The sequence below is a fragment of the Pseudomonas sp. PH1b genome, assembly GCF_000633395.1.
Lineage (GTDB): Bacteria > Pseudomonadota > Gammaproteobacteria > Pseudomonadales > Pseudomonadaceae > Aquipseudomonas.
In genome coordinates, this window is sequence record NZ_AYMU01000002.1 from 621922 (window position 1) to 665393 (window position 43472).

At 65.2% G+C, this 43472-nt stretch carries 39 protein-coding genes (1 of these 39 running past the window's edge); 13 read left to right on the forward strand and 26 right to left on the reverse strand.

Annotated features, from left to right (window positions below; genetic code table 11):
• From U873_RS0105405 to U873_RS0105415, 3 genes are all read left to right on the forward strand, one after another.
• On the forward strand, nt 1-1202 hold the end of the coding sequence (locus U873_RS0105405; protein ID WP_025127265.1) for a TonB-dependent siderophore receptor. 1240 nt of this gene lie to the left of the window's left edge; the window shows 1202 of its 2442 coding nt (coding positions 1241-2442); its start codon lies beyond the left edge, outside the window; the stop codon is at nt 1200-1202.
• A gap of 612 nt (nt 1203-1814) precedes the next feature.
• Complete coding sequence (locus U873_RS0105410) at nt 1815-2171, forward strand: DUF6124 family protein (protein ID WP_025127266.1); 357 nt, start codon at nt 1815-1817, stop codon at nt 2169-2171.
• A 105-nt stretch (nt 2172-2276) separates the two neighbouring features.
• Nucleotides 2277-3089 carry an alpha/beta fold hydrolase gene (locus tag U873_RS0105415; RefSeq protein ID WP_025127267.1) on the forward strand — a complete coding sequence of 271 codons (813 nt, stop codon included), beginning with the start codon at nt 2277-2279 and terminating at the stop codon, nt 3087-3089.
• 467 nt (nt 3090-3556) lie between these two features.
• On the opposite strand, the gene dsbG is transcribed toward U873_RS0105415, so the two are convergent.
• The 3 genes from dsbG to dsbD are packed head-to-tail and all read right to left on the reverse strand — an operon-like array spanning nt 3557 to nt 6923.
• Nucleotides 3557-4324 carry a thiol:disulfide interchange protein DsbG gene (dsbG, locus tag U873_RS0105420; RefSeq protein WP_025127268.1) on the reverse strand — a complete coding sequence of 256 codons (768 nt, stop codon included), beginning with the start codon at nt 4322-4324 and terminating at the stop codon, nt 3557-3559.
• Nucleotides 4300-5163, reverse strand: a complete 864-nt coding sequence (locus U873_RS0105425) for a TlpA disulfide reductase family protein (RefSeq protein WP_025127269.1) — start codon at nt 5161-5163, stop codon at nt 4300-4302. The genes dsbG and U873_RS0105425 overlap by 25 nt, the downstream gene beginning before the upstream one ends.
• Nucleotides 5163-6923 carry a protein-disulfide reductase DsbD gene (gene dsbD, locus U873_RS0105430; protein WP_025127270.1) on the reverse strand — a complete coding sequence of 587 codons (1761 nt, stop codon included), beginning with the start codon at nt 6921-6923 and terminating at the stop codon, nt 5163-5165. The genes U873_RS0105425 and dsbD overlap by 1 nt, the downstream gene beginning before the upstream one ends.
• 154 nt (nt 6924-7077) lie before the next feature.
• On the opposite strand from dsbD, the gene U873_RS0105435 reads away from it, so the two are divergent.
• From U873_RS0105435 to U873_RS0105450, 4 genes are all read left to right on the forward strand, one after another.
• Complete coding sequence (locus U873_RS0105435; RefSeq protein ID WP_025127271.1) at nt 7078-7755, forward strand: response regulator; 678 nt, start codon at nt 7078-7080, stop codon at nt 7753-7755.
• A 27-nt stretch (nt 7756-7782) separates the two neighbouring features.
• Complete coding sequence (locus U873_RS0105440; protein ID WP_029978155.1) at nt 7783-9081, forward strand: sensor histidine kinase; 1299 nt, start codon at nt 7783-7785, stop codon at nt 9079-9081.
• Nucleotides 9082-9316: 235 nt separating this feature from the next.
• Nucleotides 9317-10729 carry an aspartate aminotransferase family protein gene (locus U873_RS0105445; RefSeq protein WP_025127273.1) on the forward strand — a complete coding sequence of 471 codons (1413 nt, stop codon included), beginning with the start codon at nt 9317-9319 and terminating at the stop codon, nt 10727-10729.
• An 82-nt stretch (nt 10730-10811) separates the two neighbouring features.
• A complete protein-coding gene (locus U873_RS0105450) occupies nt 10812-11036 on the forward strand; it encodes an MbtH family protein (RefSeq protein WP_025127274.1) in 225 nt (74 codons plus the stop codon).
• A 67-nt stretch (nt 11037-11103) separates the two neighbouring features.
• Here U873_RS0105450 and U873_RS0105455 read toward each other — a convergent pair whose 3' ends face one another.
• The 15 genes from U873_RS0105455 to soxR all read right to left on the reverse strand — a co-directional run bounded on the left by U873_RS0105455 (nt 11104) and on the right by soxR (nt 30323).
• Nucleotides 11104-11931, reverse strand: coding sequence for a bifunctional 2-polyprenyl-6-hydroxyphenol methylase/3-demethylubiquinol 3-O-methyltransferase UbiG (locus U873_RS0105455; RefSeq protein ID WP_025127275.1), 828 nt, complete (start codon nt 11929-11931; stop codon nt 11104-11106).
• A 126-nt stretch (nt 11932-12057) separates the two neighbouring features.
• The gene (locus tag U873_RS0105460) at nt 12058-13047 is read right to left on the reverse strand and encodes a metal ABC transporter solute-binding protein, Zn/Mn family (RefSeq protein WP_025127276.1); all 990 of its coding nucleotides are present in this window, start codon (nt 13045-13047) and stop codon (nt 12058-12060) included.
• Nucleotides 13048-13947: a metal ABC transporter permease gene (locus U873_RS0105465; protein ID WP_025127277.1), complete on the reverse strand. Its 900-nt coding sequence runs from the start codon at nt 13945-13947 to the stop codon at nt 13048-13050. It lies immediately after the preceding gene.
• Nucleotides 13947-14702, reverse strand: a complete 756-nt coding sequence (locus U873_RS0105470; protein WP_025127278.1) for a metal ABC transporter ATP-binding protein — start codon at nt 14700-14702, stop codon at nt 13947-13949. The genes U873_RS0105465 and U873_RS0105470 overlap by 1 nt, the downstream gene beginning before the upstream one ends.
• Entirely contained in the window at nt 14699-15628 is a 930-nt protein-coding gene (locus tag U873_RS0105475; protein ID WP_025127279.1) for a metal ABC transporter substrate-binding protein, read from the reverse strand. Before U873_RS0105475 ends, U873_RS0105470 begins: the two co-directional genes overlap by 4 nt.
• Nucleotides 15629-15663: 35 nt before the next feature.
• On the reverse strand, nt 15664-16236 hold the full coding sequence (locus U873_RS0105480; RefSeq protein ID WP_025127280.1) for a DUF6162 family protein: 573 nt from the start codon (nt 16234-16236) through the stop codon (nt 15664-15666).
• Entirely contained in the window at nt 16233-16580 is a 348-nt protein-coding gene (locus U873_RS0105485; RefSeq protein WP_025127281.1) for a hypothetical protein, read from the reverse strand. Before U873_RS0105485 ends, U873_RS0105480 begins: the two co-directional genes overlap by 4 nt.
• Nucleotides 16580-17119, reverse strand: a complete 540-nt coding sequence (locus U873_RS0105490) for a hypothetical protein (RefSeq protein ID WP_025127282.1) — start codon at nt 17117-17119, stop codon at nt 16580-16582. The genes U873_RS0105485 and U873_RS0105490 overlap by 1 nt, the downstream gene beginning before the upstream one ends.
• Nucleotides 17116-18339 carry a PepSY domain-containing protein gene (locus tag U873_RS0105495; protein ID WP_025127283.1) on the reverse strand — a complete coding sequence of 408 codons (1224 nt, stop codon included), beginning with the start codon at nt 18337-18339 and terminating at the stop codon, nt 17116-17118. Before U873_RS0105495 ends, U873_RS0105490 begins: the two co-directional genes overlap by 4 nt.
• A gap of 297 nt (nt 18340-18636) precedes the next feature.
• The gene (locus U873_RS0105500) at nt 18637-19104 is read right to left on the reverse strand and encodes a VOC family protein (protein ID WP_025127284.1); all 468 of its coding nucleotides are present in this window, start codon (nt 19102-19104) and stop codon (nt 18637-18639) included.
• A 428-nt stretch (nt 19105-19532) separates the two neighbouring features.
• The gene (locus U873_RS0105505) at nt 19533-20867 is read right to left on the reverse strand and encodes a hypothetical protein (protein WP_025127285.1); all 1335 of its coding nucleotides are present in this window, start codon (nt 20865-20867) and stop codon (nt 19533-19535) included.
• A complete protein-coding gene (locus tag U873_RS0105510; RefSeq protein ID WP_025127286.1) occupies nt 20864-27202 on the reverse strand; it encodes an AAA domain-containing protein in 6339 nt (2112 codons plus the stop codon). Before U873_RS0105510 ends, U873_RS0105505 begins: the two co-directional genes overlap by 4 nt.
• 15 nt (nt 27203-27217) lie before the next feature.
• The gene (locus tag U873_RS0105515; RefSeq protein WP_025127287.1) at nt 27218-27862 is read right to left on the reverse strand and encodes a 4Fe-4S single cluster domain-containing protein; all 645 of its coding nucleotides are present in this window, start codon (nt 27860-27862) and stop codon (nt 27218-27220) included.
• Nucleotides 27859-29697: an AAA family ATPase gene (locus U873_RS0105520; RefSeq protein WP_025127288.1), complete on the reverse strand. Its 1839-nt coding sequence runs from the start codon at nt 29695-29697 to the stop codon at nt 27859-27861. The genes U873_RS0105515 and U873_RS0105520 overlap by 4 nt, the downstream gene beginning before the upstream one ends.
• Nucleotides 29698-29843: 146 nt before the next feature.
• Nucleotides 29844-30323, reverse strand: coding sequence for a redox-sensitive transcriptional activator SoxR (gene soxR, locus U873_RS0105525; protein ID WP_025127289.1), 480 nt, complete (start codon nt 30321-30323; stop codon nt 29844-29846).
• 109 nt (nt 30324-30432) lie between these two features.
• Between soxR and U873_RS0105530 the strand changes: the two genes are divergently transcribed.
• Nucleotides 30433-30798, forward strand: a complete 366-nt coding sequence (locus U873_RS0105530) for an antibiotic biosynthesis monooxygenase (protein WP_025127290.1) — start codon at nt 30433-30435, stop codon at nt 30796-30798.
• Here U873_RS0105530 and U873_RS0105535 read toward each other — a convergent pair.
• The 4 genes from U873_RS0105535 to msuE all read right to left on the reverse strand — a co-directional run bounded on the left by U873_RS0105535 (nt 30795) and on the right by msuE (nt 34901).
• Nucleotides 30795-31892 (reverse strand): sigma-54-dependent Fis family transcriptional regulator, encoded by a 1098-nt coding sequence (locus tag U873_RS0105535; protein ID WP_025127291.1) that lies wholly within the window; start codon nt 31890-31892, stop codon nt 30795-30797. The genes U873_RS0105530 and U873_RS0105535 overlap by 4 nt on opposite strands.
• Before the next feature lie 22 nt (nt 31893-31914).
• Nucleotides 31915-33102, reverse strand: coding sequence for an acyl-CoA dehydrogenase family protein (locus tag U873_RS0105540; protein ID WP_025127292.1), 1188 nt, complete (start codon nt 33100-33102; stop codon nt 31915-31917).
• An 80-nt stretch (nt 33103-33182) separates the two neighbouring features.
• Nucleotides 33183-34328, reverse strand: a complete 1146-nt coding sequence (gene ssuD / locus U873_RS0105545) for an FMNH2-dependent alkanesulfonate monooxygenase (RefSeq protein ID WP_025127293.1) — start codon at nt 34326-34328, stop codon at nt 33183-33185.
• Nucleotides 34329-34337: 9 nt separating this feature from the next.
• Entirely contained in the window at nt 34338-34901 is a 564-nt protein-coding gene (gene msuE, locus U873_RS0105550) for an FMN reductase (RefSeq protein ID WP_025127294.1), read from the reverse strand.
• Nucleotides 34902-35296: 395 nt separating this feature from the next.
• Between msuE and U873_RS0105560 the strand changes: the two genes are divergently transcribed.
• The 4 genes from U873_RS0105560 (at nt 35297) to U873_RS0105580 (ending at nt 39518) form a co-directional block, all read left to right on the forward strand.
• On the forward strand, nt 35297-35557 hold the full coding sequence (locus U873_RS0105560) for a hypothetical protein (protein WP_025127295.1): 261 nt from the start codon (nt 35297-35299) through the stop codon (nt 35555-35557).
• Between the two features lie 103 nt (nt 35558-35660).
• Nucleotides 35661-36275 carry a LysE family translocator gene (locus U873_RS0105565; protein ID WP_025127296.1) on the forward strand — a complete coding sequence of 205 codons (615 nt, stop codon included), beginning with the start codon at nt 35661-35663 and terminating at the stop codon, nt 36273-36275.
• A 209-nt stretch (nt 36276-36484) separates the two neighbouring features.
• Entirely contained in the window at nt 36485-37654 is a 1170-nt protein-coding gene (locus U873_RS0105575) for an aminotransferase class V-fold PLP-dependent enzyme (protein WP_025127297.1), read from the forward strand.
• 55 nt (nt 37655-37709) lie between these two features.
• Nucleotides 37710-39518: an aminopeptidase P family protein gene (locus U873_RS0105580; protein WP_025127298.1), complete on the forward strand. Its 1809-nt coding sequence runs from the start codon at nt 37710-37712 to the stop codon at nt 39516-39518.
• 78 nt (nt 39519-39596) lie between these two features.
• Here the strand turns inward: U873_RS0105580 and U873_RS0105585 are convergent, their stop codons facing one another.
• Together U873_RS0105585 and U873_RS34245 are read right to left on the reverse strand one after the other, a co-directional pair.
• Nucleotides 39597-40193 (reverse strand): 2-hydroxychromene-2-carboxylate isomerase, encoded by a 597-nt coding sequence (locus U873_RS0105585; protein WP_025127299.1) that lies wholly within the window; start codon nt 40191-40193, stop codon nt 39597-39599.
• Nucleotides 40190-40981, reverse strand: a complete 792-nt coding sequence (locus tag U873_RS34245; RefSeq protein ID WP_371261280.1) for an SDR family oxidoreductase — start codon at nt 40979-40981, stop codon at nt 40190-40192. The genes U873_RS0105585 and U873_RS34245 overlap by 4 nt, the downstream gene beginning before the upstream one ends.
• A gap of 93 nt (nt 40982-41074) precedes the next feature.
• Between U873_RS34245 and U873_RS0105595 the strand changes: the two genes are divergently transcribed.
• Entirely contained in the window at nt 41075-41644 is a 570-nt protein-coding gene (locus tag U873_RS0105595) for a TetR/AcrR family transcriptional regulator (protein ID WP_025127300.1), read from the forward strand.
• Between the two features lie 9 nt (nt 41645-41653).
• Here the strand turns inward: U873_RS0105595 and U873_RS0105600 are convergent, their stop codons facing one another.
• The gene (locus tag U873_RS0105600; protein ID WP_025127301.1) at nt 41654-41935 is read right to left on the reverse strand and encodes a hypothetical protein; all 282 of its coding nucleotides are present in this window, start codon (nt 41933-41935) and stop codon (nt 41654-41656) included.
• A gap of 158 nt (nt 41936-42093) precedes the next feature.
• Nucleotides 42094-42981: a threonine/homoserine exporter RhtA gene (gene rhtA / locus U873_RS0105605; RefSeq protein WP_025127302.1), complete on the reverse strand. Its 888-nt coding sequence runs from the start codon at nt 42979-42981 to the stop codon at nt 42094-42096.
• Between the last annotated feature and the right edge of the window lie 491 nt (nt 42982-43472).

The window sequence follows — 43472 nt, forward strand, 5'->3', positions numbered from 1 at the left end:
ACATCGACGTGCGCGACCGCTACACGGGCTTCTACCTGCGCGGCTTCGTCAGCGATGCTGGCGGCGCTACCGACTACACTCGGGCCACCCGCACCAAGCTCGATTGGCAACAGCACAACACCGCCTACACCCTGGACAACAACCTGGAGTACCGCTTCAACACCGGCGCCCTTGAGCACACCACCCTGGCGGGCGTGGACTATCGGCGTTTCAATCGCAAGTACACCGGCTACAACGCCTACGGGGTCTTGCCGGTAGACCTGTACGGCAAGAACAACTACGCCACCAGTAGCGTCACCCCCGACCTGACCACCCGCTGGGACAACACCGTCAGCCAGACCGGCCTCTACGCCCAGGACCAGATCAAGCTCGAGCAATGGATACTGACCATCGGTGGCCGCCAGGACTGGGCCGAAGTGGAAAACAAGGACCTGCTGGCGCGCAGCATCGTTGAACAGCGCGACCACAAGTTCACCGGCCGCGTGGGCTTGACCTACCTCACCGATTTTGGCCTGGCGCCCTATGTCAGCTACTCCCAGTCCTTCCTGCCGACCGTCGGCACCAGCGCCCCGGAGCGCGGTGGCAAACCCTTCAAGCCCACCGAGGGCGAGCAGTATGAAGTGGGGGTGAAATACCAGCCCTTCGACAAGACCCTGATGACCGCCTCGGTGTACCAGATCAAGCAGAAGAATGTGCTGACCGGCGACCTGGCCAATCTCGAGTACCAGATCCAGGAAGGCGAAGTGCGCTCGCGCGGGGTTGAACTGGAGATCAAGTCCAGCCTGGAGAATATCGACCTGATGGCGGCGGCCACCTACATCGACTCGTTCTACACCAAGAGCAACTACGCCGAGAAAGGCAACCGTAGCGAAGCCCAGGCCCCGGTCTCGGCCAGTGCCTGGGTCGACTACCACTTCACCCAGGCGGCGCTCAACGGCCTGACCTTCGGCGTAGGTGCGCGCTACACCGGCAAGAAGCCGGGGGACTCGGGCAACAGCTTCACCACGCCGGCCTATGTGGTGTACGACACCACGGTCAGCTACGACCTGGGCAAGCTCGACCCGAGCCTGCGCGGGCTGAAAAGCAGCCTCAACGTGCAGAACCTGTTTGACCGGGAATACGTCTCGGACTGCAACTACAACTTCGGCTGCTATTACGGCCAGGAGCGGGTGGCTGCGGTGGAAATGAGCTACGACTGGTAACGCCGGGCGGCAGCCCTTGAAATGTTTTTTTGTGGCGAGGGAGCTTGCTCCCGCTGGGTGGTGCAGCCGCCTCCATGGCAACCACGCCTCAGCCTCAGGCCTGCCTGCTCGCCGGCGTAAGCCATGAGCTGGGCGGAGCATGACTGGGGCGGCGGGCCTGCGCCGGCGGCACAAACCTGCCCTTGGCAGGCATCAGTCAAGAGCGGGCCGCCTGAGCTGTTTCTGACGTTGGCCCCAGGCTCCGGCAACAGCGATGGCAGTGATCCGGATGTCGTGGATAAGCTTCTGAAGGTGGGGCGTTTCGCTTTCTTTCGTAAGGATAATCCGAGACACTGCGGGCCGCTTGAATGCGCCTGGTGGGCGGGCTAGGGTGCTGGAGCTATCGCAAAATCGATGGCTCGGATGTGCAAGTCCGAATTCTGCAAGTGCGCAAAAATGCTCAGCTATACCTGGGCGTTTCATGTCCGCTGCGTTATGGCGGCCGTGCGCGGGAGATCTTCGGATCTGCCGGGTGTCCTTGCAGACTCGGTCTTGCACACCTGCGTACGGCTGCCACCCTATTCGTGTGCAAGCGAACGGTGTCGGCTCCTTTTATCTGTAAGGAGTTTGACCATGAAAAAGATCGTCCCTGATCCACCCACTTCCTATCGCGACCCTGAACTGAAAGCCGCCAACGCCACCCTGCGCGTGACCTTGGCCCAGCAACCGGTCGATCCGGCTCTGTTCCAGCGCAACACCCAAGCCAACCCTGTCTCCCCCGACTCCCTGTTCAGCGTGCGCCCCGGCATCAACGCCGAAGAAGCCCTGGTGCATGTGGCGCTGCTGCTCAAATGCGCCGAGGAGGTCTGCGATGAAACCACCCAGCAGGGCAGCGGTATCGAGCGCGGGCTGATCTGGTCCATGGTGCATTCGGTGGAGATGGCCCGGGCGGTGGTCGAGGCCTTGCTCGACGGCCCGCGCGAGCCTTGAGTCCGGGCATTTCCTGATACGTTTTTGTCGGTCGGGTCCGATTGACTGAACCGTTTTAGCGGCACAGTCTGTCGGACCTTTTTCGTTTTCCTCAGGAGACACTCGATGCCTTTCGCAACCCTCGACGGACAAACGCTGCACTACCTCGACCAGGGCCAGGGCCCGGTGGTGCTCCTGGCTGGCAGTTATCTGTGGGACACCGGCATGTGGGCGCCGCAGATCGAAGCGTTGTCGGCCCGGTATCGAGTGATTGCCGTGGACTTGTGGGGGCATGGCCAGTCAGGGGCGCTGCCTGATGGCACTGCGTCGCTGGATGATGTAGCGCGGCAGATGCTGGCCTTGCTCGATCACTTGCAGATCGAGCGGGTAACCCTGGTGGGCCTGTCGGTGGGCGGCATGTGGGGCGCGCGCCTGGCCCTGGCGGCGCCGCAGCGGATCGATGGCCTGGTGCTGATGGACACCTACCTGGGCGCCGAGCCGGAGCCGACCCGGCAGTACTATTTCTCGCTGTTCCAGCAGATCGAAGACAGCGGCCTGATTGCCGAGCCGCTACTGGATATCGTGGTGCCGATCTTCTTTCGCCCGGGCATCGATCGGCAGTCCGCGTTGTTCCAGGATTTTCGCGCCAGCCTCGCGGCACTGCCGGCCGAGCGTCTGCGCCAGAGCGTGATTCCCATGGGGCGCATCACCTTCAGCCGGGCGGACGTACTGGATCAGTTGGCGCATTTGGATGCACGCAACACCTTGCTGCTGTGCGGCGACCAGGATAAGCCGCGGCCGCCGGCGGAAACCATCGAGATGGCCGAACGCATCGGCTGCCCTTACCAACTGGTGCCCGAGGCCGGGCATATTTCCAGCTTGGAGAATCCGGAATTCGTGACCCGGGCCTTGTTGGCGTTTTTACAGCGCAATGGCTGATGCCTGATCCCTGCACCGCATGAACCGGCGTTGTAGAGGCTGGCTTTGTAGGAGCTGGCTTGCCAGCGAAGGCGCCCGCGAGCCAGGTGCTCGTCGCAAGAACGCTTTCGCCGGCAAGCCGGCTCCTACAGGAATGGCGAGGTGTTTACCTGCTGTCGTAGGAGCTGGCTTGCCAGCGAAGGGGCCCGTAAGCCAGGTGCTCGTCGCAAAAACGCTGTCGCCGGCAAGCCGGCTCCTACAGGAATGGCGAGGGGTTCACCTGCTGTTGTAGGAGCTGGCTTGCCAGCGAAGGGGCCCGTAAGCCAGGTGCTCGTCGCAAGAACGTCTTCGCCGGCAAGCCGGCTCCTACAGGACGGGCGAGGGGTTCACCTGCTGTTGTAGGAGCTGGCTTGCCAGCGAAGGGGCCCGCAAGCCAGGCGCTTGTCGCAAGAGCGTCTTCGCCGGCAAGCCGGCTCCTACAGGGGGGGTTATTTCGGGCCGAGGATCTGGGTCAGTTTGCCCGGGGCCGGGGCGCCTTGCTGCTGTTGCAACTCGCCCTTGTCGTCGAGGTAGAAGATCGCCGGGGTCGCCGACAGCTCCAGCTCTTCCATCAATTTCATGTTGGCGTCGAGCTTGGCCTGCACCGCCGCGGGAATGCTGGCCAGGGGCTTCAAGGCGCTGCCCTTGCCGGCCTTTTCATGATCTTCCAGGGCTTTCTGCGGGTCCTTGGCGGCCAGCAGGGCGGCGGATTTGCCCGGGCTGTCTTCGCGGATGATGCCCACCATGATGTGCCGCAGCTGCACTTTGCCGGCCTTGACCCAGGGCCGCGCCTGTTGCCAGAACATGTTGCAGTAGGGGCAGTTGGGGTCGCTGAACAGGTAGACGATGCGCGGAGCATCGGCCTTGCCGTCGGCAATCCAGTTGCTCTTGTCCAGGTTGCCCCAGACTTCCTTGGCCATGGGCGCGTACACCAGCTTCTGCAGCGGTTCGGCGCTCAGGTCCTTGCCGTCGGCGTCGTACAGGTTGCCCAGCAGCACGTGCTTGCCGTCTGGCGTCAGGTACAGGGTCATGCCGCGGTTCTGGTACTGCGCGGCGTAGCCCTTGAGGCCGTCGGGGGCGTCGAAGCTGCCGATGATCTTGGCGCCTTTCTCTTCGATCTTGCGGATCGGCGCGGGCAGTTCCTCGGCCTGCAGCAGCGGGGCGTTGAGTAACGCCGCGCCCAGGGACAGGCTCAGCAGATGGCGGATGAAGGGCATGGCGGTTTCCTTGAGGGGGCGACCGGAGTCGGGTGGATGCCGTCGAAACTTTCCAGGGCTCGGGCCAGGCTGGCCTCGGACAATTCGCCGAGATGGCTGCCCAGCAGGCGGCCGTCGGCGCTGTAGAACAGCGTAGTCGGCAGGGCCATGGAGCCCACGGCCTTGCCCAGGCGGCCACTGCCGTCGAACAGCACGTTGTTCAGGTTCAGGTCCTGGGTGGCCAGAAAGGTGCTGACGCTCTGCATGCTTTCGGCTTGGTTGACGAACAGGAAGGTCAGGTCCGGGCGCTGTTGCTGGGCTCTTTCCAGCACCGGCATTTCGCGCCGGCACGGTGGGCACCAGGTGGCCCAGAGGTTGATCACCAGGGGGCCGCCCTGGTAGTCGGTGAGTTGCACGGTGTCGCCGGCGGCGTTGCGCAGGGCCACTTCCGGCAGACGGGTGCCCTGGTCGTAGAGGGTCAGGGACAGGGTCGCCAGCAGCCAGAAGGCCAGGCCGCTGGCCACCCCGGCGCCCAGCGGGCGGCGCAGGGACGGGCGCTTCCAGCCCCAGGCCAGGGCTGCCAGGAGCATCAGGATCACCCCCGGCCAGGCCAGGAAGCCGCCGTCGCGCAGGTCGATGATCATCCATGGGTCGTGCTGGTAGTGCTTCCAGTAGGCGAGGACGAAGCTGACCCGGGCGGCGAGCATGCCCAGCAGGAACAGCATGAACAGCACCGACTCGGGGTTGTCACCGCCGCGCTTGGCCACACGCCAACCCACCAGGGTGGCCAGGGCCAGGGCACTGATCAGCAACAGGTGGTTGAGGGCGATGGCAAAGGTGCCGATGGTAAAGGTCAGCATCAACGGGCTTCCCGGGTCTGGTTCCAGCGTTGCAGGAAGACGTTGGCATCCACTTCGCCGGTGATGCGCTGGCTACGGCGCTCGCTGCCGTCGGGGCCGATCCACAGCATGCTCGGTGGCCCCGGCACTTGGTAGCGGCTCAGGAGCTCGCGGCCGTCGGCGTTGTCCAGGGTTACATCCAGGCGCAGCAGGCGCACATTCTGCAGGGCCTCCAGGACCTGGGGCTGGCCGAACACGGTTTTCTCCATGATCTTGCAGGACACGCACCAGTCGGCGTAGTAGTCCAGCAGCACCCACTGGCCCTGGGCCTGGGCGCTGTCCAGGGCGCTTTGCAGGTCGGCGGGGGACTTCACGGTGGTAAAGGCATCATGGGCCGTGACGTTACTGGCCACTGCGCCACCCGTGTAGACCTTGAGTGGTCGCGAAGGGTCGTCGCTGCCCCCGGCAGCGCCCAGCAGCAGCATGCTGCCCCAGACGCCGAACAGCAGTGCGCTGGCACCGAACAGGTGCAGGAAGCGGCCGGTAATTACCCGTTGTTGCCAGGTGCAGTAGGCCAGTGCCAGGGTCAGGGCACCCCACAAACCCATCCACTGGCCGGCGCTCAGTACCGGGCGCAGCATGTAGATGGCGGTGCCGAGGAACAGGAAGCCGAACACCCCCTTGAGCAGGTTCATCCACGGCCCGGGCTTGGGCAGGAAGCGGTTGCCCACCGTCACCAGCAACAGCAGCGGCAGGCCGATGCCCAGGCCCAGGGCGAACAGCGCCAGGCCGCCGAACAGGGCATTGCCGGTTTGGGCGATGTACAGCAGGCCGCCGGCCAGGGGCGCGGTCATGCACGGGCCCACCAGCAAGGCGGACAGGGCGCCGAGGGCCCCGCAGCCAATCAGGCTGCCGCCCTGGCGCTGGCGGCTGGCGCCTTCCAGGCGGTCGCGCAGCAGGGCCGGCATTTGCAGTTCGAAGAAGCCGAACATCGGCAGCGACAGCAGCACGAACAGCGCGGCGAAGCTGCCCAGCACCCAGGGCTGTTGCAGCCAGGCCTGCAGGTTGCTGCCCAGCAGGGCGGCGATTACCCCCATGCCGGCATACACCAGGGCCATGCACAGCACATAGCTTGAGGCCAGGGCGAAACCACGGCGCGGGCCGGCGCCGCTGCCCACCACCATGCCGGCGAGGATCGGCAGCATGGGCAGGGAGCAGGGGGCGAAGGCCAGCAGCAGGCCGAAGCCGAAGAAGGCCAGCAGGCCCAGGCCCCAGGATTTCTGTTGCAGGTCATTGGCCAGCAACTGGTCCTGGGCCGAGCCCGTGCTGGTGGCTGCGGCATTGCCGGCGGCGCTGGCCGCGATTGCCGGCGCGCCGCCCAAGTCCACTTCCAGGGTTTGCGGCGGGTAGCACAGACCGGCGTCGGCGCAGCCCTGCCAGCCGAGCTTGATCTTGCCGCTGGCGGCCGCCGGCAGCTTCACTTCCAGGCCCTGGCGATACACCGTCTGCTGGCCGAAGAACTCGTCGCTGTGGTCTTCACCGGCCGGCAGGGTGGGTTGCAGTTCGGGGGGCACGCCATCGAACTTCAGGCGCTTCTGGTACAGGTAATAGCCGTCGGCGATCTGCCAGAACAGCTGGGTTTCCCCCGAAGGCAGGCGCTCGGAGGTGAAGGCAAAGGCCTTGCCCACCGGCAGGAAGTCGGGCTTGACCTCGAACGGGTTGTTGCCGGCGTGCGCCAGGGTGGTGAACAGCATGAACAGAACAATGAACAATCGACGCATGGCCAAGCCTTAAACCGGTGCAAGTGACGAGCACAATGGCGGGTCCTGATTAACCGATGATTAACCCTACTTGGCTTGTGGCCAGTGAGCGGCAGGCATAATGTCCGCTTAATCCGCTGCCGGCTTAATCAACGCCTTTGTTACAGGACCGACCATGCACGTACTTGTCTGTGAAGATGATGAGCTGATTGCCAGCGGGATAGTCGCCGGCCTCACGGCCCAGGGCCTGACGGTCGAGCACGTGGCCACCGCTTCGGCGGCGCGGGCCATGCTCGGCGTGGCCGATTTCGACGTGATGGTACTGGATCTTGGCCTGCCGGATGAAGACGGTTTGAAACTGCTCAAGCAGCAGCGCCAGCAGGGGCTGGAGATTCCGGTGCTGATCCTCACCGCCCGCGACTCGGTGACCGACCGGGTCGACGGCCTGCAGGCCGGTGCCGACGATTACCTGCTCAAGCCCTTTGACCTGCGGGAACTGGCGGCGCGGTTGCACACGCTGTTGCGTCGGGTCGCCGGGCGCAGCGTCAACCTGATCGAGCATGGGCGCCTGACCTATGACCCGAGCACCCGGGAAACCCTGCTCGGCGGCCAGCCGGTGGATCTGTCCCGGCGCGAGCAATCCCTGCTCCAGGCCCTGCTGCACAACCGTGGCCGAGTGCTGTCCAGCGAGCAACTGAAGGACAGCGTCTACGGTTTCAACGATGAGCTGGAAAGCAACGCGCTGAATGTGCACATCCACCACCTGCGGCGCAAACTCGGCAACGGCATCGTCGAAACCGTGCGCGGCCTGGGCTATCGCCTGGGCCCGGCGGATGGCGAGGAGACCCCGTAAGTGAGGAGCCTGCGCCTGCGCCTGAGCATGACCCTCGGCGCCGCCTTCATCCTGATCTGGGCCCTGGCTGCGGCCTGGATGCTCAGTGATCTGCGCAACCAGATGATGTTTTCCCTGGACCAGCGCCTGGTGGCTTCGGCGCGCATGGTGGCCGGCCTGTTGGAACAGATGCCGACGCTGCCGTCCCACGCCCCGGGTAATCAGATCAATAGCGCGGCCCTGACCATTCCCGGGGGCATGGCCTGCCAGGTCAGCTCCTTGCGCGGGCAGATCCTGGCCCGCAGCCACAGCACCCCGGAACACACCCTGGAAGCAGAGAAACTGGGCTTTCACGACCAGATGATCGATGGCGCACCCTGGCGCACCTTCACCCTGGTGCGCGGTGACTTGCGCATCACCACCGCCGACCGTCAGGTGGAGCGCGAGGCCCTGAACATGTCGGTGCTGCTCGCCGCTTCGGTGCCGGTGGGCGTGGCCCTGCTGGGTTGCCTGTGGCTGCTGTGGCTGGGCATTGGCCAGAGCCTGGCGCCGCTCAATCGCATTCGCGATGCGCTGATGCGCCGTAGCGCCGACTCCCTGGAACCGCTGCAGGTCCAGCCGATGCCCAGCGAGTTGCGGCCGCTGCTGGAAACCCAGAACCAGCTGTTCCAGCGCATCGCCAAGACCATCGAGCGCGAACGGCGCTTGACCGGCGATGCCGCCCACGAACTGCGCAGCCCGCTGACCGCGATCAAGACCCACCTGCAAGTGGCGCGCATGACCGAAGGCGCGGCCCGGGACCAGGCCCTGGCCCGGGCCGAAGAGGGCGCCGATCGCATGCACCGGACCCTGGAGCAGTTGCTGCTGCTGGCCCGGGTCGAGGGCAGCCTGTCGTTCGATGACGGTGTGCATTGCAACGCCGAGCAGGTGGCACGCCTGGCGATTCAGGACGCTGCCGTGGGGGCCCGGGCCCGGGTCAGGCTGCACCTGGAAGGCAAGGCCGGCGAAGCCCCGGTGGAAATGCCCTCGACCCTGGCCATTGCTGCCTTGCGCAACCTGCTGGACAACGCCCTGCGGCATACCCCGGACGAATGCCCGGTGGAGTTGAACCTGGAGAGGGTCGGTGGCCGTGTGCGCTTCCAGGTGCGTGACCACGGCACGGGGATTGCCGCCGAAGACCTGCAACACCTGACCCAGCGCTTCTGGCGTGACAGCCAGAGCAGCGGCTGCGGCCTGGGCCTGGCGATTGTCCAGGCCATCGTCCAGCGTTGCGGCTGCGACCTGCATTTCGACAGCCGCCCCGATGGCCTGCGCGTCGAGTTGACCCTGCCTGCCCAGCGCGCCTGACCCATCACCGGCCCCTGTAGGAGCTGGCTTGCCAGCGAAGGGGCCTGAACGATCGCCTTCGCCAGCAAGCTGGCTCCTACAGGGGCGATATGTGCAATTTCCCTGACCCTGGGTGTAAATCCCGACCGCGCTGGTGCGTTTCCAGAACAGGAAAACCTGTCAGTGCGCACCTTGCTTCGGCTGCGCATCCGGCCGGTGGCCGTTTTGCTTAAATTGCAGCGTGAGGGTTCGAGACATGTCAGCCGTTACCAGCCTTATGGAAGATCAGCCGGTGGGGGTGGCCCCTGCATCGGCGGAGCCCCTTTACCAGTTCGACGAGTCGCCCCTGCTGGCCCGTCAGAGCCGCCAGGAATCCAATGCCCGCAGCTACCCGCGACGTATTCCCCTGGCCCTGAAACGGGCCAGCGGCATCCACGTCGAGGACGTCGAGGGCCGGCGCTTCATCGATTGCCTGGCCGGCGCCGGGACCCTGGCCCTGGGCCACAACCACCCGGTGGTGATTGCCGCGATCCAGCAGGTGCTGGCCGATGAGTTGCCACTGCTGACCCTGGACCTGACCACCCCGGTCAAGGACCAGTTCGTCCAGGACCTGTTCGGCCTGTTGCCCGAGGCCCTGGCCGCCGAGGCCAAGATCCAGTTCTGCGGCCCCACCGGCACCGACGCCGTGGAAGCGGCGCTGAAGCTGGTGCGCACCGCCACCGGGCGCAGCACCGTGCTGTCGTTCCAAGGCGGTTACCACGGCATGAGCCAGGGCGCCTTGAGCCTGATGGGCAGCCTGGGGCCCAAGCGCGCCCTGGCCGGGCTGCTCAACAATGGCGTGCAGTTCCTGCCCTTTCCCTACGACTACCGCTGCCCGTTCGGGCTCGGCGGTGCCGAAGGGGTCAAGGTCAACCTGCACTACCTGGAAAACTTGCTCAACGACCCGGAAGCCGGGGTGGCCCTGCCGGCGGCGGTGATCGTCGAGGCGGTGCAGGGCGAGGGCGGAGTGATTCCGGCGGACCTGGAGTGGCTGCAAGGGCTGCGGCGCATCACTGAAAAAGCCGGTGTGGCGCTGATCGTCGATGAGATCCAGAGCGGTTTTGGTCGTACCGGCAAGATGTTCGCCTTCGAGCACGCCGGGATCATTCCCGATGTGGTGGTGATGTCCAAGGCCATTGGCGGCAGCCTGCCACTGGCGGTGATGGTCTATCGCGACTGGCTCGACACCTGGCAGCCGGGGGCCCACGCCGGCACCTTCCGCGGCAATCAGATGGCCATGGCCACCGGTTCTGCGGTGATGCGCTACCTCAAGGAGCACCGGCTGCCCGAGCACGCGTTGGCCATGGGCGAGCGCTTGCGCGAACACCTGCTGATCCTGCAGCGCGACTTCCCGCAACTGGGGGATGTCCGTGGCCGCGGCCTGATGCTCGGCGTGGAACTGGTGGACCCGGCCGGCGCGCCGGATGCCCAGGGCCACCCACCGCAGCATGCGCGCCTGGCGCCGTTGGTGCAGCGCGAATGCCTCAAGCGCGGGCTGATCCTCGAACTGGGCGGGCGCCACGGCAGCGTGGTGCGTTTCCTGCCGCCGCTGGTGATCACGGCCGCGCAGATCGATCAGGTGGCGGAGATCTTCAGCAAGGCGGTCGCGGCGGCGGTGGCCGGCCTGTAATTTTTCGCGGCCCTGCTTCGTTCCTTCTACACAACCGCCGCGCCTGGGGCGCGGCGTCCCTTATCAGCGATGGAGACAAGCAATGACTTCAGTATTCGACCGTGAGGACATCCTGTTCCAGGTGGTGGTCAACCATGAAGAGCAATACTCGATCTGGCCCGACTACAAGGCCGTGCCCCAAGGCTGGCGCACCGTGGGCAAGAGCGGCTTCAAGAAGGACTGCCTGGCCTATATCGAAGAAGTCTGGACCGACATGCGTCCGCTGAGCCTGCGCCAGAAGATGGACTCGCAGGCAGTGGCCGGCTGATCCTCGATCCGGGCACACAAAAGCCCGCTGAACCCTGGTGTTCAGCGGGCTTTTTCATGTCTCGTGCCTAGGTCCTGCGCTTGACGGCCTGCAGGGTGTAGCTCAGCGGCAGGCGCCACGGCGCTTCCTTGAGCCGCCATTCGCCGTGTTCATCCATTTCCATCTGCCCGGGCAGGGCCTCCCAGGGCAGGCTCTGGTGCTCCACCAGCCCGGTGATCTCCAGGCCCTGGGCCAGCAGGGCGCTGATGATTTCACCCAGGCCGTGGTTCCATTCGTGGGTCACCGTGGCCTTGAGGGGGCTGTCGGTGTCCACGTAGGTGTTTTCGTCATCCCAGACCAGGGGCTCGCTGTGTTCGAAGTAGGGATACTCGACCCGCAGCGAGTCCTGGTGATCTTCATTGAGGGCCCAGAGCATCGGGTGTCCCTCGCGGATGAACAGTCGGCCGCCGGGCTTGAGCAGGGTGCCGACGGTGCGTGCCCAGCGCTCGATGCTCGGCAGCCAGCACAGGGCACCGATGCCGGTGTAGACCAGATCGAAGCTGCCCTGGGGCAGGACCTCGGCGGCCAGGAACACGTCGGACTCGTGGTAGTCGATAGGCGTCTTGCAGCGTTGAGCCAGGGCCCGGGCCTCGGCCAGGGACGCCGGGGAGAAGTCCACGCCGCTCATCTGCGCGCCGAGGCGAGCCAGGGACAGGGTGTCGGTGCCGATATGGCATTGCAGATGCACCCCGCGCAGGCCGCGGATATCCCCCAGCAGGGGGCGGTCGAACTGCACCACATCGGAAAGATAGTCGCCGTCGTCGACAAAGCGTTGCACCGCATAATCCGCCGAGGCGGCGTGCAGGGGCGCGCGTTCGTCCCAGTTGGTCTTGTTGAGTTTCAGGTAGTTGCTCATGGCGTGGATTTCCTGTCTGGGCATGTTTGCGAAGCGCAGACTAGCACCGGGAAATGCGCACAATCTTGAGGGAATATGTAAGCGCTGCCGCCACCGAACGGGCGGCAGCGGCGACAGGGGGCGGGCTCAGCTTTTCGGGGCCAGGGCCTGGGTGACTTTCTGCAGGTTGCCTTCCAGTTCACTCAGCGGGTCGGCACTGTCGGTTTGCAGTACCAGCAATTGGCTGCCGCCGGCGCTGACCGCGGCTTTCAGGGCATCGGACGGCTGGCGATGGTGCAGGACAATGGCCACGTCATTGTCCTTGAGCCGGGCTTGCAGTTTCTGCAGTGCTTCGGGCGTCCATTGGTTGTCGGCGCGGGCGTCGACTTCCACCAGCTCCAGGTTCAAGCCGCTGACCAGGTAGCCAAAGTGCTCGGAGAGGCTCAGCACGCTGAGGTTGTCGGCCTCGGCCAGGCGCGCCTCGCTGTCGGCGTTGAGTTTCAGCAAGCGTTGTTTGAGCCCCGCCAGGTTGCTCTCGATCTGTGGCTTGGCTTCGGGGGCCAGGCGCGCAAGGTCCGCGGCCAGCACGTCGGCCATGCGCCCCAGGTTGTTGCTGGACAGCCAGGGCTGGGCATTCAGCCCGTCGCTCTTGCCCGGTTGCAGGGCCACCCCGGCCAGGGCGCCGTCCACCGGGCGCGCGGCGTCGATCTCGACGATGCGGATATTGCTGCGCCGGGCGTTGGGGTACAGCGGGTCGTCCGGCCAGATCGAGCGCAGGCCGATCACTGCGTCGGCATTCAGCGCCAGCTTGCTCAGGGCCGGGGCACCGCGCCCGGTGAAGTAGGCGGTCTGTCGCGAGCCCGGCAGGTTGGCCGGGGCTGCCCGTTCCAGCTGGACGTCGGTGCCCTGCAGCAGGATCTGCCCCAGGCCGAAGGTCACCGGCAACGAAGCCAGCACCGTCAGTGGTTTGCTAGAGGTGGCGCTGTGCAGCGCGGTATTGCCCATGCCGTGGTTGGCGACCACGCGCATCGGTTCGAAGTGGTCGCGCTCGGCCAGTGCCGGAGTGCTGATCAGGCCGCCGAGGGCCAGGGCCAGGGTCAGGCGACGCAGTGACAGGTGAGGCAATGAACTGTGCATTTATCCGATATTCCCTTTCAGGCTGGGGACCGTGCCACGGGCGATGGCGGCCAGGGCGAAGGCCACGCCGGCTACCAGGATGATCGCGGCGCCGGAGGGCACCGGCAGGTCGAAGACGATGGGCAGCAAGATGCCGCACAGGGTGCTGGCGGTGGCAATGCTCACCGAGATCCAGAAAAAGCCCTTGAGCGACTGGCTCAGCAGGCGCGCCGCTGCTGCCGGGATCACCAGCAGGGCGCCCACCAGGATGGCGCCGATGACCTTGACCGCGGCCACGGTGATCAGGGTCACCAGGATCACGAACAGGTAGTCCAGGGACTTCACCGCCACCCCGCGCACTGCCGCCAGTTGCGGGTTGAAGCTGGCCAGCATGATGCGGTTGTACAGCGGCAGGCTCAGGCCCAGCACCAGGGCGCCGACGATCAGCAGCACCAGGAGGTCGTTGCCGTTGACCGTGAGCACCGAACCGAACAGCACGTTCTCCAGGATGTGCACGTTGATCTTGCCGGCGAGGATCAGCAGCAGGCTGGCGCCCAGGGCCAGGGACACCGAGAGGAACACCCCGATCAGGGTGTCCGGAGCCAGGCCGGTACGGTTGCGCAGGTAGTTGAGGAGGATGCCGAACAGCAGGCAGTAGCCGAACAGGCTGCCGTAGGGGCCGGTGTAGGGTTCCCCCAGGAGAATGCCGATGGCCACCCCGGTCAGCGCCGCGTGGCCCACCGCCTCGGAGAAGAAGGCGAAGCGCTTGACCACCACCAGGGTGCCCAGGCCGCCGAGCACCGGGCCGATCAGCAGGCCGGCCAGCAGGGCGTTGACCACGAACCCGTAGGCCAGGGCTTCGGGCAGGTAGCCGGAAGAGGCCCAGCCCTGGACCATCAGGCGAAAAGCTTCATAACTCATCAGGCAGCACTCCCGCTGGCTGGGGCGGCGGCGCGCGGGTGGGTGGAGAACAGGCTCAGCAGGCGTTCCGGGGTCAGGGTCTGCGCCGCGGGGCCGTCGAACAGCACCCGGCGGTTGAGCCCGGTGACCCGGTCGGCCAGGCGGCCTACGGCCTCCAGGTCGTGCTCGATCCACAGCAGGGTGATGCCGCTCTGGCGCCAGTCGTGGAGCAGGCGCTCGAAGACATGGATCCCGGCCTCGTCGAGGGCCGACATCGGCTCGTCGAGCACCAGCAACTGCGGGGCCGGAATCAGCCCCTGGGCCAGCAGCACCCGCTGGCGTTCACCACCGGACAGGGCGCCCATGCGCCGCTTGCGCTTGTCCTGCATGCCGACCCGCTCCAGGGCCTCGCCAATGGCCTTGGCGTAGTGCCGGCTGAGGCCGAGGAAGGCCGGGCGGCGCTGGCACATGGCGGCCATGAAGTCGTCCACGGTCATGGGCAGGCCGCGGTCGAACTCCAGGGCCTGGGGCACGTAGCCGATGGTGCCCGGGGTGTCCGGCCATTGCAGGCGCAGCTGGCCCTGGTGCGGCATCTGCCCCAGCAGGGTCTTGATCAGCGAGCTCTTGCCGCCACCGTTGGGGCCCACCAGGGCGTGCACGCTGCCGGGCTGCACCTGGAACTGCACCCGGTCGAGAATGGTGGTGCGGCCCAGGGTCAGGCTGACCTGGTCGAACTCGATCGCCGGGCCCCGCAGCAGGGTTTCAAGAGCGGTCATGCCCCGGACTCCTGGATGGCCCGGACCACGGTGTCGAGGTTGCCTTTCATTTCCTTCTCGTACTTGTCGGCGCTGTAGTCGCCGTAGGAGATGTGCGACAGCGGGTAGAGCTTGACCCCGGACTCGCGCTGGATGGTCTCGACGTAGGTGGAGGGGAAGTCCATCTCGGAGAAGATCACCTTGACGTCCAGTTCACGCAGCTGGTCGATGGTCTTCTTCAGTTGGCTGGGGCTGGGCTCGATGCCGTGGGCCGGTTCCACCACCGCGGTCACTTGCAGGCCGAATTCGCGCAGCAGGTAGTCGTAGGCGGCGTGCACCGTGGCCACTCGCAGGTCGGCGTTGGGTGCCTGGGTCAGCTTGGCCAGGGCGTCGGCGCGCATCTGCCGCAGGCGCTTGCCGTAGGCGCGGGCGTTCTGGGTGTAGGCCTTGGCGTTGGCCGGGTCCATCTTGCCCAGCTCCCGGGCGATGTTGTTGACCTGGGCGATGGAGGCGCTGATGGACAGGAAGGTGTGCGGGTTGACCACCTTGCCGGCACCGCGGGCGGCGACGCCGGTGGCGGCCAGCAGCGGTACGTTCTGGTTGGCTTCGATCACCGGGATGTCCGGGCGCTCGCTGGCGGCGATCATGCGGTCGGCGAAGTCATCGTGGCCCACGCCGTTGAGTACGATCACGTCCAGGCTGCCGATGCGCTTGATGTCTTCGGCCCGGGGCTCGTAGGCGTGGGGGTTGAAGCCGGCCGGAATCAGCGGCACCACCTCGGCCTTGTCACCGACGATATTCGCCACGTAGCTGTAGTAGGGGTGCAGGGTGATGCCGATGCGCAGGCGCTTGGCTGGGTCGGCGCTGGCCAGGGGGCTGAGCATCAGGGCCAGCAGGCTGACCAGCAGCACCCGCAGGAAGGGGCGGCGTTGAGATGAAATAGGCATGGGCAAGCGGTCTTCTCTCGGGTGAATGCGAATGATCAGTGGCGATGCTGGCGGGTGACTCCGGCATCGAATTGCGCCACCACCTGCTGCCAGCCGGCGGCGATCAGTGGCGCGTCGCTCAGGTCGGCGGGCAGGGACGCGGAGGGGTTGCGGTTGAGCCAGATGTTGGCCTGGGAGTCATCCTTGGCGTCGATGCGCATCAGAAAGGAACCGGCCACCTGCGGGTTCTGGCTCAGGCCCAGGTAGGCCTGGTCCTGCAATTGCCAGACATGGCCGCCACGGCTCACCGAACTGGCGTCCTGGGCGAAGGGGGCGAAGCCTTCTGCGGCCAGCGCCTCGGGCGTTGGCAGGCTCTGGCTTTCGGCGCGCAGCAGGAGGATTTCGTCGAGGGTCACCCGCAGGTCGGCATAGATCCCTTGCTCGCCGGCGCTGAGGTCGCGGCGGGCGTCCAACTGGTGGCTGGCGATGCTGCCGGTCTCGGTTTTTTCGCCGCGCCACAGCACCACAGTGGCGGCCACACTCAGAATCAGCGCGCACAACAGCAGCACATAGAGGGTTTCGTGGCCGGCACCGGCGGGGCGCACGACCTGGGTGGTGGCTGCTTTCATGGGGCCTCGATATCCGCTTGGTCGATTTCCACCACGTGGCCGGGGCCGGCGTCGAACAGCACGTAGAACTCGGCGGAGGGCTTCTTGAAGGTCAGGGTCGAGTCGTCGCCGAGCTTGCCCGGCACCAGGATGGTTTCGTCATAGCCGATCACGTCCAGGGTTACCCCCGGCGCGCCGCTGCCATCGGAGAAACCGCCGGTGCAGCGGATCTGCTCGGCGTCGATGGCCTTGCATTCGCACATCGGGTTGTGGGCCAGGGCACTGGTGCTCAGACCGGCCCCCAGCACCAGCAGGACACTGGCACCCAGGTGCCGCAGGCGAAGCGTGGATACTGCGCGGATCATCATTTGCCTCCTTGTTTTTCGAGCCAGGCCACGGTGGCCGGAGAGGCCTGGCTCAGGGGAATGGCGGCCTGGTGCAGGCTGCCGTCCCAGCCTTCCATGGTGATCCACAGTTCGGCGTCGGCCCGGGTCTTTTCCGGGATCGGCAGGCTGGCGCCCATGCGGTACGGGCTGCCGAAGAAGATCACCCCGGCGGCCCGCAGGCTGCGCGGCTTGCCGATGCGCAGGTAGGTGGCCTTGACCGGGTCGGCGCAGGCCTGGCACAGGGCGGCGTTGAAGCTTTTCATGTAGCCGGCGGGACCGTCGCGGCGCGGTGCTTCGTTGCGCATTTCCGCCAGGCGCAGGCTCCAGGGGCCGACCTGGACTTCACCGATCTCCCGTTCGCCAAGGCCGCTGTCGCCGCGAAAAAGCGCGGTGTCGGCAAAGTACTTGGGCATGAACCCCAGGGGGATCAGCAACAGCAGGATGTTCAGGTGGAAGCGCCATTTGTGCCAGAGCCGGCTCAGGCCCGAGGTCGGGGTTGCGGTGCTGGTCTGGCTCACGAATGACTCTCCGAGGTTTCGATGCTCATGGCCGGCGCGGGCGCCGTTGCAGGTTTGCCGACGGGGCGCTGGCGGGTAGCCTTTTCCTCGCGCTTCAGGGCGTTGGCGGTGGCCAGGGCAGTGCGCTTGGTCCAGATCAGCAGGCCGCTGAGGACCATCATGCTGAGAATCAGGCCGAAGCAGAACCAGATCAGCTTGACCCAGATGCCGCCAAAGTCACCGGTGTGCAGCGGGCGCATGGATTCGGTGACGAACTCCAGGGGAGTGCGGTCGCTGAGCAGGTGCGAGGTGTCCAGGGAGCCGGTATAGGGGTTGATGTTGGCGGTCTGGTACATCAATGGATACCAGCCGCGGCCACCGACATAGAGGTGGCTGTAGGCGTTGCTGGGCAGGCTGACGAAGCTGATGTCGAAGCCGGGGATCTTCTGCGTGGCGATGTCGATGGCCTGGTTCAGGGCGATCATCGGCGCCGGGCTGCCGTCGGCGGTGGTCGGTACCTGTTCCCGGGCAATCACCGGGACTATGGGCTCGCTGGAGATGCTGATGTGGTTGTCGGCGAGGATCGCCTGGATCAGGAACCAGGTGCCGGTGATGGAAATCACCGCGATGAACCAGATCGACCAGATGCCGCTGAGGCGGTGAAAGTCGCCCCAGAAGATCCGCGCGCCATGACGCAGCCGCAGGGTCGGCTTGAGGAAGCCTTTCCAGAACTTCTTGTAGACCACCAGCCCGGTGACCAGCGAGGCCAGCATCGGCAGCCCGAGGATGGCCACCAGGTACCAGCCCCAGCTGTAGCCGTTGGTGAAGGGCACCAGCCACCAGCCGTGCAGGGCACGGGTGAAGGCCTGGAAGTTGAAGTCCGGGCTGGTGCCCTGGATCGCCCCGGTGTACGGGTTGACGTACAGCGTCGGAGAGCGGCCGTCGGGGCGGCTGACGCTGACGCTCAGGGCGAAGTGGCTTTCGTCCGGGGTGACGATGGTGTCCACCCGGGTCAGGGGTTCGGCGCGCTGGATGGCCTGGACGACCTGGTCGTAGTTCAGCGGCTGGGCATCATCCGAGGGTTTGCTGGCGCGGATATCCGGGTTGGCCAGCCACACGATTTCCTGGCTGACCACCGCCAGGGTGCCCGTCACGCAGACGATCAGCACAAAGAACCAGATGGGCAATGCCAGCCAGCTGTGCACCAGAAACCAGATTTTTGAACGGGACTTCTTCGACATTGAATGGGCGTCTTGATTCGAGGGGTGGAGCGGCACTGGAACCTCAGACCGAGGCCCGGGCTAAAAACGCCCGGGCATAGGCTTGGCCAACGCGGCCTGCTGCATCTAATTAAGACGAATGAGAATCGTAAATCCCGAAAGGCGATATGAAAGTAAATGTTTCCAAGCTGTAAAAGCTGGATAAAACCGGGTTTCTCGGGGCATGTTCTGGCCCCGCAGGAGCTGGCTTGCCAGCGAAGAGGCCGGCAAACCCGCCTTCGCCGGCAAGCCGGCTCCTACAGGTGCTAGGCGCAAGGCTCAGCCGGCCTGCTGCTGAAACATCTCCCGGGCTCGTCGGCTGATTTCCTCGGTGCTCAGTTCTTCCTTGCGGCTGGCCAGGAACCACACATGCCCGAAAGGATCCCGCAGGCTGCCGCTGCGGTCGCCGTAGAACTGGTCCTTGACCGCCGACACCTCGGTGCCGCCCGCGGCAATCGCCTGGGCAAAGCGGCTGTCGACATCTTCCACATACAGGTGCAGCCCGACTGAAGTCTTGTGGGCTTCCGGGCTGCCCATCGGGGTTTGTTCGCACGGGCTGCCGAGCATGATGGCCGAGCCGCCGATGCGCAGTTCGGCGTGGCCGACGCTGCCGTCGGGCATGTCCAGGCGCATGATCTGCACCGCGTCGAAAGCCTTCTTGTAGAACTCGATGGCCTCGGCGGCGCGCTGGATGCCCAGGTAGGGGGTGACGCCGCTGAAGCCTTCGGGAATGGGGTTGACGCTCATCGGGGTTCTCCTTGCTCTTGTTGTTGGGCGGGGATCGAGCAGGTTTCACTCTATACCCGGGATCCGGGGGCGCTTGAGCGGGCCGACGAGGTGTTGTCCAGGCAACAGCGGCCTGTTGCGGGCCCCTTCGGTGAGCCAGCTGGACCTGGCCTGGGTCTTCGCCAACCACGCCCTTAAAGCCGGGATCGATACCGACAGCGCGTTGATCGTGGAAAGCGCCAGGACCTGTACATCGCATGGCTGGTGGCGCGCCCGGGCAACCGCGACGGCTCGTGGATCCCCTGGCTGGCCAAGACGCGGGATTCGGACGCCGGGGGGGCGTTCATCCTGACCCGCTGCACAGGGCAGATAGCCTCGGGTCATTGAGGCACGTCAGCGCCGACGACGCCCTTGGCTCATGGGCTGGGCGTCGCGGGCGGTGGATCGGTTCAATGGCGTTGTTGCAGGGTCTGCCGCTGAACCTCGCGGTGGTCTTCCAGTTGCACTTCCTTGAGGGGCACGGCGCCCACGGCCAGGGCCTTTTCGATACTCAGGTCGTCTCCCTGGGCGGCCAGCAACTTCTGCAGGCGCTGGAATTCGCCGCACCAAATGGTCTCGATGTCCTGGTCGCGTCCCTGATCGCGCTGGGCGCTGAGGGCCACGGCGCGCACTTGCAGGCGACCATTGTCGGCGTTGCCTCCGACCTCCACGCCATAGCCCGGGGTGGCGCTCTTGCGCAGTACCACTCGGCCGTCCCGGGCCCAGGCGGTGGCCATGCCTTCGCGGACTTCATAGCCCAGGCTGCTCAAGCCTTCGAGCACTGCCTGGCGGCGGGCCAGGGCCGCTCGCTGTTGCAGCTCGCTCTCGATCATCGCGCTGAAACGGGTGATCAACGGCTCCACGGGCGCCATGTTGGCCAGGTTGCAGTGCTCGGCCTCGGCCAGCGATTGAGCGGCGGCATCCCCGAGCAAGGTCGCGGCTTCGCTCGCCAGTTCCTGGAGGCGGGCCAGGCGAGCGCGGCGTTGCTGGCTGTCACGGGTGGCCTGGGCCAACTCCAGCACCAGGCTGTCCAGCAGCAGGTTGCGCTGCTGGGTGCGAGTCTCGGCATCGATCTGGCGCAACTTGAGCAGGTAGGGTTCGGCGCTGGCCCGCTGGTCCAGGGTCAGCAACTGGGCAATGTGCTGCTCGATGCGCTCCAGCCGCGGTTCGGCCTGTTCATGGGCTGCCCGCCATTGCGCCAGGGACTGGGGCGCGGGATCTTCCTGCAGGCGCTGGGCCAGTTGCAGCTGGGCCTGGCTCAGGCCCGGTTGTTCGGTGGCGGCGCTGAGGCTGGCGAAACCCTGGGCGAGGATTGACTCGACCGCCTCAGTGGATTGGCCGTCGGCGATTTCCTGCAACTGCTGCCGCAACTGGGGGCTGATCGGCCTTGCCTCCAGGGCGCCCAGCAGGGTCGTGGCATTTTCCCGCTGGCGCCGGGCCAGTTGCCGCTGTTGCGTGGCCTGTTGGACTGCTCGGGTTTCCCGCTGCTGCAGGTCGTCCTTGAGAAACTCGATTTCGATCGGCACCTGGCGCTGCAACTCCTGCAGGCGATCGGCGTCGATCAGGCTGCGCAATTGCTCGAAGCGAGCCTGGGTCGCCGCCTGTTCCTCTGCGCTCAGTTGCCCCAGGCGCTGGCCCTGTTGTTCCCAGCGGGCAATCGCCTGTTCCAGGCGCCGCAGATGGCCGGCGCAGATCTCGAGGATTTCTTCGCGGGTAACGATACGCACCACTTTCGGGCCGCTCATGGGGTGTTCTCCGTGTCCAGCAGCGCTTGGGGTTGAGTCGCCGGCTCGGCACTGGTAGCCGGGCTCAGGGCTCGCTCGATGACCGCTTGCAGGCGGCTGCGCTCGGCTTCGCCGTCCTGGTACCAACCCTGGGACGAGACCCGGTGCAGGTGCGGGATGGCCCGGCCCAGCACCGACGGCCGCCAGATTTCCCGGGAGCGGGCGCGGGCCAGCAGGCCGTGGCGCGGGGTGTCGCATTCGATGCCCAGGGCATAGAGCCCGGTGTCGGGGTGCTCGATGGCAAAATCCAGGCCGAAGGCATCGCCTTCGTTGGCGCTGACCGGGTTCCAGCCCAGGGAGCGGATAAAGGCCGCCACCGCCTCGGTGAAGCCATCGCTGTGGGCGGTGTGCTGGGCACGCAGGTCCTGGCGCTCGGTGACCAGGCGCCCGAGCAGTTGCTGGCCGCTGCCGAACTCTCCGGCGGACAGGGCACGGGCGTACTCCAGGTAGCCTTGCAGGTAGTCCCGCGGGCTGGCGGGCGGGCGTTGGGTGGTGAGCATGTCGGAGATGTCGGCGATCGGCATCGAGGTGATCATCACCACCTTGCGCCGGGCGCGGGTCACCGCCACGTTGAGCCGGCGCTCGCCACCGGTTTGCCCCAGCACCCCGAAGTTGCGCCGGAAGCTGCCCTGGCTGTTGCGGCCGAAGGTCGAGGAAAACACGATGATGTCGCGCTCGTCGCCCTGGACGTTCTCGACGTTCTTGACGAACACCGACATGTCTTCGCCATCCTCGCTGCGCTCGCGCTCCTGGCTGTAGGCGGCGCGGAACACAGGGTCCTGCTCGGCACGCAGTTCCAGGCGTTCCTCGATCAGGTCGGCCTGCTTGCGGTTGAAGGTCACCACCCCCACTGACGGTCGCTCGGCGTACGGCGTCTGCCAGAGCCCGGCCAGGTAGTCCACCACCCGTTCGGCCTCGTCGGGGTTGATCTGTTGCTGGTAGACGCCGTCCACGCGGATCAGCTCCAGGGGCTTGATGGCGAGGATATTGGCCTGGGGATGACGCACCGGAATGCTCAGGCGGTTGCCATAGAACGAAGCGTTGGAAAAACCGATCAGCTCGCGGTAGGCCGAGCGGTAGTGGATCTGCAAGGTGGTGGCGGGCAAGGCGCTGCGGGCCAGTTGCAACAGGTCCGGGCAGTCCTTGATTTCCCGGCGGTTCCAGGTGTCTTCGAAGGCTTCGCGCTGTTCCTCGTCGGCCTCGGCATCCGGTTGTTCACCGTCGAACAGCTCGGCCTCGTCGCTTTCCACCCGGCTGGAGAAAAACGCCGTGGGCGGCATTTGCTTCTCGTCGCCGCTGACCACGGTGATCCGGCCCCGGTACAGGGTGGGCAAGGCGAACTCCACCGGCATCTGCGAGGCCTCGTCGTAGATCACGATGTCGAACAACCCGGGCTTGAGCGGCAACACCCGGCTGGCCACGTCCGGGTTCATCAGCCACACCGGCCGCAGGCTCATCAGCCCCAGGCCCGCGCCCATCTCCATGAATTCCCGCAGCCTTCGCGAACGGCGCCCGGTCAGGCGGGTGACGTCTTCCCACTGCTTGCGGGTGCCCAGGCGCGCCAGGTCGATGCCTTCGCTGAGCAGTTGACGGTTGAGGGCGCGCATCTGGGTGTCGGCCTGTGCCAGGCTGCTGATCTTCGCCGCGGTTTCGTTCTGTTCCAGCATCAGTTCCGGGCGCTGCTGCTCCATCTGGCGTTTCCAGCCCAGGCGCGCTTCGCGGTTGAGCATGCGCCGGACCGTCCCTTCCAGCTGCTCGGCAGGGATCGTATCCAGGGTGTTCTGGTAGTCCCGCAGCACCGCCAGCAGGTCCAGGTCTGCGGCCGACAACTGGCTGGCGCGCGCGCGGAAGGCCTGGTAGGCCGGCAGGCTCGGCAAGGCCTCGCGCAGTGGCTCGAGGGTCGGCTGATTGCCCTGGTTGAGGTCCACCCGTTGCTGCAGTTGGTCCAGCAGGTCCGGTTGCAGCCATGGGCTCAGGCGTTGCAGGGCGTTGCGGCTGTCCTGGCGCACGCTGTGGCGGATAAAGGCCGCGTCGTAACCGGCCAGCAGGCTGTCCAGGGACTGGCGTTCACCGCTCAGCGCCACGGCGTCCACCTGTTCGACCCGGGGCGCTTCGGCCAGGGCCAGGGCCAGGGCGCGGATCTCCTCCAGTTGGCCAAGGTCCTGGCGTACCTGGGGCAGCAGCCCGGGGCCGCAGTCATCGGCCACGGCCTCCAGGGCCAATGGCTGATGCAGCTGTTGCAACTGGCTGCGCAATGGCCGCCATTGGCTTTCCAGCAGGGCCGCCGCGAGCAGTGCGGGCAGGCCCGATGGCTCGGCGGCCTGGCCCTGTTCGGCGAGAAACCCCAGCAACTGGCGCTGGCGCAGCAGCCGCAAGGGGTTGAGGCGAGCCAGCCAGGAGCGGGCCTGGATCACCTTGCGGGCCCGCTGCTGCAGGGTGCGCAACTGGGAAGCGCTCAAACGGCTCAGGCCAGGGGCCAGGGCCTGTTGATGAACCGTCGTATCGCATGCTTCCAGTTGCTGCTGGAGCGCTTGCAGGGCCTGGATCAGCCCGTTGCCTTCAGCCGCTTGGCCGGGCTGCTGGCGAAACAGCGGCAGCCAGCGCGCCAGTCGCTGGCGGCGCTGGTCGTCCAGGCCCAGCAGGTTGTGCACATGGCGTTCGAGCCAGGCGCGATAAGGCGCGGGGTCGTCGACTTCAAAGCTGGCGGGGTGCGCCTGCAGGGTTTGCAGGCGCCGGGTTTCGCAGTCCAGCAGGCGCTGCAAGCCTTCGCTGAAGGCTTGCAGGGTCGCCGGGTCGGTGGGAAAGGCCTGGAGCCTGGCCAGGGCGCTGTGCTCGTAGCGGGCCGGCAGCCACAGGCGTATCAGCGGCGCGCAGGCTTCCTCCAGGCGGGTCAGGTCGGCGATGTCGAGACCGGCCAGATGCTCGCGCAAGACCGGGACATCCAGGGCCGGCGGGCCCTGTTCCAGGCCGATCAGTTCGCCGATCAACTGGCGATAGCTCAGGCCGCTGTGCTCATCGACCCGATGCAGGCTCTGGTGGAAGCGGTCCAGTTCCCCCTCCAGGGCCTCGATCCGCGCCGCCAGGCGCTCACGCTGACGCAACCAGGGTTGCTCGGGGGCCTCTTCCTTGAACAGGGCTTCGAGTTGCTCACGGACGCTGCGGATCACCGGCTCGCGGTCGCGGTTGATGTCGTTGAGCATCACCACCCGGTTGCCCAGGCCCTCGGCCACTAGGCGCTTGTGCACCACTTCCAGGGCCGCGTGCTTCTGGCAGACGATCAGCAGGCTGCGTTGGCGGCCGATGGCGTCGGCCACCATGTTGACGATGGTCTGGCTCTTGCCGGTGCCCGGAGGCCCCTCCACCAGCAGCCCGGGCGCCTGGCGGGCCTGCAGCACCGCAGCCTCCTGGGACGGGTCGCTGGCAACGGTGAAGAAGCGCTGCAGTTCCGGCACCGCTTGCGGCGCGTCGACACCGGCGCTGTCGCTGCCGGCCTGCAGGCGCAGGGCGGTCTCCAGCCCGGTGCCGCCAGGGGGCAAGGCCTTGAGCTGGCGCAGGTCCTCGCCGATGGCCTGGCCCATGAAGGCAACATGAAACAGCACCCCGGCACAGGCCAGTTGATCCTGGTAGGGCTGCACTTCGGTGGACGCCGCGGGCAGGTTGGCCAGTACCCGGGAACGCGGTGTCGCCAGCATGCCGAAGGCATCCATGACATCGGCGGCCTTGAGGGCCGAACGTCCCAGCACTTCATCGGCGGCCTTGCGCCAGACCTTGGCGGCGTCTATTCCCAGCAGGGTGTCGAGCCCCGGGTTGAGGCGCACTTCCTCGCGCTCGCTGTCGAACACCAGGGCCACTTTGCCCCGGCTGCCGACTTCCAGCACCAGCTTGATCGGCCACAGCAGCAGCGGGGCGATCCGCGTGCGGGTGGTGCCCCGCGGGTCCCGGGTCAGGAGGAAGGGAAACCCCAGGTACAGGCCGTCGATGCCGGTGTCGCGCTTGTACAGCGAGCTCTGCCGGTACAGGCTGTTGAGCCGCAGTTCCAGCTGCGGGTTTTCGCCGAAGCACGCAGGGTCGAGGCTGATGGGCTGGGCGTTGCGTGCGACCAGGTGGTCCAGCAGTGCCGGAGCCGGGCTGCGCTCACTGTGCAGTTCGTGGAGATCGACCCGGGCGGTGGTCTTGCCGATGCTCATGCGCACCAGGGGCCCGCGCAGCACCACGCTGGCGACCTTTTTCTCGAAGAAATCGAGAATCTGCGAAACATAGTGCTGCTTCTGCGGCTCCAGCCATTGCTCGGTGCCAATCGCCAGCAGCACCAGGGCCTTGGCCAGGGGCATGCGCCGCTCCAGGCGGAACTGCTCGGCCCAGTCATCGACAACGGGCACGCCGCAGCGGGCGAAACCGCTGATGCGCTCATCCACTTCCCGGTACAGGGCCGGGCGCGGCAGGCTCAGGAGGTTGCGGGCCGCCACGGGATCGAAGCTCAGGACCACGGCTTCCCGGGCCAGGGTCGCGGCCTCTTCGAGGATCGCGTCCACCGAGCGGAACTGGCCAATGGCGGCGCTGAGCAGCACGATCAGGTCTTCTTCGCTGATGGCGCGGCGGTCGGACAGGGACAAGATGCCGTTGTGCTCGCTGTCGGGCAGCAGGCGCTGGCGCTCTTGCCACTGGGCGGCCAGGCGCGCGCGGGAGCTGGACAGCAGGTAGATGCGCAGCTGGTCTTCATCCAGCTCGATGCCCTGGTGCTGGGCCCGCTGGCGCACCTGCTGCTCCCGCAGCTTGAGCCGGGACAGCCAGTGTTCGGTTTCCAGGCGTTCGAGCAGGTCCGGCGCCGGACCGCTGATCAACCGGTAGCCTTCCAGGGGATGTTCCAGCAACCAGCCGGGGGTGACGATTTCGCCGCGCAGGATCAGCGGCATTTCCGGGTTCAGCAGCTTCAGCGCCAGCATCAGCCGGGTGTCGTCCTCCAGCCCTTCGTGCTGGGCCACCTGGCGCAGACCCGCCAGTTGCCGTGCAGAGGCCCCGGCCTGTTCGGCCCAGGTGACGATCACTCCCCGCAGCAGATGATCCAGGGCCTGGGGCCAGTGTTCGGCCTCGGCCGCCGCCAGGGCGAACAGGCTTGGCCGGCGCAGGCGCCGATTGCCCAGGGCGATGGTCGCGCCTTGGTCGGCGTCCTCCTCGCTGGTGGCCGAACTCGGCGCGCTGGGGCTTTCGCCCTGCAGCCAGGCCTGGACTTGGGGCCATTGCCAGCGTTGGTGCCGGTCACGGGCCAGCAAGCCGCGCAGCAAGAGTTCCTGGCGCGGGTCGAGGTCATCCGGCAGCAGCACGCCGTTGGCCAGGACGTGAATCAGGTAGGCGTTGGCGTTGATCCCGGCAAAGCAGGCGCCCTGGGTCAACTGCTCCAGCAGGATCATCCCCAGGCTCCACCAGTCGGAAGCTGCGGCCACCCCGCCGGCGATGGCTTCCGGGGCCATGTAGCGGCTGGTTTCCAGCGGCGAGACGATGTCCAGGTCGAACTCCGACAGGCGCGCCGAGCCAAAGCCGCTGATCACCAGGTCCAGGGGGTCGCGGCTGCGCACCAGCAGGGTGGCCGGGCGCAGGTCGCGGTGGCGCAATCCGGCCTCGCTGAAGGCATGCAGGGCCTGACCCAGTTCACGGACGATGTGCTGCACCGCGGCCGTGTCATGCAGGACGTTGCCCAGGTCCGCCAGGGTGCCGCCGGTGAGTTCCTCGGCGACTTCAAAGGCGCGCTCGTCCCAGCGCCCGGTGAGGATGATTTGCGGTACATGTTCCCGGGGCAGGCGCTTGAGGGCCTCGTACACCGAGGGGTCGGGTTCGGCGCCGGCCTGATAGAGGGTCAGGACCGCCTGGTGCCCGCTCTCCCGCTGCTCGGCGAGAAAGCGTTCGCGCACGGCGGTGCCGCTGATCTGGCGCAGCAGGCGCCAGCCTTCGATCACTGTCTCGCTGTCGCTGTCACTGTCGCTGGTTGGTGCTTGGGCAACCGCCGGTGCGGGTGGCTGCTCACCGGGGGCCGCCGGATCGGCGCCACACTCCAGGCACATCAGGTCGCCCGCGGCCATGGCGTGACCGTTGGCACAGAGCAATGCCGGTTCGCTGTCCTGCACGGCAGCAGGCTGCTGTTCGAGCACTTCTTGGGTGACCACCGGCTGCGGCCGCCAGCCCTGCGGGTGAATCGCCACCGTGGACAGTTCCCAGCCGCAGGTTCGGTTGTCCACGCGGCCTTCGCAGAAGATTTCGGCCAGGGAGCGTTCGGTCTGGCAATTGGGGCAAAAACGTATCATCGGTAACGGTTCCGGTTAACGGCGGCGTGAGGTGTGGGCACTGATCTGCAGTTGATGGCCCTGGTTGTGGAGCAGGTCGCGCAGGCGCAGTACATCGTCCCGGCGCGGGATTCCGGCCATCCAGATGCTGCCATCGTCGTCGAACATCAGGTCCAGGGCCCGGTCTTCGGCTTGCAGGGGGCGCTGGTAGGCAGACAGGCGCTGGCGGCCCAGCTCGGTCAACAGGACTAGGCGCTGATTGTCGCTGCCCCGTAGGACCAGCGTTTGCGCCTGTTGTTGCTCGAACGGGTCGCAGATCAGCGCATCCAGCAGGCCGTCGGCTTGGTGCAGGAGCGGCTGCAGGCGTTCCAGGGGATGGCCGCTGTAGGCCAGGATGTCCACCGGGGTGCGCTGGCGCAGCCCTTGAAGCAGCGCCAGCAGGGCGTCGGGCTGATCGAAGGGTTCGCCGCCGGACAGGGTGATGCCCTCGGCCTGGGCCAGCCAGGGTTGCAGGTCGTGCAGCAGTTGTTGCAAGGGCAGCGGCTGCTTGCCCGGGCCCCAGGTGTCCGCGGAAATACACCCCGGGCAGCGGATGCTGCAGCCCTGGAACCACAGGCCCAGGCGTTGCCCCGGCCCCAGGGTGGTGACCGGGAAATGGACCCGCGACAGGCTGATGTTCACGGCTCGCGGCTTAACAGCGACAGGCCGCCCTGTTGCAACTGGCGGACTTCGAAGTGCTGGCCCGGCTGGGCGTCCTGGTCGAACAGGGCGCGAGCCAGGGGGTTGAGCAGGTGCGCTTCGAGCTGGTTGCGAATGCCCCGGCCACCGTTGGACAGGTCCCCCAGGCACAGCTGGCGAAGTTGCTGCAGGGAGCTGTCATCGAGCTGGACGTGCAGGGACTGGGCCGCCAGGTCGGCAAGGATATTGCCGACCATCTGCTGGAAGATCTGCTCGGCGATGTCTGGCCGGATGAAGTCGAAGACGATGATGTTCTCGCCGATCCGGTTGAGGATCTCCGGGCGGTTGAGCACCAGTTTGAAGTAGCGTTCGATTTCCCCCTGGACCTTGCCCTGGACCGCTTCGAAGGCTTCGCCGGGTTGCACGTTGGCCACCCGCTCGCCGTTGTCGCCCTGGCGGTAGATGCCCAGGTTGGAGGTGAAGACGATCAGCGCCTCGGAGAAGTACACCCGGTCGCCCCGGCCGGAGGTCAGTACGCCGTCATCGAGGATCTGCAGGAACTTGTCGAGGATGCGCGGATGGGCCTTTTCGATTTCGTCGAACAGCACCACGCTGAACGGCTTCTCGCGGATCGCGTTGGTCAGCTCGCCGCCCACGTCGTAACCGACGTAGCCGGGTGGGGCGCCCACCAGGCGCTGGTCGGCATGTTCGGCACTGAATTCCGACATATCGAAACGGATGTAGGCACTTTCATCGCCGAACAGCAGGCTGGTGATGGTTTTCGCCAGCTCGGTCTTGCCGACCCCGGTGGGCCCGGCCAAAAACGCCACGCCCCGGGGCCGATTGCCCTTGCGGCTGGCGCCGACCCCGGTCATGGCGCGCTTGACGATATCCAGCATGTGGGTCACGGCGTGGCCCTGGCCCTTGACCCGCTGGCGGATGAAGTCGTCGGCCTGGCGGATGCGCTGGCGGTCGATCTTCAGCCAGGGGTCTTCGGTGACCCCGACCTTGTAGCGGCGCACGGCGTCGGCAATGCGTTCCAGGGGCAGGCCTTCGACCCGGGCCAACTGCACGATGGCATTGAGGTCGAGCAGCAGCAGGCCTTCGGTATTTTCGACAAAGGCGCGCAGTGCCTGGTCGCGGCTTTCGTCACTGGCCTCCTGGGCCCCGGGCAAACCGCGCAGCAGCGCCGGTGCCAGGGCCTGGCGGGCTTGCTGATCCGGTTTGGACACGGGGATCTGCCGTAGCCGCGGGTTGTCGATAAGCATCCAGTCGGGCAGGTCGCCTTCCTTTTCCACCACCCAGATGATGCTGTTGAAAAACGGTGTGCGCTGCTCTCCGGCCGGCCGGCTACGGGCCTGGTGGGACAGCACCAGGGCCTGGGTGAACAGTTGATGTTCGGCGGCGCTCAGGGCGTCGTTGCGCACCACCAGCCGGGAGGCGAAGTCGACGATCAGGGCCAAGGGCTCGCCCTGGCGCGCCACCAGGCGCGGCAAGGTCGCCGCCAGCAGATCCAGGCCCGCGGGGGCGGCGCCCTCCACCGGGGTCAGGCCCAACTCGCGCAACAGGGTGTCGGCCTGGGCCGGGTCGCTGCCCGGTGGCAGCAACACCGATAGCCCCTTCAGCGGGTCCCAGCTGAGCACCTGGCTGTAGCCGGCGGCCAGCAGTTCGTCCCGCAGGTTGAGGTTGAAGGGTTGTGGGGTGATGGTGCCGGGAGCGACTTCACTGGCCTGCAGGTCGCGGACATTGCCGGACAGCACGAACTGACTTTTCAGGGGCAGGAAGCGCAACAGGTCGCGCAGCCAGCGCGGCTTTTCGTAAGGGGCAGTCCTTGGCATGGAAGCGAGGCTCGTCGTAGGAAGCAGGAGGCGACATTAGCATAGGGAAGTTTTTACTTACGATGCTTCGGGCGTCTTCTTGCATGACTCTGCTTGTGCGTGGGAACCGGCGGCCTAGGGCAGCAGGCTCGGGCATGCGGCGCAGGCTACTGCCCTGGGGCATCCGCTGGAGCACCGGGCTCGAGCAAGCGGGCGCCGGCGCCGTCCTCTCCCAAGTAATCATCCTGATTGCGCAGCGGGCAGCCCTCCATCGACAGGCAGCCGCAGCCGATGCACAGGTTCAGGCGTTCGCGCAGCTGGTTCAACTGGTGGATGCGCTCGTCCAGCTCGCGGCTCCATTGTTCCGACAAACGTCGCCAGTCTGCGGCGCTGGGGGAGCGGTCGACAGGCAGGGTCGCCAGGGCCCGGCCGATCTCCGCCAGGGGAATCCCCAAGCGTTGCGCCACTTTGATCAGGGCCACCCGGCGCAGCATCGAGCGCGGGTAGCGCCGCTGGTTGCCCGGGTTGCGGTTGCTGCTGATCAGGCCCTTAGTTTCATAGAAGTGCAGCGCAGTCACCGCCACGCCGCTGCGAGCGGCGAGTTGGCCGACGCTGAGTTCCTTGTGCACGGCATCGTGTTCGATCATCAGAAGCTACCGGTGTGAAAAAAGGGGCTTGACCTTGACTTAACTAGAGGTTTTACCCTGCAGCGCATTCAATCACAAGATTCGCTATCAGCGCAGTGGGGAGTCGTCCATGGCATCGTTTGAGAGAAACCGCAGCTTCACCCAATTGATCGAATTCGAGATCGAGCCTCACCAGCAGCAGGCCCTGGTGTCGGCCCTGGCCGAGCAGAGCGAGCGCCTGGCCCAGGGTTATGGCGGCTTTTTGAGTGCCAGTGTGCAGGCCAGCGACGATGGCCGGCGGGTGCTCAACTACCTGCAGTGGCAGTCGCGGGAGGCCGGTGAGGCGGCCTTCCAGCGCATCGAGAGTGGCGAGCTGGATTTCTGGCAACTGATCCTCGCCCACCAGGCCAAGACCGTGACCTTCGGCTCGTTCCAGGTGCTGAGCAGTATCGCCCGCAGCCCTGACAATGCCTTGCACTGCCACCTGCTGGGCTAGATCGACAGTTGCAGGGTGCGCTCGTTGGGCTGCTGTGCGGAGCGGCGCTTGTTCACCGCCAGTTCGCCGATCTTGATCAGCCGGGTGCGGGTGACATTGCGGCTCAGGCCCAGCAGGTTGGCGGTGTGTACCTGGTTGTAGTGGCTGAAGCGGTAGGCCGCGCGCAGCAGGGCGTCCTCGACCTTTTCGTGCAGGGCCCCGGCCTGTTCCGCAAAGAGTTTCTGAAAAGCGCGCTCCAGCAGGGCCTCGGCGGAGTCGTCGTGGCTCGGGTGGTCGTCGGCGCGTTCGATGCGCATGTTCGACAGGCGCAGGTCGCTGTGTTCGATGACGCCGTTGCGGCAAATCAGCAGGGTGTGGTGGATGACGTTTTCCAGCTCGCGGATGTTGCCCGGCCAGCTGTAGCCTCTGAGCTTGTGCTCGGCCTCCTGGCTGATGCTGATACGGCCGTAGCCCAGGCGCTGGCTGTAGGCCTCGATGAAATGCCGGGTCAGCGGCAGGATGTCGCCGGGGCGCTCGCGCAAGGGGCTCAGCTCCAGGCTGACCACGTCCAGGCGGTAGTACAGGTCTTCGCGAAAGTGACCGGCGTTGATGGCCTTTTCCAGCTGCACGTTGGTCGCCGCCAACACCCGTACGTCGATGGGAATGCTCTTGCGCGAGCCCAGGCGCACCACTTCGCGCTCCTGCAACACCCGCAGCAGCTTGACCTGGATGGCCATGGGCAGGTCGCCGATCTCGTCGAGGAACAGGGTGCCGCCGTCGGCCTCCTCGAACCAGCCGGCCTTGGCGCTGAGGGCGCCGGTGAAGGCGCCTTTTTCATGGCCGAACAGTTCCGCCTCCACCAGGGATTCGGAAAAGGCGCCGCAATTCACCGCGACGAAGGGGCGGTTGCGCCGGGCGCTGAGGTTGTGGATATGGCGGGCCACCAGCTCTTTGCCGGTCCCGGTCTCGCCGATGATCAGCACGCTGGCTTCGCTCGGCGCCACCTGCTGCAGGTGCGCCAGCAGGGCCTGGGACTTGGGGTCTTCGAACACTTGCGCCGTGGCGCGGATCGAGGTCGCCAGGGCGGGGGAGGGGGGTAGGGTCAGAAGCCGCATCGGCACTCTCCGGGACAGAAGGCTAGGAATAGAAGGTCGGCGTCGGCAGGGCCTGGTTCAGCGCCCAATCGCCCAGTTCGTGAAGCTTGTAGTCCAGCGGGTCGTGCAGGGTCTGGGTGCGCAGGTTGCGCCAGTGGCGGTCCAGGCGCAGGGAGGCGTGGGTCGAGCGGGCGCCGGTGACTTCGAACAGCCGGCTGCACAGTTCCAGGCCCTGGCGGCTGGCGGCGACCTTGGCGGTGGCGATGGCCGTGGCCAGGTGCCCGCGTTCCTCGGCACTCAGGGCCGGGCCCTTGGCCCAGGCCTGGTCCAACTGCGCGGCGGCCCGTTCCACCAACAGGCGGATGCCTTCCAGGGCGACCCAGAAATCCCCGTAGTGGCTGAGGATATAAGGATCCTGATGCACCTCCTGGGCGCTGGATTTATGCCAGGCCCGGGTTTCGCTGAGGGTGTAGTGCCGGGCTTCCGCAAAGGCGCCTTCGGCGATGCCGAGGAACATATGGGTGAAGGTCAACTGGGCGATCAGGGGCCGCAGGCAGGCGAACGGCGTGCTCAGGGGGCCTGGGTCCAGCAGCAGTTCCGACTCTTCCACCCGCACCCGTTCGAAGCTGGCGCTGCCGCTGTCGGTCTGGCGCTGGCCCATGTTGTTCCAGTCGTTGTGCAGGGTGATGCCGCTGCGGCCACTGGGAATCGCGGCGATCAGCAGCTTGCCGCCGTTGCTTTCATCCACCGCCGAGGCGATGAGCATTTCCGAGTCGGTGGCGCCGGAACAAAAGCTCTTCTTGCCGGAAAACTCGCGCCAGCCGCCGAGGTTCTTCACGACGGTGCGGGTGTCCAGTGGGTTGAGGGCGTTGCCCCAGAACCAGTTCTTGCGCGCGGTCTGCTCGAACCAGGGTTGCCATTGCTCGGGCCGGGCGAACAGGCGCACGGTGGCCAGCATCAGGTGGTGGAAGCCGAAGACGTGGGCGATGGAACTGTCGACCCGGGCGAACTCGCGAACGATGTTCAGGGTCTCGCTCCAGGGGGCGCCCAGGCCGCCGAACTGGGTAGGGATGCTCAGGGCCAGCAGGCCGCTGTGGCGCAGGGCATCGCGCTCGGCCTTGGGGGTGCCACCGCGCTCGTCGCGTTCGACGGCGGTCAGGGCAAACTCGGCGGCCAGTTGGCGGGCGGTGTGCAAGGGGGATAACAGGGCGCTTTGCGGTTTGGCAGTCACGCGGTGTTCCTCATCGGTAGGGGCAGGGGAGGCCGGCCTACGGCGGTGCGCAAGGGCTTGCGGACGGCCAGCGGCATCGATCAGGCCTTGGCGTGGGCGGGCAGCACATCGTTGGCGATCATTTCGCCGAACGGCCCGGTCAGGTTGGTGACGCCACGGCCGGCGAGGCTGGCGTAGGGTTGCGGCAGCAGCGGGAACACCAGTTCGGCAAAGCGATAGGCCTCTTCCAGATGGGGGTAGCCGGAGAAAATGAAACTCTCGATGCCCAAGTCGGCGTATTCCTTGATGCGCTGCGCCACTTGCTGCGGGTTGCCCACCAGGGCGGTGCCGGCGCCGCCCCGCACCAGGCCGACACCGGCCCAGAGGTTGGGCGCGATCCGCAGGTTGTCGCGGCGCCCGTCATGCAGCGCCGCCATGCGCCGCTGGCCCTCGGAGTCGAAGCGCGAGAAGGACTGCTGGGCGGCGGCGATGGTCTCGTCGCTGATGTGTTCGATCAGTTGGTCGGCGGCCGCCCAGGCTTGCTCCTCGGTCTCGCGCACGATCACATGCAGGCGAATGCCGAACTTCACCTGGCGCCCCTTGCGTGCCGCACGCTGGCGCACGTCGGCGAGTTTTTCGGCCACCGCAGCCGGAGGCTCGCCCCAGGTCAGGTAGACATCCACCTGGTCGGCGGCCAGTTCATGGGCGGCCTCGGAGGAACCGCCGAAATACAGTGGCGGGTAGGGTTTCTGCACCGGTGGATACAGCGCCTTGGCGTTCTGCACGTGCAGGTGCTTGCCGTGGAAGTCCACCGACTCGCCTTGCAGCACGCGGCGCCAGATGCTCAGGAATTCGTCGGTGACCTCGTAGCGTTCGCTGTGGCTGAGGAAGCTGCCGTCGCCACGGTTCTCGTCCGGGTCGCCGCCGGTGACCACGTTGATCAGCAAGCGGCCGTTGGACAGCCGGTCCAGGGTTGCCGCCATGCGTGCGGACACGGTAGGCGAGATGATCCCCGGGCGGATCGCCACCAGGTAGCGCAGGCGCTCGGTCAGCGGCACCAGGGCCGAGGCGATGACCCAGGAGTCCTCGCAAGAGCGCCCGGTGGGAATCAGCACGCCGTGGTAACCCAGGCTGTCGGCGGCCTGGGCCACCTGCTTGAGGTAATTGAGGGTGACCGGGCGGGCGCCCTGGGTGGTGCCCAGGTAATGGCCGTCGCCGTGGGTCGGTAGAAACCAGAACACGTCCATGCAAGCTCCTCAGGCGCTTTTCAGCAGGTGTTTGGGGTGGGCGCCGAACAGCGGCGCGGCCCGCTCGGTGGCCAGTTGGATGCGTGCCTTCAATAGCTCACTGGTGATCTGGTAATTGCTGAAATCGGCTTCGGTGGCGTACACGCCAATCGGCAGGGTCAGGGCCTGGAAGAAACTGAACAGCGGGCGCAGTTGGTGATCCAGGACCAGGGCATGGCGCTCGCTGCCACCGGTGGCGGCCAGCAGCACTGGGGTGTTGATCAGGGCGTTGAGGTCGATCAGGTCGAACAGGTGCTTGAGCAGGCCTGGGTAGGAACCGCGATACACCGGGGCGGCGACGATCAACAGGTCGGCGTTTTCGATGGCCTGTAGCTCTGCCTCGACTTCGGCCGGCAGTTCCTGGCGCGACAGGGCTGCGCCCAACGGACGGGCAATCTCGCCCAGTTCGATCAGGTGGCTGGCGATGGGCAGGTGCCCGGACAGTTCGGCCAGCAGGGCCTGGGTCAGCACCAGGGTCCGGGACGGACGCCAGGTTCCACCGGAGAGGGCAACGACGTTCAAGGGGCGAGACATGATCGGTTCCTTTTTAAACAGTGGCTCGGCGAGCCATGGCCTGTACCAGGCTCAGGAGCAAGAGCTGTACCAATCTGTCCAGGCCTTGTAGTCCGGGGCTTCTGGCGCTATCGGCGGTGGCCGATCGCTGTTGCCGGAACCTGGTTTTGTTGATTGGCTGTTGCCTGGCCAACAGTTGCCCAAGCAACAGTTGGGTCACGCCATGGCTGTTATAAAGGCTTGTCGTTATTCCTCAAAAGAGCTTTTTTAGATATTTATAGGTCTTTATCGAATATGAAGTGCGGGCCCGGGGCTGTTGAACAGTCGATAGCGACTATCGAGCGGGATGATTTTTGCCCCCGCTGGCCGGCGAGTAGCCTGTGTTCATTGTTCGCAACCCGCTCCAGGTGCTCGCCATGAAGGCTTATTCGGTTGTTCTGCTGATGTTGGTTTTAAGTGTGCTGGCCGGCTGTGCCAGCCCCGGTGCTCCCGAACTGCGTCCTTACACGGCGCAGGAAACCCGGGAACTGGCGATGGAAGCCTTGAACCGTCGCGGCCTGTCATTCGAGGAGTACCAGCAGAAAAAGGCCGAGCTGCTTGACCGCCCTGCAGTGTTTGATGGCCAGGGTGAAATGAGCGCACAGCGCAATGTCAGTCGCCCGCATCCGGCCAGTTGAGCGCAACTGTACTGGCCGAAGTTTTGTGCAACTGTCCGTGGGTTTCAGGCAGGCGCAGGCGTAGGGTCGAGGCCAGATCGACCTTGCCCAGGACCGTGCAGCCATGACCCTTTCTCTCGACCTGCTGTTGGCATTCGCCCTGTTTGCCCTGGTCACTTCCATTACCCCCGGCCCCAACAACACCCTGTTGCTGGCCTCGGGGGTGAACTTCGGTTTCAACCGTTCGATCCCGCATATCCTCGGCATTAGCTGCGGTTTCTTCGTGCTGGTACTGGCCGTCGGCCTGGGCCTGGGGGCGGTGTTCGAGACTTATCCAGTGCTGTACCGGGTGCTGCGTTATGTCGGCGCGGCGTACCTGCTGTACCTGGCGTGGAAGATCGCCCGTTCCGGCCCTCTGGCCGATGACCAACAGAGCCGGGGGCAACCCATGGGCTACTGGAGCGCGGCGGCGTTCCAGTGGGTCAACCCCAAGGCCTGGGTGATGGCGGTGGGAGCCATCAGTACCTACACCCCGTTGCAGGGCTACTTCAGCAATGTGCTGGTGATCGCCGCGGTGTTCGCCTTGATCAACGCACCCACGGTCAGCCTCTGGGCGGCCTGTGGCAGCCTGTTGCGCAATATGTTGCGCAACCCGCGCTGGCTGCGCCTGTTCAATCTGGGGATGGCCATGCTGCTGGTGCTTTCCCTGGCACCGTTACTCTTTGAACGCCTGAGTTGAGCGGTGCTTCAATGCTTTGCCCCGAGCCTGTTAAGCTGCGTGCCAGGAGCGTTCCTACGCACTTTTAAACGAAGTTGTCCTTCTTTAACGGCATCCGATCGGATATTGCTTGAGTGCTGGCTGTTGACGCGGCCTCTGTGGACGGCGCGTTTCTGCACTGCCTCTGGCGACCCCCCCGATCCTGGAACAAGCTCTGCGGGTCTTCTGTCATGAACAAGCGTCCTCTTTATTTCGACTATGCCGCCACCACGCCGGTGGATGAGCGGGTCATCCAGGTGATGCTGGGGTGCCTGGGGTTCGATGCCAATTTCGGCAACCCGGCCTCCAGTTCCCATGCCTTCGGCCAGGAGGCCCGGCGCAGTGTCGAACTTGCCCGGCAGCAGGTGGCGCAGTTGGTGGGCTCGCAGCCCGAGCAGATCGTCTGGACCTCTGGCGCCACCGAGTCCAACAACCTGGCGCTCAAGGGCGTGATGCAGGCCCGGGGCGTGAGCGGCGGGCACATCATTACCAGTCAGATTGAACACAAGGCGGTACTTGATACCGCCCGGCAGTTGCAGGACGCCGGTGTGGCGGTGACCTACCTGGTGCCGGATGCCGAGGGCCTGATCAGCGCCCGGGCGGTCAGCGAAGCCTTGCGCGATGACACCTTCCTGGTGTCCCTGATGCTGGTCAACAACGAGCTGGGCACCCTCAACGATGTCCAGGCGATTGGCCAGGCAGTGCGTGAGCATGGTGCGCTGTTGCACGTGGATGCGGCCCAGGGCGCGGGCAAGGTGGCCATCGACCTGGCGCAATGGCCGGTGGACCTGATGTCGTTTTCCGCCCACAAGCTGTATGGCCCCAAGGGGATCGGTGCCTTGTACGTCGGGCCCCGGGCGCAGCAGCGGCTGCTGGCGCAGATCCATGGCGGCGGCCACGAGGGCGGTCTGCGCTCCGGCACCCTGGCCACTCATCAGATTGCCGCCATGGGCGCGGCCTTTGCCTTGGCCCAAGCGTTGTTCGCGGAAGAAACCGCGACCATCATCCGCCTGCGCCAGCGCCTGCTGGAGCAACTGGCGGGCATCGCCGGCCTGAGCTTGAATGGCAGTGCCAGCCAACGCATTCCCCACACTTTGAGCCTGACCTTCAGCGAGGGTGAATTCGACTCGGCGGCATTGAGTGCGTCCCTGGCATTTTCCGCGACCTCAGCGTGCAATTCGGCAAGTAACTCGCCTTCCCATGTATTGCTGGCCCTGGGGCATGATGCGCGCCTGGCGGGCAGGACCATCCGCTTGAGCCTCGGGCGTTTCACCACCGAGCAGGATGTGGATCGGGCTGCACAATTGATCAAGGCGTCAACCGCCATAGCTCCGGCATTCTGGGCCGGAGCCCCGTCTTGAGGGTTGCGTGATTGCAACCTTCCATAACAATGATTAAGCCGGTTAAGGAGACACAATGAGTACGCAGCCTACGACCAATGGAGTGGTCCCCCAGCGCCTTGCGCACATTCGCCAGTTGATGAGCCGCGAGGGCATTCATGCCTTGCTGGTGCCCTCGGCGGACCCGCACCTGTCGGAATACCTGCCGGGCTACTGGCAGGGGCGCCAGTGGCTGTCGGGCTTTCATGGCTCGGTGGGCACCTTGATCGTGACCGCGGATTTCGCCGGGGTCTGGGCAGACAGCCGTTACTGGGAGCAGGCCGGCAAGGAGCTCAAGGGCAGCGGTATCGAACTGGTGAAATTGCAGCCGGGCCAGCCCGGTCCATTGGACTGGCTGGCCGAGCAGGCCCCGCCAGGCGCGGTGGTCGCAGTGGATGGTGCGGTCATGGCCGTGGCTTCGGCCCGGACCCTGGGCGGCAAGCTGCAAGAGCGCGGGGCTCGCCTGCGCACCGACATCGACCTGCTCCAGGACGCCTGGGCGGATCGGCCGGCGCTGCCTGATCAGCCGGTCTATCAACACCTGCCGCCGCAGGCCACGTCGAGCCGGGTGGAAAAACTCGGCAAACTTCGGGAAACCCTGCAGGAGCGCGGCGCGGACTGGCATTTCATCGCCACCCTCGATGACATTGCCTGGTTGTTCAACCTGCGTGGCGCCGATGTTTCCTTCAACCCCGTGTTTGTCTCCTTCGCACTGGTCAGCCAGCAGCAGGCCACCTTGTTCGTGGCCCTGAGCAAGGTCGATGCGCCTTTGCGCGCGGTGCTCGAGGCCGATGGCGTCAGCCTGCGCGACTACTCGGAAGTGGCCGCGGCGCTGCGTGGGGTTCCCGCTGGCGCGACCTTGCAGATCGATCCGGCGCGGGTCACGGCCGGTTTGCTGGAGAATCTCAACCCCGACGTGAAACTGCTGGAAGGGCTCAACCCCACCACTCTGGCCAAGTCGCGCAAGAGCCTGGCCGATGCCGAGCACATTCGACAGGCCATGGAGCAGGACGGGGCGGCCCTCTGCGAGTTTTTCGCCTGGCTGGAAAGCGCCCTGGGGCGCGAGCGTGTTACCGAGCTGACCATCGATGAACACCTGACCGCGGCCCGTGAACGGCGTCCGGGCTATGTCTCGTTGAGCTTCAATACCATTGCCGCGTTCAACGCCAATGGCGCGATGCCGCATTACCACGCAACGCCTCAAGAGCACGCAGTGATCGAGGGCGATGGGCTGCTGCTGATCGACTCCGGTGGCCAGTACCTGGGCGGCACGACCGACATCACGCGCATGGTGCCGGTCGGGACCCCGACGGTTGAGCAGAAGCTCGATTGCACCCGGGTGCTCAAGGGCGTGATCGCCTTGTCCCGGGCACAGTTCCCACGGGGTATTCTTTCGCCCTTGCTGGATGCCATCGCCCGCGCGCCGATCTGGGCCGAAGGGGTGGATTACGGTCATGGCACGGGGCACGGCGTCGGCTATTTCCTCAATGTGCACGAAGGCCCGCAGGTGATTGCCTACCAGGCGGCGCCGGCACCGCAAACCGCCATGCAGCCGGGAATGATCACCTCCATCGAGCCAGGCACCTACCGCCCCGGGCGCTGGGGGGTGCGGATCGAGAACCTGGTGTTGAATCGTGAGGCGGGCAGTACCGAGTTTGGCGAGTTCCTGCGTTTTGAAACCCTGACCCTGTGTCCGATCGATACCCGGTGCCTGGAACCGTCATTGCTCACCGAGGATGAGCGTGAGTGGTTCAACGCCTACCATGCCGAGGTGCATCGGCGTCTGGAGCCGTTGCTCAAAGGGGCGGCACTGGAGTGGTTGCAGGCGCGGACCGCAGCCATTTGAAAGAGCGCATCACCCGCGCAATGCGGGTGATGTCGGTGAGTTTCCCTGGCGAGCCGCAGTCGCCAGGGAGGCTGGCGACTATTGCCGGCCCAAGGCCTCACGAACGAAGTCCAGGCGGTCCTGGCCAAAGAACAGCTCGTCACCCACGAACATGCTGGGGGCGCCGAATACTCCACGTTTCAGTGCTTGATCGGTCTTCTCCTTGAGCCGCGCCTTGACCTCTTCGTCATTGCTGAAGTCGAGGATCTGTTGCGGATCGAAGCCGCCTTGTTCCAGGACCTGGGTCACGGTGGCGGCATCGTTGAGGTTGCGCTTGTCGACCCAGAGTGCGCGGAACAGGCAGTCGATGAACTCGACGAAGCGTTCTGGCAGGTGCATCTGCACCCCGGTTACCGCTCGCATCAGCAGCAGGGTATTGATGGGAAAGTGCGGGTTGAAATTGAGCTCCACCTCATAGCGCCGAGCGAAGCGCGCCAGGTCGTGCAGCATGTAACGTCCTTTGGCGGGGACGCTGATGGGGGAGGCATTGCCGGTGCTCTTGAAGACGCCGCCCAAGAGCATGGGCTGGTAGATCAGTTGGCTGTCGGTCTGGGCGCAGATCTTTGGCAGTTGGCTGTTGGCCAGGTAGGCGGTCGGGCTGCCCAGGTCGAAAAAGAACTCGACGGTTTTACTCATGGTTCAGACTCCCTGATTGTTGTTATGAAAGGGATTACCAGCGTTCGTTCCAGGGGCGAAGGTCCAGTTCGAAGGTCCAGTTCGAAGGTCCAGGCGTCCCGAGGCTGGCTGTGCAGGTACCAGTAGTTCTCGGCAATGTGCTCGGGATTGAGGATGCCGTCCTGATCCTTGAGGGCGTATTTCTCGGGGAAGCTGGTGCGGATGAAGTCGGTATCGATAGCGCCGTCGACGATGACATGGCCAACATGAATGTTCAGGGGGCCCAGTTCCCGAGCCATGCTCTGGGCCAAGGCACGAATACCGTGCTTGGCTCCGGCGAAGGCGGCGAAACCGGCGGCGCCGCGAACCCCGGCGGTGGCTCCGGTAAAGAGGATGGTGCCGCGTTGGCGCGTGACCATGCGCTTGGCCACCTCGCGAGCATTGAGAAAACCCGAGAAACAGGCCATTTCCCAGATCTTGAAATACTTGCGGGCGGTTTCCTCGAGGATGCTGCAGGGCACGTTGGCGCCGATGTTGAAAACGAAGGCTTCAATCGGGCCGACCTGGGTTTCGATCTGCTCGATCAGCGCAATCACTTCCTCTTCTTTGCGCGCATCGCAGGCAAAACCATGAGCTTCGGCGCCGGTTTGCTGGATGGCCTCCACTAGTGGTTGCAGCTTGTCTGCACTGCGTCGTGTCATGCAGGCCACAAAACCTTCTGCGGCAAAACGCTTGGCAATGGCCCCGCCGGTGGCATCACCGGCACCGACCACCAGGACGACTTTCTTCTTGTTCAAGTTTGCAGTCATGGGTTGCTCGCTCTTTGGTAAACGATCGTTAACTAAACGAACGTTATGCTATGATTTTTCGATCGTCAAGAGAACTCGGGAGCTCGCCAGGGGATGCGTTATTCAGCCAGTCACAAACAGGAAACCCGCGAGCGCTTGTTGCAAAGCAGTGCGGTGCAGGCCAAGAACGAAGGTTTCTCCACGGTAGGGGTCGATGCCTTGATGAAGGCCATCGGCCTCAGTGGAGGGGCTTTCTACAGTCACTTTGCATCCAAGGATGAGCTATTCGGCTCGATCGTCGAGCGCGAGCTGAGCCAGAGCCTGGAGCGTCTGGGCGGCGAGCGGCAGCAGAATCAGGAAAAACTGCGGCGTTGCCTGAAGCAGTACCTGAGTGTGGCGCATCTGCAGCAGCCGGGGGCCGGGTGCGCGATTCCAGCGTTGGGAGCGGAGATTGCCCGGGGAAGCCTTGAGGTACGCCAGGAGGCTGAAGGCTGGATCTGCCGTCTGCAGCAGGCCTGGGCACAGACCTTGGGCAGTGAGAGCCTGGCCTGGTCGATCCTCTCGCAATGCGTCGGTGCGCTGGTGGTGGCGCGAATGCTGGTGAATCCGAACATTCAGCGCCAGGTCTTGGCGTCGAGTCATGAACAAATCATTGGGCAACTGGAGCGGTTGTCTGCCGATTGACTCTTACTGCTATTTGCAGATGACGATCATGCTGCGGCTGGTATAGCCGGCAGGGTTGAGGCCAAAGGGGTAATCCCCTGGATCTTCCACGCCGTCACCGGACTTGGCGATCACCTTGTAGCCTTTGGGGCCGCAGGATTCGGCTGCTTTGGTGTAGCACTTGTCCCAGGAAGAGGACAGGCCCGAGCAGTTGATGTGGAGTCCTTTCTTACCCCGTTTGACTTCGGTTTTAGCGGTCGCAGCACAGCCTGCAATGGCAAGTACGGCCAACAGTATCAAAAATCGTTTCATCCCCGTCCTTATCGCTAGCCTCGGATCTGATGCCCGAGTGTGACTGCATTACCTGTCGTCTTTTGCGTTTGCGATATCCCTGTCTGACAACTCCATGGCCGACGTTGAGTAGCCGACTAAACATGGCCTAAATGAGCGCTAATTACCAGAGTTGAACATCAATCAACTGCAACTAAAGGTTTGGATTCGCGGCGCATGGTCAGGGTTGCTCCCACAGAAGCCAGGATAATGCAGGCGATTGCCATCCATTGGGCCAGGGACAGGTATTCGTGCAAAAACAGCAGGCCGGAGAGTGCGCCAAAGGCGGGTTCGATGCTCATCAGGGTGCCAAAGGTACGAGCTGGCATCCGTGTGAGGGCAACCATTTCCAGGCTGTAGGGAAGGGCGGTGGACAAAATGGCGACCGCCAGCGCGACGGGGATCAATGAGGGGGTCAGCAATGCAGCGCCGGCGTGAACGATGCCGATGGGGGCGACGAAGAGTGCTGCAATCATCACCCCGAGTGCTGCGGTTTGGATGCCGTTCTCGGCGCCAGCCTTTTGTCCGAACAGAATGTACAGTGCCCAGCAGATACCCGCGCCCAGTGCATAGCCTGCGCCCACCAGGTCGATGGGGGTTTCGGTGGCGCCGGTGGGAATCAGCAATAGCAGGCCAACGATGGCCAATGCGATCCAAAGAAAGTCGATGGCCTTGCGCGAGGCGTAGATAGCGACAGCAAGAGGGCCGGTGAACTCCAGGGCTACGGCAATTCCCAGGGGCACGGTTCTCAGTGACATATAGAAGAGGAAGTTCATGCCACCCAGGGCCATCCCATAGACGATCACGGTGCGCAGGGTCTTGCTGGTGAACTTGGCGCGCCAAGGCCTCAAGAGAAGCAGCATGATGATGCTGGCGAAAATCAGCCGCAGGGTGGTTGTGCCTTGTGCGCCAACCACAGGGAACATGCTCTTGGCCAGCGAAGCTCCTGATTGAATCGAGGCCATGGCAATAAGCAGCAGGCCTACCGGGAACAAGGTCGAGGCAAGACTGCGCGGTTGGTCGTTCATGCAGGGTTCATCCAGAGTGTTGGGAAAGAGGAGGCGGGGCCCTGACCATGATGCTCAACTAATGAGGGATGAGCAATATAGTGCGCATAGTCTTTTTTGCGCTTCTATATAGAAGTGCTGGTGAGGCTGTTTTGCGTTGAGTCATAGAAAAATCAAATTAAGGGTTGACGGCAGATTCTACAGGTCTATAATTCGCCCCACTTCCGGCGCAGTCGAAACGGAAAACTCCTTGAAACTCAACGAGTTACACAGTTTTCGACAGCGGTTACGCTTCAGTTCATCGAAGCCAGAAGCAGTTAATAAGGCAGTGTGTTTTCGCCCTATTAGCGATTCGATCCTCTCGGTCGAAAGCGGTGAAAAAGAGGTGTTGACAGCAGCGTGTAACGCTGTAGAATTCGCCTCCCGCTAACGAGAGATCGGAAGCGCAAGTGGTTGAAGTTGTTAAGGATTTCCAAGCGAAACTTTGAAAGCTTCTTAAAAAATCACTTGAC

Bases quoted from the DNA above. Each gene is read 5' to 3' on its own strand.
- ssuD (WP_025127293.1), bottom strand. From the start codon at position 34,328: ATGGACGTGTTCTGGTTTCTACCGACCCACGGCGACGGCCATTACCTG.
- U873_RS0105535 (WP_025127291.1), bottom strand. From the start codon at position 31,892: ATGCGGCTTCTGACCCTACCCCCCTCCCCCGCCCTGGCGACCTCGATC.
- U873_RS0105600 (WP_025127301.1), bottom strand. From the start codon at position 41,935: ATGAAACGATTTTTGATACTGTTGGCCGTACTTGCCATTGCAGGCTGT.
- U873_RS0105440 (WP_029978155.1), top strand. From the start codon at position 7,783: ATGACCCTCGGCGCCGCCTTCATCCTGATCTGGGCCCTGGCTGCGGCC.
- U873_RS0105580 (WP_025127298.1), top strand. From the start codon at position 37,710: ATGAGTACGCAGCCTACGACCAATGGAGTGGTCCCCCAGCGCCTTGCG.
- U873_RS0105495 (WP_025127283.1), bottom strand. From the start codon at position 18,339: ATGTCGAAGAAGTCCCGTTCAAAAATCTGGTTTCTGGTGCACAGCTGG.
- U873_RS0105480 (WP_025127280.1), bottom strand. From the start codon at position 16,236: ATGAAAGCAGCCACCACCCAGGTCGTGCGCCCCGCCGGTGCCGGCCAC.
- U873_RS0105475 (WP_025127279.1), bottom strand. From the start codon at position 15,628: ATGCCTATTTCATCTCAACGCCGCCCCTTCCTGCGGGTGCTGCTGGTC.
- U873_RS0105455 (WP_025127275.1), bottom strand. From the start codon at position 11,931: ATGAGCAACTACCTGAAACTCAACAAGACCAACTGGGACGAACGCGCG.
- U873_RS0105505 (WP_025127285.1), bottom strand. From the start codon at position 20,867: ATGAGCGGCCCGAAAGTGGTGCGTATCGTTACCCGCGAAGAAATCCTC.
- rhtA (WP_025127302.1), bottom strand. From the start codon at position 42,981: ATGAACGACCAACCGCGCAGTCTTGCCTCGACCTTGTTCCCGGTAGGC.
- U873_RS0105500 (WP_025127284.1), bottom strand. From the start codon at position 19,104: ATGAGCGTCAACCCCATTCCCGAAGGCTTCAGCGGCGTCACCCCCTAC.
- U873_RS0105435 (WP_025127271.1), top strand. From the start codon at position 7,078: ATGCACGTACTTGTCTGTGAAGATGATGAGCTGATTGCCAGCGGGATA.
- U873_RS0105565 (WP_025127296.1), top strand. From the start codon at position 35,661: ATGACCCTTTCTCTCGACCTGCTGTTGGCATTCGCCCTGTTTGCCCTG.
- U873_RS0105425 (WP_025127269.1), bottom strand. From the start codon at position 5,163: ATGCTGACCTTTACCATCGGCACCTTTGCCATCGCCCTCAACCACCTG.
- U873_RS34245 (WP_371261280.1), bottom strand. From the start codon at position 40,981: ATGACTGCAAACTTGAACAAGAAGAAAGTCGTCCTGGTGGTCGGTGCC.
- U873_RS0105510 (WP_025127286.1), bottom strand. From the start codon at position 27,202: ATGATACGTTTTTGCCCCAATTGCCAGACCGAACGCTCCCTGGCCGAA.
- U873_RS0105410 (WP_025127266.1), top strand. From the start codon at position 1,815: ATGAAAAAGATCGTCCCTGATCCACCCACTTCCTATCGCGACCCTGAA.
- msuE (WP_025127294.1), bottom strand. From the start codon at position 34,901: ATGTCTCGCCCCTTGAACGTCGTTGCCCTCTCCGGTGGAACCTGGCGT.
- U873_RS0105460 (WP_025127276.1), bottom strand. From the start codon at position 13,047: ATGCACAGTTCATTGCCTCACCTGTCACTGCGTCGCCTGACCCTGGCC.
- soxR (WP_025127289.1), bottom strand. From the start codon at position 30,323: ATGATCGAACACGATGCCGTGCACAAGGAACTCAGCGTCGGCCAACTC.
- U873_RS0105470 (WP_025127278.1), bottom strand. From the start codon at position 14,702: ATGACCGCTCTTGAAACCCTGCTGCGGGGCCCGGCGATCGAGTTCGAC.
- U873_RS0105560 (WP_025127295.1), top strand. From the start codon at position 35,297: ATGAAGGCTTATTCGGTTGTTCTGCTGATGTTGGTTTTAAGTGTGCTG.
- U873_RS0105520 (WP_025127288.1), bottom strand. From the start codon at position 29,697: ATGCCAAGGACTGCCCCTTACGAAAAGCCGCGCTGGCTGCGCGACCTG.
- dsbG (WP_025127268.1), bottom strand. From the start codon at position 4,324: ATGCCCTTCATCCGCCATCTGCTGAGCCTGTCCCTGGGCGCGGCGTTA.
- U873_RS0105595 (WP_025127300.1), top strand. From the start codon at position 41,075: ATGCGTTATTCAGCCAGTCACAAACAGGAAACCCGCGAGCGCTTGTTG.
- U873_RS0105575 (WP_025127297.1), top strand. From the start codon at position 36,485: ATGAACAAGCGTCCTCTTTATTTCGACTATGCCGCCACCACGCCGGTG.
- dsbD (WP_025127270.1), bottom strand. From the start codon at position 6,923: ATGCGTCGATTGTTCATTGTTCTGTTCATGCTGTTCACCACCCTGGCG.
- U873_RS0105450 (WP_025127274.1), top strand. From the start codon at position 10,812: ATGACTTCAGTATTCGACCGTGAGGACATCCTGTTCCAGGTGGTGGTC.
- U873_RS0105585 (WP_025127299.1), bottom strand. From the start codon at position 40,193: ATGAGTAAAACCGTCGAGTTCTTTTTCGACCTGGGCAGCCCGACCGCC.
- U873_RS0105465 (WP_025127277.1), bottom strand. From the start codon at position 13,947: ATGAGTTATGAAGCTTTTCGCCTGATGGTCCAGGGCTGGGCCTCTTCC.
- U873_RS0105485 (WP_025127281.1), bottom strand. From the start codon at position 16,580: ATGATCCGCGCAGTATCCACGCTTCGCCTGCGGCACCTGGGTGCCAGT.
- U873_RS0105445 (WP_025127273.1), top strand. From the start codon at position 9,317: ATGTCAGCCGTTACCAGCCTTATGGAAGATCAGCCGGTGGGGGTGGCC.
- U873_RS0105415 (WP_025127267.1), top strand. From the start codon at position 2,277: ATGCCTTTCGCAACCCTCGACGGACAAACGCTGCACTACCTCGACCAG.
- U873_RS0105530 (WP_025127290.1), top strand. From the start codon at position 30,433: ATGGCATCGTTTGAGAGAAACCGCAGCTTCACCCAATTGATCGAATTC.